Here is a 57,671-nt window from a genome sequence, read left to right as displayed (position 1 = left end):
GGTGAGGCACCATGTGTATTCGTTCTCGCCGATCCGTCGATTCGAGCTGAAGCTCTACGCCGGCACCCCCGCCGAGCCGGTAGTCTTCGACAAACCGGGCATTGCCCAGCTCGGATGCAATATTCACGACAAGATGACCGCCCGCATCATCGTGGTGGACACCCCCCTTTTCGCCACCACGGACGCTCAAGGACAAGCCAAGTTGGATTTGCCACCCGGTCAGCACCAGGTGGTCTTCTGGCATTCCCGCCTGGGCAACGATGCACCGCGCCGGCAGCCGCTGGTCATCCCCGCCGGAGCGCCGGGCAGCCAGACTCTGGAGCTGCGTGACTGATGCGCTGGCCGGACTTCCTGAACCTGCGGCGGTTGGAAGGGCGCATCGTGGCGCTCTTCCTGGCATTGCTGCTGGCTGTCCAGTTCATCAGCCTGCTGCTGCTCAACCAGGGCATTGACCGCAATGCGCGTGCGTCAGTCCGTGAGGAACTGTCCAGCGGCGAGCGCGTCTTCGACCAGTTGCTGCGCCAGGACGCCGAGCAACGCGGCCTGGTGGCCGACCTGCTGCAGGCGGATTTCGGCCTGCGCCGGGCCGTGGCGGAACGGGTCAGCGGTGACGAGCTGACGGCCACGCTCAAGGACGTCTTCACCAACCTGAGCGAACGCGGCGAGGCCAGCTTCATCGGTTATGCCGATGAACGCTTCCGCTTTGTCACCGCCACCGATCCGCTGGCGCGCCAGGTGGCGCCCCTGCTGCCGGTCATGACGCATGAGGGCAAGGGCCGCACACAGAGCCAGCTTGTGCTGCTGGACAACAAGGCCTACCAGGTGGTGGTGGCGCAGATGCGCGCGGCCGGCCTGGGCGGCTGGGTCTTCATGGGCTTCGAACTGCGCCAGGAACAGTTGAAGGAGCTCCATCGGCTCGCCAACATCCAGGGCGTGCTGCTGAGCCGTGCAGGGGACCACTGGCATGTGCTGTCCAGTGTGCTCACCGAGCCGGCCAACCAGACCTTGCTGGCCGCACTGCCGGGCGGCATCGGCGACGAACCCATCACCTTCCACATCACCCTGGGCGACGAACAGTTCCAGGCCCGGTTGCAGCGCCTGTCCCATGGCGGTGACCGCAGCCAGACCATGGCCACCGTGTTGCTGCGTTCGGTGGACGAGGCGCGTGCGCCCTATCACGAGCTGCAATGGTCGCTGCTGGGCCTGAGCCTGGCCGGCGTGGCAGCCTTTGCACTGGGTGCGGTGCTGACGGCGCGGCGCATCAGCGGGCCGGTGAAGTCCCTGGCCAACGAAGCCCAGCGCCTGGGCCGGGGTGACTATGAACGGCCTGTGACCCGCCCGTCCCGCGATGAAATCGGCGACCTGGCCGAAGCCTTCGAGGCCATGCGCCTGGGCATCCGCCAGCGAGAGGAGCAGGTCAACCGCCTGGCCTTCTGGGACCCTCTCACCGACCTGCCCAACCGGGAGCAGTTCAACCAGACCATCACCCGGCGCATCGCCGACAGCCCGTCACGCTTTGCGCTGCTGATGCTCAATCTGGACCGATTCAAGCACGTCAACGACGTGCTGGGCCGCGCTTTCGGCGACCGCCTGCTGCGTGCCCTGGCGGACCGTCTCCAGCGCCTGCTCAAGGACGACGCACGGCTGATCGCGCGGCTGGGTGGGGATGAATTCGTGATGCTGATTGAAGGGGCGGGTGCCACCCGTGCCGAGACCGTCTGCCACCGCATCCAGCGCGACTTCGAACGCGCCCTCACCATCGACGACCAGACGGTGGACCTCTCTGCCGGCCTGGGCATCGCGCTGTATCCGCAACACGGCCATGACGTGAGCCAATTGTTGGCCCGGGCGGAACTGGCCATGCATGCGGCCAAGCGCAGCCAGTCGGGCTTCCAGATCTACGCCCCCAGCATGGACGCCGCCAGCCAGGAATCGCTGTCGCTGATCAGCGAGCTGCGCCATGCCATCGATGCCAACGAGCTGCGGCTGTACCTGCAACCCAAGGTCGACCTTCACACGCAACGCATCGGCGGCGCGGAAGCGCTGGTGCGCTGGCAACACCCCACACGGGGCCTGGTGCCGCCGATGGAGTTCATTCCCTTCGCCGAGCAGACCGGCTTCATCCGCCAGCTCACCGGCTGGATGCTGCGCGCCTCGGCACAGGCCTGGCTGGACCTGGAGCGCCAGGGGCTGGCGGTGCCCATCAGCGTCAACCTCTCGACGCGGGACCTGATGGACCAGGACCTGCCCATCAAGATTGCCGACCTGGCCGCCGGTGTGCCGCCGCAGGCGCTCTGCCTGGAGATCACGGAGAGCGCCATCATGGACGACCCGCAGCGTGCCTTGCAGACGCTGGAGCAATTGCATGCGCTCGGTTTCAAGCTCTCCATCGACGACTTCGGCACCGGCTATTCCTCGCTCGCCTACCTGAAGCAGCTGTCGGTGGACGAGCTCAAGATCGACCGCAGTTTCGTGATGGGCATGGAACGGGATCTGGACGATGCCAAGATCGTCCGCTCCACCATTGAACTGGCCCACAACCTGGGCCTGCGCGTGGTGGCCGAAGGGCTGGAGACGGCCAAGGCCTGGACGCTGCTCCAGACGCTGGGCTGCGACCAGGGCCAGGGCTACCTGCTGGCGCGCCCGATGCCAGGCGAGCAGTTCGCGCACTGGCTGCGCGGCTGGGAGCCGCCGGACCTGGGGGACGCCCGGGCCAATACCGTTCTGGCGGGGCTTTAAAGCCACCTCAGCGACACCTCAGCGCCACCAGCGCCCCATCAACATCCCGTCAGTCTCGATCCTCGAGGGCATCGCACAGTGCTTCCAGCCCCGACCGCACCGTCTGCGTGCGCACGGAATGCCGGTCGCCGCTGAACAATTCTTTCCAGACGCGGACCTTGGTGCGGCCATGCATCAAGGCCAGCCAGACCGTTCCCACGGGCTTGGATTCGCTGCCGCCGCCCGGACCGGCCACGCCGGTGACCGCCAGCGCCCAGTCCACCGGTGAATGCGAGACCAGGCCGCGGGCCATCTGCTCGGCCACCTCGCCGCTGACGGCGCCATACAGGCCGATCATCGCGGCCGGTACGCCCAGCAGTTCGGTCTTGGCCTCGTTGCTGTAGCTCACCACCCCACGCTCGAACCATTGGCTGGAGCCCGCCAGGCTGGTGCAGGCCGCGGCAATCAGGCCGCCGGTGCAGGACTCGGCCGTGCCCATGCGCTCCCGGCGCTGGATCAGCGCCAGCGCAATGCGTTCGATGAGTTCAGACTCTTCAGGCAACACCATGTCGATCTCCCGGGTCAGGTCAGCAACTGGCGCGCGATGGCCAGCACCAACAGCGTACATCCGGCGGCGACCAGATCGTCAAACATGATGCCGAAGCCCTGGCGCGCACCAATCGGCGCGCCCGGCGCCGATTTGAACAGGCCGTCGGCCCAGCGCACCGGGCCCGGCTTGGCCGCGTCGAAATAGCGGAACAAGCCAAAGGCCGCCAATTGCCAGAGGAAGCTCGCGGGCATCAGCAGCCACAGGATGATCCAGATGGCGATGATCTCGTCCCACACCACCGACCCCGGGTCACTCACGCCCATGTGGCGCGCCGTCAGCGTGCAGGCCCACCAGCCGACCAGCAGGCCGGCCACGATGACCACCGCCCATTGCCAGGGCGCCAGCCAATGGTTGAGCACCAGAAAACCAGCCCAGCCCCAGAGGCTGCCGACGGTGCCCGGTGCCTTGGGCGACAGGCCGCTGCCAAAGCCCAGGGCCATCCAGCGGGCCGGATGGCGCAGCATGAAGCCCAGCGTCGGGCGTCTGGGTGCCACGGCCGGCGCCGCGGCCGGCGGGGAAGCCGGTGCATCCGCATCGTCGTGGGGTGTGAAGTCGCTGGCGATATCGGCTTCCGTGCCGAACGCGTCGGCCGCAGCCGGGTCCGCCGACGCAATGGCGGCGGGATCGTCGCTGGCGCTGAAGGGCGCACCGGCAGTTGCCGAGGCGGCAGTGGCTGCGCTTTCGGCGGGCAAGCCGTGCGCCGGGGCGCCTTCGTCGGGCCGAGGTTCCATGGCACTGCTCATGACTGGAAGTGATCAAAACTTTGAAGCGCGAGGTCGAGCTCGCGGCCATCGCCGTCCAGCACCCGCAGGCCGGCCTGCGCCTCGATGCGGCCCACGCGGGACACCGGGGTCGCCGCCCGGCGACCGGCTGCCAGCACCTGGTCGGCGGCCTCGGGCGGGGCGGTGAACACCAGCTCGTAATCGTCCCCGCCGGTCAGCAGGCACATCCGCTGCAGGTCCTCGGTCATGCCGCCCAGCACGGCCGAACGCGGCAGATCGGCCAGGCGCAGATGGGCCCCCACGCCCGAACGGCGCAGGATGTGGTTCAAGTCGCCCGCCAGGCCGTCGGAGACATCGATGGCGCTGCTGGCCACGCCGCGCAACGCCACGCCCAGGGCCACGCGGGGCTGGGGCAGCTCCATGGCCAGGCGCACGGCATCGAACTGCTCGCCCGTCAGCGCGACAGTGCCACGAAACACCTCCAGCGCCAGCCGTGCGTCACCGAGGCTGCCGCTGACCCAGATGTCGTCACCAGGCCGCGCGCCGGAGCGCAGCAGCGCCTGGCCGTGCGGCACCTCGCCCATGATGGTGATGTTGAGATTCAAGGGGCCGGCGGTGGTGTCTCCGCCCGCCAGCACCACACCGTGCGCGTCGGCCAGCGCAAACAGGCCTTCGGAGAAACCGGCCAGGAAACCCTCGTCCACCCGCGGCAAGGCCAGCGAGAGAAAACAGGCCTTGGGCGTGCCACCACTGGCAGCCAGGTCGCTCAGGTTCACCGCCAGCGCCTTGTGGCCCAGGCGCTGCGGCAGCACGGTGGAGAGAAAGTGCCGGCCTTCCACCAGCATGTCGGTCGAGACCAGCCACTGGTGGCCCGGTGTCGGCGTCAGGATGGCGCAGTCGTCGCCCACGCCCAGCGCCACCGTGCCGCCGTCGTTGGAGACGGGGCGCGCAAAGTAGCGCGTGATCAGATCAAATTCACCCATGGGCGGCATTGTCGCCGCGCAGGAGGTTGGAGAGTTCCACCGCAGATTTGACATTCATCTTCTCGAACACCCGGGCGCGGTGGACCTCCACGGTGCGCACGCTGATGTTGAGCTGGTCCGCAATCAGCTTGTTGGGCAGGCCCTGCACCACCAGCTGCATCACTTCGCGCTCGCGCTCGGTGAGCTCCCCCACCCGATGGCCCAGGGCGGCCTCGTCATGGCGCGCTTCGATGGCTTCGGCGCTGCGCGCCAGGGCCTGTTCCACACGGTCCACCAGGGCGTTGTCGGAGAAGGGTTTTTCCACAAAGTCGTAGGCGCCCTGCTTCACCGCCGCGACCGCCGTGGGCACGTCGCCATGGCCGGTCAGGAAGATGACCGGCAGCGTGTGCAGCAGGCCGCGCTCCACCAGCCGCTCGAACAGCGCCAGGCCGCTCATGCCCGGCATGCGCACGTCCAGCAACACACAGCTGGGGGAATTGGGCCAATCGGCGCCCTGGCGCGGCAAGGCGTCCAGCATGGATTCAAATGCCTCGGCGCTACCGAAGCCCTCCGACAGCAGGCGCCGCGAGCGCAGCAACCAGGCCAGCGCGTCGCGCACCACTTCCTCGTCGTCGACGAGATAGACCATCGGCAGGGACTGCGGCTTCATGCGGACGTTTCTCCAGTGACCGTGGACCGGTGTCCACCAGCCGTATCCTCGCACGGGAGGCTGAAGCGGAACTCGGTGCCGGTGGGTTGTTCGGGCGCGACGCGGCTCTCGAAGTCCATCGCGCCGCCGTGCTGCTCCACCACCGTGCGGCACAGGCTCAGGCCCAGGCCCATCCCTTCGGTGCGGGTGGTGAAGAACGGGGTGAAGAGCTGCCGCGCTACTTCGGACGGAATGCCCGGGCCGCGGTCGACCACCGCGATGCTCAGCCAGCGCGGCTGCAACGGGCGCACCCGGATGACCAGCAGGCGTTCCGCCAGCGGCGTGGGCCCATCCATCGCCTGAATGGCGTTGCGGGTGAGGTTGAGCAGCACCTGCTCGACCATGGTGCGGTCGCAGCGGACACGGGGCAGGCCCTCCGGCAGGTCCACCTCGATGCGGGTACCGCTCTTGCGCGCTTGCAGGCGCACCAGCGGCAGCACCGCGTCCATCAACTGCTGCACGTGCACCCACTCGCGGGACTGTTCCCGGCGACGAACAAAGTCGTGCACGCTCTTGATGACCCGGCCGGCACGTTCGGCCTGCTCCGCGATACGCGTGACGGCCTGGCGCACCATGGCCGGTGTCTGCGGGTCGTCGGCCTCGCGCACCATGAGGTTGATGGAAGCGGTGGCGTAGCTGGCAATGGCGGCCAGCGGCTGGTTGAGTTCATGGCTCAGCAGCGACGCCATCTCGCCCACGGTCGCCAGCCTGGCGGTAGCCTGCAGGCGCTCCTGCTGCTGGCGGGAGAGTTCCTCCACCTTGCGCTGCGCGCTAAGGTCCAGCACGGCGCTCATCCACCCGGTCTGCTGACCTTCGGCATTGAGCAGCGGCGCCTCATAGATCATCACCGGGAAGCGTTCCCCGGTGCTGCGCGCAAAGACGGTCTCGAAGCCCTCGCGGGGCGGCAAGCCGGCTTCCCAGCGCGCTTCACGGTCCTGGTGGCGGCGCCAGTATTCCTCGGTGAATTCGGGCGGCCAGTAAGGCGGCGCCTCCGGCTGCCGGCCGGTGCCCACCAGCTCTTCGGCGGCGTAGCCCACCATCGCGCAGAAGGCCGGGTTCACATAGCTGATGTTGCCGTCCAGGTCCCGCGCGCGCAGGCCAGTGATGAGCGAGTTCTCCATCGCCTGCCGGAACGCCAGGGCCTCGGCGAGCGCGTGCTCGGCCTGCAGGCGGCGGCGGCCGTCCCGCGCCAGCACCAGCACCAGGGCCAGCAGCGCCAGGGACAGGCCCAGCACCAGGGCGGTGGCGAGGTTGGGAATCAGCTTGGGCTTGCCCGCGCCGCTGTCCACACGCAGCTGCAGGCTGACGCCCTGCAGGTCCAGCAGACGCTCCGCCAGATAGAAGCCGCTGCCCCGGATCAGGCCCGTCCGGGCCAGGCGGGTGCCATCCCCCTCCACGAAGGACATCTCGAACTGCCGGGTCTGCTCCTGCGAGATCGACTCTTCCAGCAGCGCCCGCAGCCCCACGGTGGCCACCACAAAGGACGGCGGCTCTCCGGCGCGCACCCGCGGCAGGCACAGGTCGCTCACCTCCAGGCCGTCGCCGCCGGGCAGGGGAACGAAGTAGGAGCGGGAGAACAGCGGCGTGCCCTGCCGCATGGCCGTGGCGCAGGCCAGCTCAGTCTCCAGTTGCAGCTGATCGCGGCCCATGCGGGCGAACAAGGGCGGGAGGTAGGGCGTTTCCACCACGCGTTCGATGCGGCGCTGTTGGTCGCGCGACTCGATGCGCAGCACCAGCCGGGTCTGGCGCAGCAGGCCGGCGGCATTGCCGCGCCAGTCCTCTTCATGGGCCCACATCAGGCCCTGCAGGCTTTGCAGGTCCCGGTTGATCAGTTGCTTGGCGCGGGCCGCCACCTCGGCGGCGGCCTGATCGGCCGCCTCCTGCGCCCGCGACGCTTCGTGGCTCAGGGTCAACGCCAGCAGCAAGGATTGTGCGATCAGCAGCAGCGCGACCAGGGCCCCCCACAGCAAGGCGCGGCGCTTGCGACGCGGCCGGGGAACGGGCGGCGACAGGGTGGAGGCGGACAGGGTGGACGGCATGAACAGCAAGAAACAGCCAGGATCCGGGCGGAAGCGGGCAGAAGACCACCGGGATGGAAAAGGAGAGGCAGTATGCGCTTGCGAAACGCGTCCGGGATGCGCGGTTTCGCGTATCCCGGGCCGGCACGCTCGCATGCACGATACGCATAGTACGTAGTGAACCGGTGCGGGCGGACTCCTACAATCCCCCACCCAACCCATCGCTGCATCAGCTGCCGCCGGGCCCTTCGCGCTCTATCCGGAGCGCGCTGGAATCCTGGTGTCGAGGCCCAACCAGACCGAGTCTTTCATGTCCACGTCCGAAGAAAAACGCGCAGAACTGCGCCAGGCCGCTCTTGAATATCACGAGTTTCCGACGCCTGGAAAGATCGCCATCGCGGCGACCAAGCAGCTGATCAACCAGCGTGACCTGGCACTGGCGTACTCGCCGGGTGTGGCCGCCGCCTGTGAAGAGATCGTGGCCGATCCGGCCAACGCCTTCCGCTACACCTCCCGCGGCAACCTGGTGGCGGTGATCTCCAACGGCACCGCCGTGCTCGGCCTGGGAGACATCGGCCCGCTGGCATCCAAGCCGGTGATGGAAGGCAAGGGCGTGCTGTTCAAGAAGTTCGCCGGCATCGACGTCTTCGACCTGGAAATCGACGAGAAGCACGACCTGGACAAGCTGGTCGATGTGATCGCCGCGCTCGAACCCACCTTCGGTGGCATCAACCTCGAGGACATCAAGGCACCCGACTGCTTCTACGTCGAGCGCAAGCTGCGCGAGCGCATGAAGATCCCCGTCTTCCACGATGACCAGCACGGCACCGCCATCGTGGTCGCGGCCGGCTTGCTCAACGGCCTGAAGGTCGCGGGCAAGGACATCAAGCAGGTCAAGCTGGTCACCTCCGGTGCCGGCGCGGCCGCCCTCGCCTGCCTGAACCTGCTGCTGAAGCTGGGCCTGCCCCGCGAAAACATCTGGGTCACCGACCTGGCCGGCGTGGTCTACCAGGGTCGGACCGAACTGATGGATCCGGACAAGGCCGTGTACGCCCAGCCGACCGAACTGCGTTCGCTGCGCGAGGTCATCCAGGGCGCTGACATCTTCCTGGGCCTGTCGGCCGGTGGGGTGCTCAAGCAGGACATGGTTGCCACCATGGCGCCTCGGCCCATCATCTTCGCGCTGGCTAACCCGAATCCGGAAATCCAGCCGGAAGATGTGCACGCCATCCGCAACGACGCGCTGATGGCCACCGGCCGCACCGACTATCCGAACCAGGTCAACAACGTCCTGTGCTTCCCCTACATCTTCCGGGGCGCCCTGGACTGCGGCGCAACCACCATCAATGACGAGATGGAAATCGCCGCGGTGCATGCCATCGCCGACCTGGCCCAGGCCGAGCAGAGCGAAGTGGTGGCGGCCGCCTATGCCGGTGCCAACCTGAGTTTCGGCCCCGAATACCTGATCCCCAAGCCCTTCGACCCGCGCCTGATGATGAAGATCGCGCCGGCCGTGGCGCTGGCGGCCGAGGCCTCGGGCGTGGCGCAGCGTCCCATCCAGGACATGAACGCCTACCTGGAGAAGCTGCAGAGCTTCGTCTATGCCTCCGGCACGACGATGAAGCCCATCTTCCAGATCGCCAAGCGGGCCCAGCACAAGCGGGTGGCTTACGCGGAAGGCGAAGAAGAGCGTGTGCTGCGCGCCGTGCAGGTGGTGGTGGATGAGAACCTGGCCCGCCCGACACTGATCGGCCGCCCGCAGGTGATCGCCCAGCGCTGCGAGCGCTTCGGTCTGCGCCTGCAGGAAGGCCGCGACTACGACGTGGTCAACACCGAGTTCGACCATCGTTATCGCGACTACTGGCAGACCTACCTGCAGATGACCGAACGCAAGGGCGTCACCCAGCAGCTCGCCAAGATCGAGATGCGCCGCCGCCTGACCCTGATCGGCTCCATGCTGCTGCACAAGGGTGAAGTGGACGGCATGCTCTGCGGCACCTGGAGCAACACGGCGATGCACTTGCAGTACATCGACCAGGTGATCGGCAAGCGCCCCGGCGTCAAGAACTTCGCCTGCATGAATGGCCTGATCCTGCCGGGACGCCAGGTGATGCTGGTGGACACCCATGTCAATTACGACCCGACCGCCGAGCAGATCGCCGAGATCACCATCATGGCGGCCGAGGAAATGATGCGCTTCGGCCTCAAGCCCAAGGCGGCCCTGCTCTCGCACAGCAATTTCGGCTCGAGCAACTGCCCGTCGGCCGTCAAGATGCGTGAGGCGCTGAGCCTGATCCAGCAGACGGCACCCTGGCTGGAAGCGGACGGTGAAATGCACGGCGACGCCGCGTTGGACCCCAACTACCGCCATCAGCTGATGCCCAACAGCCCGCTGACCGGCGAAGCCAACCTGCTGGTGATGCCCAACATCGACGCTGCCAACATCAGCTACAACCTGCTGAAGACGGCAGCCGGCGGCGGCATCGCGATCGGCCCGGTCCTGCTGGGCGCCGCCAAGCCAGTGCATGTGCTGACCCCCAGCGCGACCGTGCGCCGCATCGTCAACATGACGGCCATGGTGGTTGCGGACGCCAACGCGGCTCGCTGATCCCCGCCCCTGGCCAGCCCGGCGCCCGCAGCCTGGCGGCCGGCTTGACTTGGCCGTTCATGCGGTATCCCGGAGGCTCGCTTGAGCCTCCGGTCCGCGCCCCGCGTTCTGAACGGCATCCGACCGCGTAAATCACCTTTTAAGGTCATTCAACGCCTTTCGGTGAAACCGGGAATCGCCCTCCAGAAAAAGTTTGTAGCGGCTCACCAGTCGGTAACGGGCCGATGAAACTGTGGCCGCTAGCTTCATCCAACGTATGTGAGCACATGCCAACAATGCCGCTTTTTAGGGCATTGTGGCAGACCCCGGCTTGAGCATTCAAAGCCCTTTCTGTACCATTTCGGCTTCAGGATTCAGGGTAAACCCGTGTTTTCGCACTTTCTGGGTCAGGATCTGGGGCAAGTTCAGGGGCAGCGCCAACCGCGTCAAAAAGGCCAGTCGGCCTGGAAGTCGCTGGTGGTCAACGTGGCGAAGTCCGCCGTATTGACGGGCGCATTCACTGCGGCACTGTTGGGCGCCAACGCCGCCGTTGCTCGAGACAACGCCCCCTCCACCCGGGAACGGTGGGGAGACACGGTGGCCTTGCAGGCGCTTCCGGCCGAAGCCCAGACGACCTACCAGCGTGTGCTGTCAGGTGGCCCCTTCCCCTATGAGAAGGACGGTGTCGTCTTCGGGAATCGGGAGCGGCAACTGCCAAGCAAGGCCCGGGGCTATTACCGCGAATACACCGTGCCGACGCCGGGCGCCCAACACCGTGGTGCCCGTCGCCTGGTGTGTGGCGGGCAGCCGCCCACGAAACCTGATGCTTGTTATTACACCGACGACCACTACGTGAGCTTCTCGAAGATCACGCCGTGACCCGGCGGAACCGCAATCTGTGACCATCTAGGAGGAACGCGACCATGCAATTGCAGACAGTCCGTCCCAACATCGTGCAGGCGATCAGAGCCTACCGGGTAGAGGACTTGATGCAGGCGGCTCAGGATGCCGGCCAGCATTTCCTGTACGCCAACCTGGCGTCAGCGGACACCAAACAGGACGTGCTGGAGTTGATTGCCAGCGCCTTCCTGTTCCCGGCGCACTTCGGCAAAAACATGGATGCGCTGTACGACTGCATGACCGATCTGGTTCACAAGTCGGGCAGCCAACCCGGTTTTGTGGTGGTGCTGGACCAGCTGCCTGACCACGCCAGGTTTGACCGCGAGGCCCGCGAGCAGCTGCTGGACGTCTTCCGTGAAGCCGCTGACTTCTGGGGAGAACGGAAGATCCAGTTCCGGTGTTTCTATTCTTTTCAGTAGCCCGCTCCCAAGAAATCGGGTCATGGGAGCGGGCTGCTGAGGTGGCCCCCGCGGAGAAGCCGGTGCTCAAGAGCACCAAGACCAATCCGAACCCCAACTTCGGCATGAACATGCCCATGATGTGCAGTGCATTCGACACCTCCATGTGGCTCAACGCCGCGTGACGAGGGTCTATGGACTGAACATCGGCTGATCATCCGACCAAGAAGGCCTTCCGGCAGCGGAAGGCCTTTTTTATTGCGCGATGGTGGATTTAGAGAGATTGCGCCAGGGCCACGAACTCAGCCACCGGCACCTCTTCCGCGCGGCGTTGCAGGTCGAACTGGCCTTGGTAACCGCGGGCTTCCAGCCAGCGACCCAGGCTGTGGCGCAGCAGCTTGCGGCGTTGCGAGAAGGCCGAGGCCACCAGTTCGCTCAGCAGCGCTTCGTCCAGCATGGCCGGCTGGCTGTGCGGCGTCATCCGCACGATGGCGGAATCCACACGCGGCGGTGGATCAAAGGCTTCGGGCGGCACATCGAACAAGGCCTCGACGTCATACCGCCACTGCAGCATGACACTCAGGCGGCCATATTCCTTGCCGCCCGGCCCGGCGGCCATGCGGTCCACCACTTCCTTCTGCAGCATGAAGGTCTGGTCCACGATGTGGTCCACAAACGGCAGCAGGTGGAAAAGAATGGGCGAAGAAATGTTGTACGGCAGGTTGCCGACCACACGGATCTTGCGCCCACGCTCCTGTGCCAGGGCCGCGAAATCCACCTTCAGCACGTCCGACTCGATCACGGTCAGGTCGCCCCGCTTGCGCAGCTTGGCGGCCAGGTCCCGGTCCAGTTCGACCACGGTCAGCGGCTGGCTGCTCGCCGGCAGGCGTTGCAGCAGCGGCAGCGTCATGGCGCCCAGGCCAGGGCCGATCTCCACCACCGACTGCGCCTCACCGGGCGTTATGGCGTCGATGATGGCGTCGATGACGAACCTGTCAGTCAGGAAGTGCTGACCGAAGCGCTTGCGCGCAATGTGTCCCATGGAGATTCAGCCGATCAGTCCAGCCACTCGCGGGTTTCGATGAAGGCGCGCGCGCGCAGGTCCTTCATCCACTCGCTGTAGGCTTCTTCATACTTGCGCTCGCGCAGGGCCAGACGGGCCTGGTCGCGCAGCTGCTTGTTGTCCAGCACCACGTCGCGGCGTTCCAGCACCTGGATCAGGTGGATACCGAAGCGGGATGCCACTGGATTGGAGATGCCGTTGAGCGGCAGTTGGTCCATGGCTTCCTCGAACTCGGGCACGAAGCTGCCGGGACCGACCCAGCCCAGATCACCCCCATCCTGGGCGCTGCCATCTTCGGAGTTGGCACGGGCCAGCTGTTCGAAGGTGGCACGGCCGGATTCGATGGCCCGCTTGAATTCAGCCAGGCGACGTGCCGCCTGGTCCGGCGTCAGTTGTTCGGAAGGGCGCAGCAGGATGTGCCGCGCATGCGTCTGCACGATGGTGTTGATCGAGGCCTTGCCCATCTGGCGGTCCACCAGCTTGAGCACATGGAAACCTGCCGGCGACCGCAGCAGGGTCTGGCGCAGTTCACCGCCCTTCAGGTCGCGCACGGCATCTACAAAGACATCCGGCAGCTTGTCCGCCGACCGCAGGCCGATCTCGCCGCCCTTGGCCTTGTTGGCGTCTTCGGACACCTCACGGGCAACCTTGGCAAAGTCTTCACCGCCCTTGATGCGTTGCAGCGCTTCTTCCGCACGAGCGCGGCGCTCGGCCACGACATTGGCCGGCGCGTTCTCCGGGACCGACACCAGCACCTGGGCGATGTTGAGCTGCGCGCGGTCCTGCAGCGCCGCCTGGCGGTCTTCCAGGTATTTGTCGATGTCCCCATCGGTCACGCGGATGCGGCCCTGCACCTCACGTTCACGCACCCGCTCGCTGAGCATCTGGTCGCGCAGGTTCTCGCGGAAGCGCTTGAAGTCGATGCCTTCGGTGACCAGACGCTTGCGCAGCTCTTCCAGGGTCAGCTTGTTCTGCGTGGCGACGTTGGCCACCACACGGTCCAGTTCCGGCTCATCCACACGCGGGCCGTTCTCCCGGGCATAGGTGGTGACGACGCGCTCATCGATCAGGCCGTCGAGCGCCTGCTTGTGGATGAGTTCGTTGGTCGTGTTCTCGTTGCGGCGCTTGGCCTCTTCCTTCATGCGCTCCTGGCGCTGCACGACTTCGGACGCCGCCACGATGTCGGAGTTGACCACCGCAGCGATGTAGTCGCCAGGCTTGAGGGTTCGCTGCTCGACCGGCGGGCGGTTGGGTGCGGGCTGAGACGCTGCAGAGGCGGCAACGGCGGTCGCTGCAGGCGCCGACGCCCCCCCTGCGGCCGCCTTGGCGGCAGCGGATTCACGCACCTGCGCCCAGGACACGGTTCCGGCGGTGGCCGCGAGGAAGAAGAGAGCAGCAGCGGCCAAAGGCTGGATTTTTCGCATCGAACGCAGTTCAGTCATAAGTGCCAAAGGCCGAGCGTTCCGAGCTCAGCGAACGGTAACCGGGGATATTGTCTCTCAACACCTTGAGTGCATTCGAACCCAGCGGCGACAGGCCCACCAGCTCCAATTGCAGCATTAGGCGGGTGTTGGTCTCGGCGCGGCCCGTGGCCTCACGCTCCACCCCCACGCGCAGGATCCAGCAACCGGAGTCGTATTCAGCGCCCACCACGGAATCGGTGAAGCGCTTGTCACGCATGGAATATTGCAGCCGCCCGGCACCATACCAGGCGCCCTGGCAGCCCGGGCCGCCGCTGACCGCCTTGCGGTCCGGACCAAACAGCGGCCATTGCCAGGCCAGCTCCAACTGTTCGCTCTGCCCCCGGGCCAGCCGGTAGGACGCGCTCAACGTGCGGAAGGGCCCCGGCGAATAACGCAGGCGCAGCACGGTGCGTTCCACCGTGCCGTCGGAAGAGTTGAGCTGCAGCGTGCTGTCGGTCCACCACGCTTGGTTCAAGTGGGCAGACCCCAGCAGCACCACGTCCGACAGGCGGTGGGTCTGGGGGGTGCCGTCCGGCGTGATCTTCTGGTCGCGCAGCAGGTACCGCTGCACCATGCCCAGGCGCAGCTGCTCCTCGCCGCGCTCGTCCTCGATCCAGCGCGTGGTGGCACCAAAGGCCACCATGTGCGAATCGCTCACCTTGTCCACGCCGGAGAACTGGTTCTCCGCAAACACCGAGTCGAAGTTGTAGTCCTTCGGTGCCGAATCGAAATTGGGCACGTTGCTCTGGTCGCGGTACGGGGTGTTCACGTACAGCAGCCGCGGCTCCAGGGTCTGGCGTGCGTTCTGGCCAAACAGCGTGGTGTCGCGCTCCAGGATCCAGCCATGGTCGATGCTGAAGGTGGGAATGGTGCGGCTGATCGACCGGTCGCCATTGAGCAGCGGCTGGTCGGTCTTGTAGCTGGCCGCGTTCAGCGAGACCTTGGGAATCAGCCACCAGGCCGCGCCGCTGAAGGGCAGGCTCACATGGCCCAGCATGTGCACCCGCTCACCGGTCTGGGTCTGCGACGACAGCGAGCCGGTGGGCAGGTCGAAGCGGTTGTATTCCACCTCCATGCCACCTTCCAGCCGCGCACGGCGGCCGGTGGGCAGGTAACCCGCCAGCACGGAATCATCCGCACCGGTCTGCACCCGCATACCGATCTGCGGCGAACGCTGGTAGGGCGAGGAGAACTGATCCACCGTCTCGGTCACCTGCAGGGCCTGCCAGTGCTGAACACGGGCATAGGTCGTCAGGTCACCCCAACCGTAGTTGAAGTCGCGCTGGGTCTTGAAGTCCTGTTCCAGCAGACGGGGCGTCTGGGTGGTCATGCGACGCCGGAAGTCCTTCCAGTAGTCGTCATCCGAAACTCGCTCGGCATTGACCTCGTAGCGCCAGTTCTCGGTCAGGTCGCCCTGGTTCAGCAGGCGCAAGTCCCAGCGGGAACGGCCGGCGACCTGGTCATTGGGCAGCCAGGCGAAGCTCAACGCCCCTCGGTGCTGGGCTTCAAGATAGCGGAACTCGCTGTCGATCCCGGCGCCGCGCTTGGTCATGACGTAAGGCGTGAAGGTCGCATCCCGATTGGGGGCGATGCTCCAGTAGTACGGCTGGCCAAACTCGAAACCACTGCGGTTGTCGATGTTGACGTTGGGCGGCAGCAGGCCGGACTTGGGCTGATCCCCCAGCGGGAAGCTCAGCGACGGCGCTGCCAGGATAGGCACCCCCAGGAACTGCACCACAGCGCCGGTGGCCACGCCTTCACCGGATTCGAAGTCCAGCTTGAGGCTCTTGGTGATGAGCACCCAGTCGCGCTTGCGCTCGCCGTCCTCGGAGACCGGGCAGGTGCTGTAGGTGGCCTCATCGGCCTGCATGCGCTGTTCACCCAGGAAACGCAGCACCTTGGCGCTGCCGCTGCCCCCTGTGGTGGAGAAGAAATAGTTGGGGCTGTCCAGCTGACCTTCAAAGCGGTCCACGAACAGGCTGAGCGACGGGCCGCGCAGCACGGCGCCGTTCTGGCTCAGCTCCACGTTGCCTTCGGCGGAGGCCAGATCCTGCGCATGGTCATAACGCAGCGTGCGGCTCTTGAGCAGCAGGCCGCCATAACGCAGCTGCACGTCGCCTTCGGCTGTGGAGAGCTGGTCCACCTCGGAGGTGATGCGGTCGGCCGTCAGCGCCATCGCCGGACGAACGTCCTTGCGCTTGGTCTGGTTCAGTTGCCTCGCAGGCTTGAGCACCAGCGGATCGCCGGAGGATTCCTGCGCGAACGCACTGTGGGATGCGGGCAGGACCACAGCCAACAGGGCAGCCAGGGGCAGGGGGCGGAGTCGAAAAACCGGTGAGCGCATCAAGCAGGGCGGCGTCTTGCGGAGGTCAGGCCGGCCACGCGTGAACGCGAGGCGCTGCCCAGGGTTTGTAGAATCATTATCCACGAGGCCGACGGCGGTGCCGGCATCCATCCGCCTTGCATACTTCTTGCGGCCCGTGAACACTGAACGCGCCGTCTTTATGCCGGCGTTGTAAAGCTGGGCGTGGCGTCGCCAGCAACATGAACGCCATCGATTCGCCCCTCCTTCCTGCGCCATCCGCCTGCTCCATCCGACTGCTCCCTCGGCCCGCTCCACCTGCCTGTCCATCCAAGCGCCCCCATGACTGCTTCCGCCTCACCGGTGACCTGGCCTGACGCCCAGCGCGCCGAACACTTCCAGCAGTGGCTGGCACCGCTGGTGGCCCGCCATGCGCTGTTGCCCCAGACCCTGGCCGCCGCCAGCGCCGATGCGAGCAGCCGCCGCTATCTGCGCATCCAGACGGCTGCGGGCACCAGCCTGATCGTCATGGACGACCCCGCCACGCCGAACCAGGTGACACCCTTCGTGGCCGTGGGCGGCATGATGGCGGCCAGCCAGCTGCATGTGCCGGCCCTGCTCGCCCATGACGCGGCACGGGGCTTCGCGCTGATGGAAGACCTGGGCACCACCAGCTATCTGGAGGCACTGCGCCGGGCCCAGCAGGACAACGATCTTCCAACCGCCCAGGCGCTGATGCGCGACGCCACCACCGCACTGCTGCGCTGGCAAGCCAGTGGCGCCGGCGCGGCCCTGCCGCGTTTTGACGAGGCCTTTGTGCGCCGTGAGCTGCAGATCTTCGTGGACTGGTGTGTCCAGGCCCACCACGGCCGGCAGTGGACCCCGAAGCAGCAGGACTACTGGGACCGCACGGTCAAAGCCCTGGCCGCCAACATCGCGGCACAGCCGGCCGTGCCCATGCACCGGGACTACATGGTCCGCAACCTGATGGTCTGTGACGCGGCCGCCGGCAACCCCGGCGTCCTGGATTTCCAGGACGCGGTGCTGGGCCCCGTCACCTACGACATGGGCTCCTTGCTGCGGGATGCCTTCCTCTCCTGGGACGAACCCGAGGAAATCGACTGGGCCGTGCGCTACTGGGAGGGCGCCCGCCGCGAAGGCATCTTCGGCCTGGACCCCAACGGCGAAGACCCGCACGAAATGGCGCTGGATTTCGGCCTCTTCTGGCGCGCGCTGGAGTGGACGGTGCTGCAACGCCACCTGAAGATCCTCGGCCTGTTCTGCCGGCTCAAGCTACGGGACGGAAAGCCGCATTACGCGGACGACCTGCCGCGCTTTTATGCCTACGTCATCAAGACGGCCACCCGATATGTGGAACTCTCGCCCCTGCTGCGCCTGATGGAAGACCTGCAGCCGCAACTGCTGCAGACGGGATTCAGTTTGCGCTAGGAACCTGTGCATCACTCCCGTGAACCGAGGTGACCCTGATTCGGGATGTGGCGCAAGGCGCAGAACCACAGCCATGGCGGGCGCTCTGGCGCGGATTTGCAACGACGCGGACCGCCCGAAGCGGGGTCACATCGGCCGCGAGGCGTTATGCAGAGGTTCCCTGGGCGGCCACAGCGGCGGTGGCGGCCCCGACCTCCGCCTCCGGTGTCGCCGGGCGAACCGTGGGGCAACCGGCGGCGGCGAGCCATGGGTCTTCGTCCTTGCCGCCGAAGATCTCCACCAGGAAATCCAGGAAGGCCCGCGTCCGTGCGGGCACGAATTTGCGGGTGGGCATCGCCGCCCAGAGGGTAAAGCTGTAGATGCGCCACTGCGGCAGCACCCGCTCCAGCGCGTTCTCCATCAGGGCGTCTCCCACCACAAACGACGGCAACCCCGCGATGCCCAGGCCGTGCAGGGCGCACGCGTATTTGGTGTCGGTGGAGGCGGTGGTCATGACAGGCCGGGACGGCATGGTGAAGTAGCTGTCCTTCGGTTCCCCGTGCGGGCCGCAGCGCTCGAAGGTCACGCCCCGCGACAGCTCATGGATGGGCGGCAGCATCAGCGCATGCTGCTTGAGTTCGGAGGGATGTTGGGGCCGGCCATGGCGGGCCAGGTATTCCGGCGCGGCACACAGGATGACCTCAGTGCGGGCGAGCAGCCGCGCGATGAAGTCCCCCTGCAACTGGGCGCGGGTGCTGATGACGGTGACGTCGAAGCTCTCGTCCAGCGCGTCCACCGGCCCCGGCACCACCAGCTCCAGGCTCACATGCGGGTAGCGGGTATGGAAGCCCACCATGTGGCGCGCCAGCTGGTGCACGGCGATGGCCGGCGGCATCAGCACCCGCAGGTTGCCGCGCGGGTCGGTGACCGAGGCAGAAGCCAGCGCCTCGGCCTCTTCGATGTCCGCGAGGATGCGCCGGCAGCGTTCAAGGTAGGACTCGCCCACATCCGTGAGCGACAACCGCCGCGTGGTGCGGTTGAGCAGCCGGGCGCCCAGATGCTCTTCCAGGTCGGCGATGAGGCGGGTGACCACGGCAGGCGCCAGGTCCAAGGCCCGTGCGGCGCCAGCGAGGCTGCCTTCATCAATGACGCGGGTGAACACCCGCATGGCTCTGACCTGGTCCATGACGCTCCTCTCGACCTGCCTGCTCCCAGCAACAGAATAGAAAAGGGTTCAAGGAGCCCTTCGCATGACTCACCGTGGCCGCCGCAGCCCTGCTTCGGGATGCCCGGCCAGGCGCAAACCGCAGCCATGGCCCTTGCCATGGCGAGGATTTGCAACGACGCGGGGCTCCCGAAGCGGGGCTGCGGCGGCTGCGGGGAGTTATGCGGAGGGTTCCTCAGGGATGCGCGGCAATAACCTGCGCAACCGCGGCGGTCAGGCGCTTGCCGTAGGGCACATGCAGGAATTCATTCGGGCCGTGGGCATTGCTCTTGGGGCCCAGCACGCCGCAGACCATCATCTGCGCCGCCGGGAAACTCTTCTGCAGCATGCCCATCAGCGGAATCGTGCCGCCCTGGCCGATGTAGCCGACTGGCGCATTGAAGTGGGCCTGGCTGGCCGCCTCCAGCACCTGGCTGAGCCACGGCGACAGGTCTGGCGTGTTCCAGCCCGTGGCGCCGTAAGCACCGGCACGGCCGTCCGGCACGAAGCTGACCTTGGCGTTGTAGGGCGCGTTGTCTTCCAGCAGCGCCTTCAGGCGCAGTGCGGCCTCGTTGCCATCCACCAGCGGCGGCAGCCGCAGCGACAGCTTGAAGGCGGTGTAGGGGCGCAGCACATTGCCGGCATTCTTCAGCTCGGGAAAACCTTCGGCGCCCACCACCGACAGCGTCGGGCGCCAGGTGCGGTTGAGCAGCACCTCCACCGGGTCGGTGCTCACCGGCAGCACGGGGCCACCGTCACCACCGCAGGCCCAGGGCATACGCTTGTAGACCTCGTCCTTGAGGATGGCCGCCGCCGCGCGGACCTGCTCCAGGCGTGCGCCCGGAATCTCGCAGTGGAAGCTCTCCGGCAACAGGCGGCCGGTGCCCGAATCCTCCAGGCGGTCCAGCAGGTGGCGCAGGATGCGGAAGGACGAGGGCACGGCGCCGGAGGCATCACCCGAGTGGATGCCTTCGGTCAGCACTTCCACCTTCAGCACGCCGGAGACCATGCCGCGCAGCGAGGTGGTCATCCACAGGCGGTCGTAATCGCCTGCGCCGGAGTCCAGGCAGACCACCAGCGACACATTGCCCAGGCGGTCCTTGAGCGCGTCCACATACGCGGGCAGGTCGAACGAGCCGGATTCCTCGCAGGTCTCGATCAGGCCCACGCAGCGGGGGCGGGGCACGTTCTGGCGGTCCAGCGCCATCAGCGCGGTGAGAGAGGCGTAGATGGCGTAGCCGTCATCGGCGCCGCCACGGCCGTACAGCTTGCCGTCCTCGTACTTGGGCGTCCACGGGCCGAGATCGTTGCGCCAGCCGTTGAACTCCGGCTGCTTGTCCAGATGGCCGTACAGCAGCACGGTGTCGGTGCTGCCCGACTTGGTGGCCGGCAGCTCGAAGAAGATCACCGGCGTGCGGCCTTCGAGCCGGATCACTTCCAGCTTCAGGCCAGGGACCTTCTTGCTTTCCACCCAGGCGGCGGCGTCGCGCACCACACGGTCGATGTAGCCATTGGCCTGCCAATTGGCATCGAACATCGGGCTCTTGGCCGGGATGGCGATGTAGTCGGTCAGCGCGGGGATGATTTCCTCATCCCAGACCTGTTCGGCAAAGGCGCCCAGGGCGCTCACTTCATCGGCTTGCAGCGGCAACGACGGATCACGTGCGTTCATGAAAGGCTCCTGCGCGGCTGGATGTGCCGCCTTGGTCAGATCTTCGGATTCTAGAAGCGAGCGGCCAGCCAGGAGTTCAACCGGGCAAAAACCTGTTCGCGCTCAGGTTCGTTGAAAAGTTCGTGGAACAGACCGTCGAAGACCTCGGCCTCCACCCCGGAGCCGTCACCGGTCTTGCGGGCGGCGGCGGCAAAGGCCGCGCTGCCCGCAGGCGCCACGCAACGGTCGGCCCCCGCCCACATCAGCAGTGTGGGAACCGGCCAGCGGGCAGCCAGCGTCTGCAGCGCGGGGCCGGTGTCCGCAATCATCCGGGCCAGCATGGGGGTGATGCGGTTGTGCACCAGGGGGTCGCCCTTGTAGGCCGCCACCACATCCGCGCTGCGGGAGATCCAGGCCGGGTTGAGCCCGTTGCCCACCGCCACGTGCGGCATCAGCGGCAGCGTGGTGGCCAGCAGGCCACGCTGGACCACGGACATGCCCACGTCCAGGGCCGGCGAACTCAGCACCAGCCCGTCCACCAGGCGAGACCATTCGGTGGGCACCAGCGCACCAGCCACGAAGCTGGCCGCCACGGCGCCGCCCATGCTGTGGCCCAGCAGCACCAGGGGGCCCTGGTTCATGCGGGCATCGCTACGCACGGCGTCGATGGCGCAGGAGAGGTCCCGCTGCAGGCTGTCCGCCACCGGAATATCGCCCCGGGCGCCGCCGGAGGCGCCATGGCCGCGCTGGTCATAACCGACCACATGCCAGCCCCAGGCCGTCAGCCGTTGGGCCACCAGGTCATAACGGCCGATGTGCTCGCCCAGGCCGTGAACGATCAGGATCGTGCCCTGTGGCCGATGGGCGGGGTCCGCGCCCCATTCACGCCAATGCAATGGCAGGCCGTCATGGCCGGTCAGTGTTCTCATGGACGGAAGTGTAGGATCCCTCGCCATGGGTCCGTCACCTCCACCCGCCTCTGTTTCCCCTGTTGCACCTGCCACCACGACTCGGGACGGGGTGGCGGGCACACCTGCGGCCACCACCCGGACGTCCACCCGGACGCTCACCCAGACGTCCTCTCTGGTGCCGCCCGACCTGCGGCCCTGGCGCGACGGCGGGACCGGGGTGGACTATGTCCATCTCCGCGATTCAGGCGTCCCTGGCCCGACCGTCATGCTGCAGGCCCTCACGCACGGCAACGAGCTGTGCGGTGCCGTGGCGCTGGACTGGTTGCTGCGCCACGACGTGCGGCCGCTGTTCGGACGGCTGGTGCTCGCATTTGCCAACATGGACGCCTTCCACCGTTTCGACGCTGCCCAGCCATTTGCCTCCCGTTATGTGGACGAAGACCTGAACCGGGTCTGGGACGATGCGGTGCTGCTGAGCCCGAGGGATTCGGTGGAGCTGCGTCGCGCGCGCGAATTGCGCCCCTTCATCGACAGCGCCGACCGGCTGCTGGACCTGCATTCGATGCAGGAGCCTGGCGCCCCGGCGCTGACCATCTGCGGCATGACCGACAAGAGTGTGGCGCTGGCACGCGCCATCGGGCAGCCGGGCACCCTGCTGGTGGATACGGGCCATGCGGCCGGGCTGCGATTGATCGACCGGGGCGGTTTTGCCGACCCGCGCAGCCCGCGCCAGGCGCTGCTGGTGGAGTGTGGTGCCCATTGGGAGCCGCCCTCGGCCGACATGGCGCTGGACGTCTGCCTGCGCTTCCTGAGCCAGTTGGGCGTGGTGGAAGCGGGCTGGGCCGCCGCCCACCTGCGCTGCCCGTTGCCGGACCGGCAACGGCTGGTGCGCGTGGGCCAGGGCCTCACCGCCCGCAGCGCATCCTTCCGGTTCGTGCTGCCCGTGCATCACCTGATGGAGATTCCCCAGGCCGGCACCTTGCTGGCCGAGGACAACGGGCATCAGTGGCGCACCCCACATGACCATTGCGTGCTGATCATGCCGATGCTGCGCCCCGGACGTGCCGGGCAGACCATGGTGCGCCTGGGGCGCTACGAGGACTGAGCGCCGCCCCGTGCCGTCACTGATCGTGACCGGTCATCACTGCCGATGACCGGGCACCACTGGGGATCACTGGCGATCAAACTTGAACACCGCCATGCTGGCCCGCAGGTTGGGCAGCGTGCGCACCGCACGGCCGGCCTGCACACCGAAGCTGTCCAGCACCCGCAGGCCGCATTTACCCGCCAGCACCTCGAAGTCGGCGTAGGTGCCCACGCGGATGTTGGGCGTGTCGTACCACTGGTAAGGCAGCACCCGGGTCACCGGCATGCGGCCGCGGAGGATCTGCAGCCGGTTGGGCCAGTGCGCGAAGTTTGGGAAGCTGACGATGCCCATGCGGCCCACGCGGGCCGTCTCGCGCAGCATCGCCTCGGTGTTGCGCAGGTTCTGCAACGTCTCCAGCTGCAGCACCACGTCGAAGCTCTGGTCCTCGAAGATGGCCAGGCCCTCTTCCAGGTTGAGCTGGATCACGTTGACGCCGCGCCGGGCACAGGCCAGCACATTGGCGTCATCCAGTTCCACCCCGTACCCGGTACAGCCCTTGGCGGCCTGCAGATGGGCCAGCAGCTCCCCGGTGCCGCAGCCCAAGTCCAGCACGCGGGAGCCGGCGGGCACCAGGTCGGCAATCATCTGCATCACGGCGCGGTCGCTCATGGCTGCCCCTCCACGCTAGCCACGCTCGCCACCGGTTCCTGCGCGATGCGGTCGAAGTAGGCCCGCAGCACACCGTGGTAGCGCGGGTCGTCCAGCAGGAAGGCATCGTGCCCATGCGGCGCGTCAATCTCGGCATAGGAGACGTCGCGGCGGTTGTCCAGCAGCGCCTTCACAATCTCTCGCGAGCGTGCCGGCGAGAAGCGCCAGTCGGTGGTGAAGCTCACCACCAGGTACTTGCACAGCGCGCTGGCAAAGGTGCGGCTCAGGTCGCCGCCATGGGCGCGCGCCGGGTCGAAATAATCCAGGGCGCGGGTGATCAGCAAATACGTGTTGGCGTCGAAGTATTCGCTGAACTTGTCACCCTGATAGCGCAGGTAGCTCTCGATCTGGAACTCGATGTCGTGGGTGGAATAGCCCAGCTCGGCGGCACGCATCTGGCGCCCGAACTTCTCTTCCATCACATCGTCGCTGAGGTAAGTGATGTGCCCGATCATTCGCGCCACGCGCAGGCCGCGTCGCGGGATGGCGCTGTGCTCGTAGAAGAAGCCGTCGTGGAACTCGGGGTCGGTGATGATGGCGCGGCGCGCCACCTCGTTGAACGCGATGTTCTGGGCGGAGAGGTTGGGCGCGGTGGCCACGGCAATGCAGTGGCGCAGACGGTTGGGGTAGCGCAGGGACCAGTCCAGCGCCTGCATGCCCCCCAGCGACCCCCCGAGCACGGCGGCCAATTGCTGGATGCCGAAGCGGTCGAGCACCCGGGCCTGGGCGTCCACCCAGTCATGCACGGTCACCACCGGAAAGTCCGCGCCGTAAACGCGGCCGGTGGCCGGGTTCAGGTGCATGGGGCCGGTGGAGCCGAAGCAGGAGCCCAGGTTGTTGACGCCGATGACAAAGAACTTGTCCGTGTCCAGCGGCTTGCCGGGGCCCACCAGGTTGTCCCACCAGCCTTCGCTCTTGTCGATGCCGGCATGGGTGCCGGCCACATGATGGCTCGCGTTGAGCGCGTGGCACACCAGCACGGCATTGGAGCGGTCCTGGTTGAGCTCCCCGTAGGTTTCGACCATCAGCTCGTACTCGCCGATGCTGGCGCCACTGCGCAGGGGCAGGGGCTGGTCAAAAAGGAGTCGCTGCGGTGTGACGTCACCGACTGAACCCATAAAACACCTCGTCCAACAAAAAACCCGGCGCCGCTGCTTGAAGCGGAACACCGGGCTCTGTGCGATTCGGATGTCCCCCTTTAGCTGAATTTCTTAGGCGCCCGCAAGCCGGACAAATCGGCGCCGAGGCCAGTATACCCGGGCGGGTCGGGCCAAAGGCCCGCCCGCCTTGGGTCAGGTCAAGGCGCGGTGCACAGGCAGTGCACGATGGCTTTGACAGGCGCCCGGGTGGCACCTTGGGCATCGGGCCGGGCCTGCTCGGCGAGCCAGGTCATGTCGGCCTGCGCTTCCTGCAAGGGCGCGGGCAGTTGCGGGATGCCGCCGAGGGCCTTGAGGACTTCGGTGCGCACCGACGGCATGGCCGAGTCGGTCAAGCTGGAGACCAGGCGCTCGATGTGGCCCCGCTCGGCTTCAACGTAACGCACCGACGGGTCATCGCCCAGGTTGGCGCGCTTGGCGGCGCTGGCGACCGCATCGCTCAGGCGGCCCAGCTTGTCGACCAGACCACGCTCCAACGCCTGCGAACCGGTCCACACCCGGCCCTGCCCCACCGCATCGATCTGCGCGGCGCTCTTTTTGCGGGCTGTGGCCGCCCGGCCGGTGAACTCGGCATAGGTGTGCTCGATCATGGACTGCACCACCGCCGCCATGCGCGGGTCCAGTGCCCGGCGAGGGTCATAACCGGCCGCCAGCCAGGTGGTGGTGTAGCCGCCGGTATGGATGGAGAGCTTGTCCATCAGCTTCTCGCCCGTGGGCAGCATGCCGACCACGCCGATGGAACCGGTGATGGTGGAAGGGTCGGCAATCACCTCGTCCGACGACATGGAGATCCAGTAGCCGCCCGAGGCTGCCACACCGCCCATGGACACCACCACCGGCTTGCCGACCGCACGGGTCAGCTCCAGCTCGCGCCGCACCAGCTCCGAGGCGAAGGCACTGCCGCCGGGTGAGTTCACCCGCAGCACCACCGCCTTGATCTTGTCGTCCAGACGCGCCTGGCGGATCAGCGCCGAGGTCGATTCACCACCAATGCGACCCGGCGAGGCCTGGCCATCCACGATCTCGCCTTCCGCCACGACGATGCCGATCTGGCCTTCGGGCTTGGGCAGCTTGGGCTGGAGCTGCGCCACGTAAGCCCCCAGGGAGATGGCGCGCAGTTGCTTTTCGTCCTTGGCACCGCGCTGTTCCAGCAGCAGATCCACCTGGTCACGGGTCTTGAGGCCGTCCACCAGCTTTTCCTGCAGGGCCAGTTTGCCCAGGTCGCCACTGACCGCCGCCAACCGCTGCGGCAGCTCCTCGATGGCCTTGGCAATGGCGCCCTTGTCCAGCTTGCGGGCCTGCTCGACCTCCAGTTGATAACGGGCCCACAGCTCGTCGTAGAGATAACTTTCCGCTTCGATCGAGGCCTGCGATGGCGCATTCGCGAAGTAGGGCTCGGCGAAGTTCTTGTAGGTGCCCACGCGCATCACGTTGGCCGAGATGCCCACACGGTCCAGCGCGTCCTTGTAGTAGTTGCGGTAGCGCCCGTAACCCTCGATGCTCACGCCCCCCATCGGGTGCACATACACCTCGTTGGCCTGCGCGGCGAGGTAGTAGCTGCGCTGGTCGTAGTTGTTGGCAAAGGCCACGACCGGCTTCTTGCTTTCCTTGAAACGCGCAATGCCGGCCTGCAATTCATGCAGGGTCGCGGGCGTGGCGCTGCCCATGTGATCCAGGTCCAGGAAGAGCTGAACGATCTTGTCGTCCTTGGCGGCGGCATCCAGCACCGCCAGCAGGTCACGCAGACGGGTCTGGGCGCGGTTCTCGCCCTTGAGTTGCGCCATCGCCTGGTCCCGGGCGGAGCCGGAGAACTGCTCGACCACCTCACCCTGGATGTCCAGCACCAGCGTGGTCTGCGCCTGCAAGCCCTTGCCGCGCGAGAAGATCGACCACAGCAGCGCAATGATCAGGATCAGGAACAGCAGGTTCAGCACCACCCGCCGCGTACCGTCCAACAGCCACCAAACGCCGCCGAAGAAACGGCCGATTGGCGAAAACACAGCTTTCAATCCCATCAAGTCCTCCCTGAAAGATTCCGCGCCCGCTCCAGCAGGCGCCATCAACCCATTGTGAGGCCAGAATGCGCCAAATCGGCTTGCGCGCCACAGGTCATGGGCAAGCCCAGCCTCAGGCCCGCGCACGGAGAGAGGCCGGACTGCCCCGGAAGGATGAGGCCTGGATGGGGGCCGTGCGAAAAGCGGACAGCGAACCCGACCAGGCGCGGGTGGGAGCCCGGATCAGCCCCAGGCCGGACGCCGGCAGCCACCGGCGCCTGAATCAGGTCGCGGCCGGCGGCAGCGTGTCCTGGAAGCTGGCGCGGGTCATCAGCTTGTCGAAGTGACGGGCCAGGTTCGCGTGGCTGGCACGCCAGTCGATGGTGGGGAAGCGAAAGTCCAGGTACCCGAGCGCACACCCGAGCGAAATGTCCGCCAGGGTGAAGTGATTGCCGGAGCACCAGTTCTTTTCGCCCAGGCCATGGCTCATGGCCTGCAGCGAGGCATGCACCTTGTTCATCTGGCGCTGGATCCAGGCGGCACTGCGTTCGGCGTCTGTACGGCCGCTCCAGGTCTCTTCCATGCGGGCTGCCAGGCAGGCGTCCAGCAGGCCATCTGACAGGGCCTCCCAGGTGCGGACCTCGCAGCGCTCTCGGCCACGCTCCGGAATGAGCTTGCCCACCGGAGAGAGCGTGTCGACGTACTCGACGATCACCCGAGAATCGAACACCGCGCCGGTGATCGAATCCTGGCCTTCCATGACCAGACAGGGCACCTTGCCCAGCGGGTTGATCTTGAGGATGTTGTCGCTCCCCCAGACGTCCTCCAGCTCGAATTGATAGTCGAGCTTCTTTTCCGCCATGACGATGCGGACCTTGCGGACGTAGGGGCTGGTGAGTGAACCGATGAGTTTCATTGCGAAGAGATTCTAGCGATTCGCTTCTACCGACTGCGGCCTCGAAACAACGCCAGGCATTCACCCATTTAGGTGTCTTGTCCCTCCCAAAGGGGTGAAGCACACTTCGACGCCCGGCCAAAAAGAGCGGGGATCAGGCACAGCCGGGCTGTTCAACCGGCGGCAACACGACCTGCGCGACACGAATCGCGCCGGCGACCGAGAAATATTGAGAGGGAAGCAATGATGCGCTCGAATGAGGAGGGTGCGTCCACTGGTGGTCTCACCGGCTGGCCGCTGTCGCAATATCGCAAACGCAAGCTGGAGATCCAGTTCACCGGCTCCGGCAGCGAATATTTCCGGATCTGGATCACCAACCTGTTGCTCACGGTGGTGACACTGGGCCTGTACTGGCCCTTTGCCAAGGCCCGTCGGCTCCACTACTTCTACGGCAACACGCTGGTGGATGGCCAGGCACTGAGCTTTCATGGCGACCCCTGGAAGATGTTCCGCGGCCACATCCTGCTGATGGTGCTCATGGGCTGCTATTCCTTCGCAGGCCAGGTTTCTCTGATGGGAGGTGTGGTGGCCTTCCTGGTGCTGTGTGCGCTGTGGCCGGCCCTGTGGCGCGCCGGCCTGCAGTTCCGGCTCTACAACACCAGCTGGCGCGGCCTGCGCTTCGGTTTCGAGGCCCCGCTCAAGGGGGCCTACCTGGCGTTTGCGCCGGTCTATCTGCCCATGATCGCCGTGGTGATGGTGAGCAACCTGCTGAAGCGTCCGTTGGACGTGTCCTCCCAGGCCACGCTCGCGGTTCTCGGTGTCTCTCTGGGCGTGGCCCTGCTGCTCGCCGTCGCGCTCTCGCCCTGGACGCTGACGCTGATCAAGCGCTATCAGCACGGCGGCTATCGTTATGCGGAGCAGGAGGGTGAACTCGCCCTGTCCGGCGGCTCGGTCTACAAGCTGGCGCTGAAAGCGGCGGGCCTGGGGCTGCTGGCGGTCGCCGTCGTCAGCGTCGTGATCATGGTGGCCGTTGCCCTGTCCGGCGCACGCCGGGGCGATGCGTCCAACCCGGACGCAGCATCCTGGCTGCTGTTGCTGCCCCTGTTCACCTCCCTGCTGATTTGGCTGCTCATGCTGGCCATCATCCATCCCTACTTCACCGCGCGTTTCCAGAACCTGCTGTGGAACCGAACCTCCACTCAGGATCTGGAATTCACCAGCGCACTGACGGCCCGCTCGATGGTGAAGCTGACGCTGAAGAACACCCTGCTGACGCTGTTGACGCTGGGGCTGTACCGCGCCTGGGCGACGGTGGCGACTGCCCGCCTGCGCCTGCAAGGCGTCAGCGTGACCCTGGACGGTGACCTCGACACCTGGCTGGCCCGCCAGCAGACGCCCGAGACCGCCGCCACGGGCGACCTGGCCGGCGATTTCTTCGGCATCGACATGGGTCTGTGATGGCCACGCCCACGCTGCAGGCGGACTACTTCGATGGCCGCAGCGCGCGCAACCAGCCCGTGCGTCTGTGGCTGGAGCAAGAGCAGGCGGTGATCGCAGGCGCCCTGGGCGAGCGGCGTTATCCGGTACGGCAGGTACGCTGGCCCGAGCCCACTCGCCACGGCCAGCGTCGCGCCCTGTTGCCGGACGGCGGCGTCCTCAGCGTGGCAGAGGCTGCGGACTGGGACGAATGGGTGCAGCAGGCCACGGGCGGACGGGGCCTGGGCCGGACATTCGCTCAACGCTGGTTCTCCAGCTGGCGGCGCACGATGCTGGCGCTGGCACTGCTCGCCGGCCTGTTCTTCAGCGCGTGGCGTTGGGGCCTGCCATGGGCCGCCGACATCGTCACCGCCTGGGTGCCGCCACAGGTGGACACGCATCTGGGCGATGAGGCGATCAGCCAGTTGGGCACGGTACTGCTCAAGCCCAGCACGCTGAGCCTTCAGGAGCAACAAGCCTGGCGGGAGCGCCTGGCCACCTTTGCGGCCGCCCAGCCCGGGCCTGCCATACCGATCGAGTTGCACTTCCAGGACACCGGCAAGTCCATCGGGCCCAACGCCTTTGCGCTGCCCGGCGGTCACATCGTGGTCACGGACCAGCTCATCGAGTTGCTGCGCGACCAGCCCGATACGGTGCTGGGCGTGCTCGCCCACGAGATCGGCCATGTGCGGGGCCGCCATGGCATGCGCATGCTGGTGCGCGCCAGCCTGGGCAGCACGCTGGCGGCCATGATGGTGGGGGATGTCTCCGGCCTGATGGCCGGCGCACCGGCGCTGTTGATGAGCGCCGAGTACTCGCGCCAGTTCGAGCGCGAGGCGGATGCCACCGCGCGGGACTGGCTCATCAACGCCGGCCGCTCACCGCGCGCGATGCAGGTGTTCTTCGAGCGTATCCAGGGCAAGTACGGCAAGAGCCGTCTGCTGCCAATCGCCTTCAGCAGCCATCCGGCCAACGAGGAGCGGATGCGGTTCTTTGACCGCTGAGAGGCTCCGCCCTTGCGGGGCCCATGACGGCTGATCACGGGACACCCGTGGCCCTCAGGGCCTCTCGCCATCGCGCGGCTGCGTCCCTACACTGGCGCCATGAGCACCACCACCGCGCCGCCCGCTCCTGCCGATTCCACCCCCTACGTGCTGTACGGCACCAAGGGCTCGGGCTCCGCCATTGCGGAGATCGGCCTGACCTGGTGCGGGCAGCCCTACCGGGTGGTGCATGCCTCCTCGTGGGAAGACGACTCCGACCGGGAGGCCCTGCGCCAGCTCAACCCGCTGATGCAGATCCCGACCCTGCACACCCCGCAGGGCGAAGTGCTGACCGAGAGCGCGGCCATCCTCATGCACCTGGGTCTGCGGTTTCCGGCCGCAGGGCTGCTCGGCCGTAGTGAGGCCCAGCGTGACCAGATTCTGCGCGGCCTCGTGTTCATCGCCGCCAACTGCTACAGCCAGGTCACCATCAGCGACTATCCGGAGCGCTTCACCACCAGCGAGCAGCAGGCCGAACGCGAGGCGGTGCGGCAAGGGGCACGGCACCGGCTGCACCTGCATTGGGAGATGTTCGCCGACCAGTTTCCGGGCCGCCCCTGGCTCAGCGGTGAAGCGCCGGGCGCGCTGGATGTGATGGCCGTGATCGTGTCGAAGTGGTCCGGCACGCGGCCGCATCTGGAGCAACACAGGCCGGAATTTCTGGCGCTGCTGAAGCGGATCGAGGCCTTGCCGCTGGTGGCCGGCGTGCATGCAAGGCATTGGCCTTGAATGGCGCCATGCCGCTATGCCATCGCGTGGGCAACCTCGCCGAGGCGACTGAGCGCTTCTGATGAAATCGCCTCGCGCGACCGGAAAGAATCAGACCCGATGATTCAGGCGCGATACTTCAGGCTCGTTGAATCGGGCCCGTTGAATCAGGCCATCTGCGGCTGAAGCTGGGGCAGCAGGCGCACGTGGGTATAGAGCGCAGGGCGGCTCATCGCCACTGCATCAGCGGTTACTGCGGCAAAGCCGCATCGCGTCCAGAACTCGGCGGACTGCGAGCTTTCACAATTCACATGCAGCCGGCTGAAATGCCCTTGCGCACTCGCCAGCACCGCGCCCACCAGACGACGCGCCAGGCCATGCCCACGCCAACCCGGATGCACATAAAAGCGCCGCATGCGGCCGGTGCCCGGACGGCCCGGCGCCGGCTCCACATTGAGCCCGCCCACCGCGATCACGAAACCTCGCGCATCCAGCCACGCCCACAGCGATTCACCGGGCTGCTCATAACGATTGGCACCGCTGCGCCATTCATCCATCAAGCGGCTGAGCATGTGCCAGCCCTCCGCTTCGCTGGCCGCGAGCAAGGGCGCCCAGGCGAGGGGCTCGATCTGATGCACACGTGTCAGGCGGGGTGCGACGCCGGAAGCCAGGGAGGCCATGGAACGGACGTGGAAGCCAGCAGTTAACGGAAGGAAAGGCGGATTAAGCAGCAAGCGCCCGTCCCCCACATCAGGGACAACCCCAAACGGTGGCAGCCCCGCCACCACCGTGGGTTCAAGCCGTCACGGCGCTGCTCATTTCGGCGGTGCCGGGCGGTGGGCGGCATCGGGTTGAGCCAGCCAGGCCTTCAGCTCGGGCACGCGCGGGTGGCTCGGCGAGAGTTCGATGAACCCGGCATAGGCGGCCTGCGCTTCCTTGTCCTCCCCTGCCCGCAGCAAGGCGTCCCCGAGGTTGAGGTGGGCGAGCGCGCGGCTGCCGTCCATCTCGATGGCCTTGCGGTACCAGCGTGCGGCCTCGGCGGGCTTGTCCCGCTTGAAGTAGATAAAGCCCAGATTGTTGGCCGCGAGCGCGAAGCGGGGTTGCAGCTTCAAGGCCTCGGTGAACGCGGCTTCCGCCTCGTCATACCGGCGCTCCTTGTAGAGCTGCAGACCGCGGTCATTGGCTCGCTGGGCCGCTATGCGGGCGCTCACCGGCGCGGCGGTGGCACTGGTCTCGATGGCCGTGTCCCTGCCGTCCAGCCCCTTCAAGGTCACTTGCACTGCAGCGGCACTGGCGGCCGCCACCGGGCCGGCGGCGCCACCGGTCACCGCGCTGGCAGCGGCCAGCGGCTGAAGCTGGGCATTGCGGGCGTCGTCAGCCCGCTTGGCCAGCGCACTGGCCTGGGCATCCAGCTGGGCGCTGTTGGTGCTGAGCGCCTGCTCGGGCGCCGAGGCCAGCTCGAAGATGAACTCGCCGCCTTCCGAGCCCGGCAGGCTGCCAAAGGCCGGTGTCTGGTGGGCGATCGCTGACACGGCAGGCGCCACATAGGCGGCCAGCTCGGTGGCCGTGATCAGGCCGTCGCCATTGAGATCGGCCTTGCCGGAGAGGGCCTGCAGCAGTGTCCAGGTGAAGACGGAATGGCCACCCGGGCCGTCGTCTGCCACCTGCTGGTCGGCACCGCCAGCCGTCATCATCTGACGTCCCAGCCGGCGCGCGTTGTCACGCACGAAGTTGGCGCTGCTCGGTGCACCGCCGCGTGTCAGGCCCAGGCCGGAGTAGCAGGCATCGATCACAAAGAACGCATGTTTGGCGGGCAGCGCCTCACCCAGTTCCTGCAACTGCGGCATGGCGATGGCATCGGTCTGCAGGTCATCCGTGCCGGCGTCCACCGGAATGATGTAGCCCACCTCACGGCCGCTGGGCAGGCGGCGGGTGCTGCCGTGGCCGGCAAAGAACACGAACACACGGTCATCACGCTTGAGGCGGGGCTGGCCGGACTTGTCGCGCGCCATGCCGTTCAGGGCACGCAGGATGTTGGCGCGGGTGGCGTCGCCATCGGTCAGCGTGGTGACGTTCTCGGCCCGGAAGCCGAACTGCGTCTGCAAGGTGTCACGCATCGCCTGCGCATCACGCACGGCGTGCTGCAGGCGTGGCCAGCGCTGGTATTGGTCGATGCCGATCACCAGCGCGTAGCTGTCGCGGTACAGATTGGCGCCGGCCAAATCGGGGGCCGGCGGCTCCGCGGCGGCGGCCAACGGTTCAATCCGGCCGTCTTTCCAGGTGGCAAAGCGATAGCCCTCGGCCTTGAGCTGGTCCAGCACCAGGGGCAGCGCCTCGACCGTGCGGGCATGGATGTCATGGAACAGGACAATGCCGCGCTGCTGCTTCGACAGCTCGTTCATGACACGGGCAGCAATCGATTTCGGAATCGGGTCGGACCAGTCCAGCGAATCCACGTTCCACATCATCGAACGCAGCTTGAGGCCTTCAATCACCCCCAGCGCCGTGTCATTGCGCGCCCCATACGGAAAACGGAACAAGGGCTGGCCGTTGCGTCCGGCCGCGTCCAGCAGCGCCTCGGTCTGGCTGGCTTCCTGCTTGACCTGGTCCAACTGGAACTTGGACATCACGCCATGCGTGAAGCTGTGGTTGGCGATCGGGTGGCCGGCAGCGAGCACCCGCTTGGCCACCTGCACGCCGGGCCCCGGCTTGATCTGTCCCTTGGCGTCCACGCTGCCCAGGTTGCGGCCCAGCTCGAAGAACACGGCGGGCGCCTGGTAGCGCTTGAGGATCTCCAGGATCTCGTCGGTGTAGCGCGGGTGGGGCCCGTCGTCGAAGGTCAGCAACACGGTCTTGGGCGGCAACTGGCGGCCGAAGAGTTCGCGTTCTTCCTTGCTGGCCCCGCGCAAGGCGCCCGAAGCCGCCGCACCCGGCGCGGAGGCGCTGGCGGACGTGGCGGGGCTTGCCGACGCATTGGCCAGGTTGTTGGCCAGGCTGGTCGCGTTGCCCGGTGTGTCGGAGGGGCGGGCCTGCAGGTCCGGCAGGATGGTGGCGTAGTCCTTGAGGATGCGCTCCCGCGTGTAGATGCCCTTCAGCTTGGCGACGTAGTCGCTCCATTTTTCCCGCTTGAGCGTGATGCCGCGCTGGGCGAAACGGCCGAAGGTGTCCCGCAGCTCCTGTTCATAGGCCTGCTCCACCTCGGCCAGCACGGCCAGATCGTCGTGGGCGCGCTTGGCCAGCTTCAAGCCGGTGATGCTCTGGGAGGTGGAGAAGTTCTGTTCCAGCTGGGTGAGAAACTCCTTGAAGGCCAGACGGTCGGCATCAAACCAGCCGGGCTCCGTCTCGATGCGGTCCAGCAGTTGGCCGATGGCGGCCAGGCCGGCAGGGTCCTGGCTCTGGGCGGTGGTCGTGGCCAGCAGGGCCTGGAGGCTGTCCTGCATGTCATGGAACAGCAGCAGGCCCACACCGTGCACCGCTTCGCGTTCGGTCGGCTTGAGGCTGGCTTCGCCGTCCATGAGCACGATCATCTGGCGGTACCGCGCCAGCAACTGGTCGGACTGGCTGACCAGCGAGGCGCTGGCCGTGGGGCTGGCTGACGCGGCCACGGCTGGCGTCGGGCTGGCGACAGGTGCTTCCTGCTTCTGGCAGGCGCTCAGCAACACGGCGGCTGCGGCCAGGCCCATCAGGGTGTTTCTCGACCTCATCCCATCCCTCGTACAAGATTGTCTGGATTGCGTGGTTATTGTCGCGGCTGCCCGCAGGGTAACTGGGCGAGGCCTGTGGAGGGGGCTCTGTAGAATCTACGGGTTTGCCCCTGCCGTGGCCTAGTGCCCATTTGTCATGAATCTCTCCGCCCTTACCGCCCTGTCGCCCCTGGATGGCCGCTACGCCTCGCGCATGGGGTCGCTGCGCCCGCTGCTGTCCGAGTTCGGGCTGATGCACCGCCGGGTGCAGGTGGAGATCGAATGGTTCATCGCGCTGTCGGATGCCGGCCTGGCCGAGTTCAAGCCCCTGTCCGACGCGTCGCGCGGTTTCCTGCGTGGGCTGGTGAGCCAGTTCAGCGAGGCGGATGCCCAGGCCATCAAGGACATTGAAAAAACCACCAATCACGACGTGAAGGCGGTGGAGTACTGGATCAAGCAGCAGTTCGCCGGCAAGGACGAGCTGCAGGCCGCTGGCGAATTCGTGCACTTTGCGTGCACCAGCGAGGACATCAACAACACCAGCCACGGCCTGATGCTGAAGGCCGCCCGTGAGCAGGTCATCCTGCCGGCGCTGGACCGTGTCATCGCCAAGCTGACCGAGATGGCCCAGGCCATGGCCGCCGCGCCCATGCTCAGCCGCACCCACGGCCAGACCGCCAGCCCCACCACCGTCGGCAAGGAAATCGCCAACGTGGTGGCCCGTCTGCGCCGCGCACGCACGGTAGTGGCTGAGGTGAAACTGCTGGCCAAGATGAATGGCGCCGTGGGCAACTACAACGCCCATCTGTCGGCCTACCCCCAGACCGACTGGGAAGCCTTCAGCCAGGGTGTGATCGAACAGCAACTGGGCCTGACCTTCAACCCATACACCATCCAGATCGAGCCGCATGACTACATGGCCGAGCTGTTTGATGCGGTCACCCGTGCCAACACCATCCTGATCGACTGGTCGCGGGACGTGTGGGGTTATGTGTCGCTGGGTTATTTCAAGCAGCGGACCAAGGCCGGCGAGATCGGTTCGTCCACCATGCCGCACAAGGTCAACCCGATTGACTTCGAAAATGCCGAGGGCAATTTCGGCTTGGCCAATGCGGTGCTGACGCATCTGAGCCAGAAGCTGCCGATCAGCCGTTGGCAGCGTGACCTGACGGATTCGACGGTCTTGCGCAACATGGGCGTGGCCTTGGGTTACGCGCTGCTGGCCTATGACTCGCTGAGCAAGGGTCTGGACAAGCTCGAACTGAACCCCGGCGCGCTGGAATCCGACCTGGATGCGTCCTGGGAAGTGCTGGCCGAACCCATCCAGACCGTGATGCGCCGTTATGCGCTGCCCAACCCGTATGAACGGCTGAAGGAACTCACGCGTGGCAAGGCCATCACCGCTGAAGCGATTCGTCAGTTCATCCAGGGGTTGGAGCTGCCGGAAGCCGAGAAGCAACGCCTGCTGGCCATGACACCGGCCACCTATACCGGCAAGGCGGAGGAACTCGCCCGAAGGATCTGATGGGCGGACAGCCGATTGAACACAGCTTCAGGCAGCCGACCCTGCCTGACGTGTTCGTTCAGGGCGGCGAGCACGCGGTCCACGGTTTGGGTGCTGGCGACGGAAAACGCGGCAGAGCCATCCTCGGATCGCGCTTCCAGCAAGTCCGCCAGTTCGTCGTCATTGATCAGTCCAGCCTGATGCACCCGTAGCAGCAACGACAGCAGTTCTTCTATCACTGGCGTCGGACGCCTCAGCTTCATGGCCATTAGCAGCGCAGGCTCACCCTCGTGGCGCCCGGCCAGCAGTTCCAGCAGTTGTTCATGCGTCAGCACATGCGCTTGCGCCAGGCGGATGACGGCCGGACCCCAGTTGTCGAGTCTTTGACCTGCTGGCAGCAACGGCTGGTCGGACGATTCCAGATCGAGTTGCGCCAACCCCGGCAGCAGCGACATCCATTGGCCTCCTTTGATGGCGGGTCTGGTCAGCAGCTTTGACACCATATTCGACGTGATCGCTTCCACTTGATGCAGTTCCTCCAGCGCGTCGGTCCACACGGTGGCAAGCTCGCTGGCAGTACCCACCATCAAGACAACCATTGCGTTAGCGCCCGGCACGCCTGGCGAGTCCAGGATGTCGAGGCACCGTTGGGAGGATATCCATCCACAAGTCGCTGCTTTCACCACGGCGTCGAGGTGAACTTTGAGAGCTGCGGCGTTCCGCGATACGACTGTGGCGAAAGACCGAGTCTGGCCATGCGACTCCTTTCCAAACAGCAGGGTACATGCCTGCTGCGGCGTCAGTAGCTGTTCGTGAGTCAGGGCAAAGACCTTCTCGTGAAACCAAGCCACGATGTCCATATGTCCCCGCAGCATGGCACAGAGGCGACCGACGGTGCCTCCGTCTTGGTTGAGTAGACGCGGCAGCTTTCCTGACGGCAACCATCCCCGACGGGCTGCTTCCACCTGGTAGTCGACAAGAGTCTGCAGGCTCTGCGCACGTCCTTCGTTCATCGCATCAGACACCGGCCCATGCAGGCTGTCGACCACGAAGTCCTTCGACAAGACATCCTTCGCCGCGAGGTCGAAGACCAGTTGCAGGAACAGCTTCAGCATCTGCGGGTCAGCACGCAGGAGCCATTTCGAGGTGGGAATGACATCGTCGGGACCAACCAGATATGACTCCGGGAATGAAGCCCAAAAACCGGCCAAGTTTGGCGAACTGAGGCCGGCTGCAACCTTCCGGATCAGCGCTGCCCATGCCTGGGCTGTTTCGATGGAACCCGACGCGACGGCCCTGTGAAAGACATGCAGGCCGCCCCTTATCAGCGTCACGACGGGCGCTCGATCAGCCATGAGATCCATCAGGTGCCGGACCATTGAGGCATGGCCACCGGCCGTGGCAGCCCACAGCAGGCACTTGATCCCCTGGGGAGGGATGTCCTCCTGCCGCTGTGCCCACGAGATGGCCGCCGCCGGATCGAGACGCTGAAGAAAGCGCTCGCACTGTTCTTCAGTTTCCAGCCATTTCGCAGGAATCCGGGCCAATGCAGTGGCCGACTCGCTTTGCAGGATGGCATCCACGGCAGCCCGACGCAGCTTCTTGCTCGGGAAATTCTCCATCAGGCCGAGCACGTGCTCAAACCGAAGGTGAGACAACCCGACAGCCGTCCGCAAACCAGCGGTAGAGAGGCGCTCCTGGACATAAAGCACCCGCTTGTCCAGGTGGCACAGCGACCATCGACTGTCGGCCGTCGCGCCGCTGGCGACGACGCCCTCCTTGGGTGAACAGATGAGGCCCTGATGCGCCAGTTCGGTCAAGAGGTCGCGCACCACCAACGCATCATCGCCACGCCAATCGAACTTGCCTGTCTCGGCGTTTTCGTACACCAGACTCTGCAGGTGCATGCCTTCAAAGGTGGATCTCAGGCGGCCATGTGCCCGCATGAGCGCGTCCATGTGATCGGAATCACCGGGATCAATGGCAACTGACGGGCTGCCCGGCTGGTCGGACCTCAGTTCCTCGGCCGCCAGCGTGCTGAGCTGGGACCGATACTGCGACGCCAGTACCTTGGCGACGACGACGGGCCGGCATTCCTCCAACAGCCACAGGGCGCACTGGCTGACGTTCTGACGGGTGACTACGCCGCTGGCCGTGAAAATGTCCTTCCCATCGGCACCTGGCAGGCCCAGTTCCATCCGGAACTGATTGACGATATGGACCTCCATGTTGTCACCATATTCGTCATCCTTGTCACTGAGGATCTCGACCACAAAGCGCCGCACCGAATCGTCAAACAGGTCTTTCAGCGTCTGCCCGTAGAGGCCGCTGAGCGTCTCTCCGGATTGCTGCAAGGCGTTAAACGCCTCCATGAAGACCGCCCCTGCGCCGCGGCAACGGTCCACCCCATGGGCCAACTCGAGCAAGGCCCTCTTGCGTTGATGCAGATCGATGTCGGGGCAGCGCAACAGCAGGCAGAAGTTGTCCAGGTGTTCCTTGCCCCAGCCATAGAGCAGTTGCAATTGCAGATCGTCGAAGTATCTGAACTCACCGGAGGACTTCAGGTTCCTGAGAAAGGCATCGAACTGCTCTTCAATCGTTTCCCTATCCTCCTGGCGGAAATGCTCCACCGAGAACGCTTTGCACTCCGCAATGCGTTCTTCAATCTGCTGCGTGATTTGCCCGAACGTCGGCGTGTCCTTGAAGATGGCGAAGGTGACCACTTTCCCCGCCTGTTCGGGGTGATACCTCACCCATTCTGACGGTGCCTGAGGCACCGCCACCTGGGGAGGAGGCGCCTGGAAGGACGCGGGCATGTAGAGATCGCGGGCAATCTCGGCGAATGGACGGGACGAGGGCTGGAACATGCCTCTCAGTCATCCTTTTGCATCGTTCGTTGGCCATTGCAATAAGTGCATCCACACCCATCTCCACACTAGATGCACGCCCCCCTAGCAAGAGAAAGCCAATCGAAACTGGTCGAGCGGACGACGGAACTCACGCGTGTCAGTCCCGAAGGCCCTGATGGACAGACAGCCGCTTGAACACGGCCTCGGGCAGCCTGCGCTGACTGACGTATTCATTCAGGGCATCCAGCACCAGTTCCACCGTCTCGGCGTCGGCGACGGAAAAGGCTGCAGAACGGCCATCCTCGGATCGCCCTTCCAGCAAGTCCACCAGGTCATCGTCATTGATCAGTCCAGCCTGATGCACCCGGAGCCACAACGACAGCAGTTCTTCTATCACTGGCATCGGACGCCTCTGCTTCATGGCCAATTGCAGCGCAGCTTCACCCTCGTGGCGCCCGGCCAGGAGTTCCAGCAGGTGTTCATGCCTCAGCATATGTGCCTGCGCCAGGCCGATGACAATGCCTCCCCAGTTGTCCAGTCTCTCGCCGAGTGGCAGCAGCGGGAGGTCTTCCCAGGTCAAATCGAAGCTCGCCAACATCGGCAAAAACGCCATATCGCTACCATCCCCCTGTGCCGTGGCGGGCTCGGTCAGCAGATCCACCACCATCGCTGGCGTGATCAGGCCCGCTTCATGCAGCTTCACCAGCGCCCTGGACCACACGGGGGCCAGCGTCTTGCTGGCGTCAAGCATCAACAAAGTGTTTGATTTCTCATGTCGTCCCGGCACACCCAGAATGTCGAAACACTCTCGCGGAGATATCCACCTGCGACTCGCGGCTTCCTTGATGGCGTCCAGGTAGGCAGCGAGGGCATCGGCTTTGTGCGAAATGATGATGGCGTGACCCAGCGGTTGGTGATCCGGCTCCATTCCCAAGAGGAGGGTACAAGCCTGCTCCGGCGTCAGGAGCCGGTCGTCGGCCAGTGCGAAGACCTTCTTGTGAAACCAGCGCACGATGTCCATCTGTTCAGCGAGCATGGCACCGCGGCAACCGATGGTGCCGCCGCCTCCGTCGAGCAGACGCGGCAGCACGCCAGGCTTCAACCATCCATAACGGGCCGCTTCCACCTGGAAGGCAGCAAGAACCTGCAAGCTCTGCGCACGGCCCTCCACCATCGCTTGCTGGACCGGCCCAAGCAGACTGCCGACCACGAAGTCATTCGACAGAACATTCCTCACCGCAAGGTCGAGGACCAAACGCAGGAACAGATCTAGCATCTCTGGATCCGCACGCATGAGCCATTTCGAGGCGGGCTTCACATCGTCGCGGCCCACCAAATACTGCTCCGGGAAAATATTCCGAAACCGATTGAAGTCTTTCGGACTGATGGTGTCCGCGGACGCCCTGATCAATTCCGCCCAGGCCCGGGCTGTTTCGATGGAACCTGACGCGACGGCCTTGTGAAAGACATGCGGGCCGCCCGTAAACAGTGTGACCAGGGGACGGGCATTAGCCATTCGGCGCATCAGGAGCCGGACCAGTTCGGCATGGCCACCGGTCGTGGCAGCCGGCAGCAGGCATTTGATCTCCGAGAGGCGGATGTTCTCCTGCCGCTGTGCCCACGAGATGGCCGCCGCCGGGCCGATACGCAGAAGAAAGCGCTCACACTGTTCTTCAGTTTCCAGCCATTTCGCAGGAATTTGGGCCAACGCAGTAGCCGACTCGCTTTGCAAGATGGCATCCACGGCAGCACGACGCAGCGTGTCGATCGGGCACTTCTGCATCAGGCCGTGCACGTGGTGAAACCGAAGGTGAGACAACCCGACAGCCGCCTCCAAACCAGAAGTAGTGAGGCGCTCCTGGACATAAAGCACCTGCTGGTCCAGGTGGCACAGCGTCCATCGACTGTCGGCCGTCGCGCCGCTGGCGACGACGCCCTCCTTGGGTGAACAGATGAGGCCCTGATGCGCTAGTTCGGTCAAGAGGTCGCGCACCACCAACGCATCATCGCCACGCCAATTGAACTCTCCTGTCTCGGCGTTTTCGTACACCAGACTGTGCAGGTCAATGCCTTCAAAGGTGGGTCTCAGGCGGCCATGTGCCCGCATAAGCGCGTCCATGTGATCGGAATCACCGGGATCAATGGCGACTGACGGGCTGCCCGGCTGGTCGGACCTCAGTTCCTCGGCCGCCAGCGTGCTGAGCTGGGACCGATACTGCAACGCCAGTACCTTGGCGACGACGACGGGCCGGCATTCCGCCAACAGCCTCTGGGCGCATTCGCTGACCCTCTCAGGGGTGACCACGCCGCTGGCCATGAAAATGTCCCTCCTATCCGCACCTGGCAGGCCCAGTTCCATCCGGAACTGATTGACGATGTGGACCTCCATGTCGGCACCATATCGGTCATCCTTGTCACTGAGGATCTTGACCACAAAGCGCCGCATCGAATCGTCAAACAGGTCTTTCAGCGTCTGCCCATAGAGGCTTCTGAGCGTCTCTCCGGATTGCTGCAAGGCGTTGAACGCCTCCATGAAGACCGCCCCTGCGCCGCGGCAACGGTCCACCCCATAGGCCAACTCGAGCAAGGCCTTCTTGCGTTGATGCAGATCGATGTCGGGGCAGCGCAACAGCAGGCAGAAGTTGTCCAGGTGTTCCTTGCCCCAGCCATAGAGCAGTTGCAATTGCAGATCGTCGAAGTATCTGAACTCACCGGAGGACTTCAGGTTCCTGAGATAGGCATCGAACCCCGCTTCAATCGTCTCCCTATCCTCCTGGCGGAAATGCTCCGCCGAGAACGCCTTGCACTCCGCAATGCGATCTTCAATCTGCTGCGTGATTTGCCCGAACGCCGGCGTGTCCTTGAAGATGGCGAAGGTGACCACTTTCCCCGCTTGTTCGGGGCGATAACTCACCCATTCTGACGGTGCCTGAGGCACCACCACCTGGGGAGGGGGCTCCTGGAAGGATTCGGGCAGGTAGAGATCGCGGGCAATCTCGGCGAATGGGCGGGACGAGGGCTGGAACATGCCCCTCAGTCATCCTCGTGCGTCGTCCGTTTCCCACTTCAGTGAGTAAAACCTTTTTCATTTCCACGCTCGATGTGCCCCTCCTCCGCAGCAAAGGGCTGCCGGGTCAGCGTCGCTCTGCGACAGTGAACAACCGAGCTTGTCGAGGAACGTCCATAAAAAAAGGGCGGTGCTTTTGAAGCACCGCCCATCGCCGTCCGGCATTCGGGGGGAGGGAGAGGAACGTCGCGTAGGAGCGTGTGTCCGGACGGCGCTGATACCTGGTCAAGGCATCAGAACTGGTTGATCAGCCGCGGTTGATCAGAACTGGTAGGCCAAGCCCACGCCGAGTCGGTCTGCCTTCTTGTTGAAGCCATTGCTGTCGGGCAGGTTGTTGAAGCGGGTGGCTTCAGCGCGCAGGGACACGTTCTTGGTCAGAGCGTAGTCCACACCGACGCCGAGCTTCAGGCCGGTCTTGTCATCGTCGCCCAGGCCAGCGGAGTAATCCCGCTTGGCGTAGGCCACACCGACTTTGCCGTAGATGCCGAAGTTGTTGCCCAGCGGTGCGCGGGCGATGCCGTCCAGCGAGTAGACCTTGTTCTTCGCGTTCACACCGCCGAAGCTGACGGTGCCGAGATCCGAGTAGGCGGCTTCCACGGCGAAGTTCTCGTTGAGCTTGTAGCCACCGAAGATGCTGTAGCTGTCGGCGGCGCGCTTTTGCGAATTGCCAGCCACGCGTTGCTCGGTCTTGCCGACGTCGCCACCGATGTAATACGGGGTTTCGGCGGCCATGGCCAGACCCGAGCCCAAGGTCAGTGCCACTGCGGCGGCGGCCAGCAGACCGGCCTTCTTGCCATTCGACACGACGTTGTTGTTGTTGTTGCGGTTCATATGGACTCTCCTTAGAGCTGTGCGTCTGACGTTCGAGTCGTCTCAGACGTTGGGGTTTCCTGTCGTCTTGCGGTGCCGGGGAATCCGGCTGCTTTCGCTTTCGACATGGGCTCCATTCTGAGAATCCGGGTCTTCCCTGTCTGTGGCGCCTCTTGAGGCGGTTTGTGACGGTTCATGACAGAACCCGCCTGTGCGCTTTGCGTTCATTCACCCGCACCACGACGCAAGCCCAAGTTCGATTGCGAGTTCGAGCACAGGGCCACGTCCGCACGCAAGCGCCTTCCCTGAGTGCCAGGTCTGAAGGGACTGTTCACTGGAATGCGCGAAGCGCAGCAGGGGCGGTGAGGGGGCCCTGATGCTCGCTCGGTCGCACGCAGTCGGGCAGACGTGGACCCAAGGACCCAAGCCTCACGCGCCCCCCGCCGGCCAATGCAGCAGCAACCGTGCGCCTCCCAGCCGTGGGGCTTCGCCCAACCGCGCCTGCCCCCCATGCGCCTGCGCCACATGCCTCACGATCGACAGCCCCAGCCCGAAGCCTCGCGTCCCGGTCCTGGGGCTTTTCTCCAACCGTTTGAACGGCTCAAAGGCGGCCTCCCGCATCGCGGGTGCGACCCCTTCCCCGTCGTCGTCGATGGCCATCCACAGCTGTCCGGCTTCCACCCATGCGGAGAGATGCACCCGTGTTCTCGCGTGTCGTGCGGCATTGCGAAGCCCATTGCGCAACGCATAGGGCACCAACCGTGGGTCGAACGAAATCTTGCCGGGCAACCGCACCTCGGTTTCCAGCAGTTTCCCGTCCATCAGCGGCTCCAGCGACTTCGCTTCCAGGATCAGCAACTCCCCCAGATCCCCGCTGATCAACTCTGGCTGCATGGCCCCCATATCCATGCGCGCAGCGGTCAGGCTCGCATCGATCAGGGAATCCAGCTCATCGATGTCCCGCTCGCAGGCCAGCACAGCCTGCTCCCGTGCCGTCCCGTTGTCCTCGTCCACCAACGCATCAATGGCGAACCGCAAGCGGGCCAAGGGTGTCCGCAACTCGTGCGACACCGCACCTGTCATCTCCCGCTGTGTGGCCAAGGCGGTAGCCAACCGCTCCAGCATGGCGCGGCTGGCCACCACCACCGGCGCGAACAGGCGGCTCTGCAGCACCGGCATTTCGGTATCCAGCCGGCCGGCGCTCAAACGCTCAGCCGCGCGCTGCAGACCACGCAGGTCGCGCCACAACGGTCGCAACTGCCACCAGGCCAGCATGGCCACGCCCAGCGCCAGCACCACCGCAACGGCCAACTGCGACGCCAGCTCCTTGGGCAGCTCGCCACCGCGCCGCGTGTCCAGCGGGCCCAACAGCAGCAGTTGATCGGGCTCGCCGGGCAGGGCGGCATAGATCCGGCGATTGAAGCCGGTCACGATCACCTCGCCGCGTGCCAGCCGCGCGCGCTGATTGGCAGACAGCCGTTCGCCCTCGGCGGGGATCAGGCGCACGGGGTAGTCGAATTGTGCGTCCAGTTCCTGCACCCGGTCGCGTCGCGCGGGCGGGTCCAACGGGGCCAGGTCGCGCACCAGCAGGTCCACGGTGCCGCGCATGAAGCTGCGCACGTAGTCGTCCGTCACTTCAGACGCCCCCACCAGCACCAGCCCTTCCACCAGCAGCGCCAGGGCCAGCACGGCCAGACCCAGTCCCAGCGCCATCCGCAACAGCGAGGCGCGCAGCGTCAGCGCCGCCATCAGTCGATCGCGAACAGATAACCCTGCCCACGGACCGTCTTGATGCGGGTGGGCGAATGGGCGTCGTCGCCGATCTTCCTGCGCAGCCGCGAGATGCGGGCGTCGATGGCGCGATCCAGTCCGTCGAACTCCAGGCCACGCAGGCTCTGCATGATGTCGTCCCGGCTGACCACCTGCCCGGCGCGTTGTGCCAGGAAATTCAGCAACTCATACTCGGCGGTTGTCAGCGGCACCTGCTCGCCGTTGAATCGCAATTCGCGCGACTGCGGCAGCAGGGTCAGCGGCCCGAAGTGCAGCGCCTCCCCGACGGGCTGTGCCTGAGGCAGCGCATCGCGCCGCAGCAGGGCCTTGATACGTGCCAGCAGCACACGGGGGGCGACCGGCTTGGTGATGTAGTCGTCGGCGCCGCCTTCGAGGCCGAGCACCTGGTCGATGTCGTCATCGCGTGCTGTCAGCATCACGATGCGGCCGGTGAAATCGCGCCGCAGGTCGCGCAACACATCGAAACCATCCTTGCCGGGCAGGTGACCATCCAGCAACACCAGGTCAAACGGGTCTTGCTTGGCGAGTGTTTCGCCGGCCAGTCCGTCCCCGCTGATTGTCACCGCGTAGCCTGACTTTCTCAGGGCATCGGCCACCAGGTGGGCCAGTCGTTCGTCGTCCTCGATCAGCAAAATGCGGGCTACAGCTTCCATGCCCGCAAGCATAGGCGAGATGGGGATTTCCTGCCCTTGCCAAGGGCTGTGCGGCGCACATCCTCGAGGCGCGATGGCGGTCTCACTCCAACGGGAGATCCAGCCGCCAGCCCAGGGGTGTGGGCACGGCGGGCAGGTGCGTGTCGTCGGCCAGGGGGGCGTGGCGGCGCACCAGCGCGCGATAGGCCTGCTCGGAGAAATCCTCCCGTCCGGTGACCCATCGTGCGACCACGTCGGGTGTCACGCACGCGCTGAAGGTGGGCAGGGCGTCTTCCCTGGTGAGGGCGGCATGCCAGCGCAGGCGCAGGGCGGCGATCTCTGCGGCATCGCCAGCTGGGCGATCTTCGCGCCACTCGTACACCCGGGAGAGGCCTTCGTGGGCGAGTGTTTGCTGGACGCCCTGGTCTTCCAGGCCGATGGCCAGCAGCACCCGGCCGGAGGCGTGGTTTTCTGGCCCGGTGGTTCCCAGGATGTGTTGCATGCCCAGCACCTCGCGGCAATACGCGAAGGTGGCGGTGGCGGCTTCGCGGGCGTAGCCGTGGCCCCAATGGCGGGACAGGAAGCCGTAGCCGATATCGGGGTGGTCCAGTCCCTCGCGCTTGATGACGCCGCACAGGCCCAGGAACTCGCCGTTGTCCAGGCCTTCCACGGCCCAGAAGCCGTAGCCCAGGCTCCAGTAGCGGGCCAGCAGTCGGCTGCGGATCCACTCGGCGGCCTGCTCGTCGCTCCGAACTTCCGCGTCATAGATGTTCTGGATCCATGCTGGTTCATTCAGCAGCGCGCGCATTGACGGCGCATCCGCCTCGGTAAACCAGCGCAAGCGCAAGCGCTCAGTCTGCAAAACCTCCATGGTCCCCCCAACGAAAACGAGCGAGCATCATCCCCGAACCCACGACATTGCGCAGCAGTGCCCACCCCCTCGCAAACCCATCTCCCCCGCCCGTCAGCCACTTCGCACCTTCCCCGCACCGAAGCGCCGAACGCGCGCAGCGCCGTTCAAGCGGGGCTCTGGTGTGCGAAGAGGGCCACCACAAGATAGTCCTCGCCCCCTCGGGGGACGGTTTGGGCAAAGCCTCCCGCCAGGGCTTCTCCATGCATCGAGTCGCGCGAACGCGCGCAGCGCCGTTCAAGCGGGGCTCTGGTGTGCGAAGAGGGCCACCACAAGATGGTCCTCGCCCCCTCGGGGGGCGATTTGGGCAAAGCCTTCCGCCAGGGCTCCTCCATGCATCGAGTCGCGCCGAACGCGCGCAGCGCCGTTCAAGCGGGGGCTCTGGTTGGCGAAGAGGGCCACCGCCGGGCCGCCCCAAGGTGGCCCGCAGCCCCCTCGGGGGGCGGTTTGGGCGCGCCCGAGCGCGCCCAAACCGGGGGCACAATACCCCCCATGAAGTTCTTGCAACAACTGCAGGCGGCCGAACGCCTGAACGACTCCCTGCTCTGCGTCGGCCTTGACCCTGATCCCGCCAAGTTCCCTACCCATTGGAAGGGCGACGCTGGCCGCATCTACGACTTCTGCGCCGCCATCGTGGACGCCACCAAAGATCTGGTCAGCGCCTTCAAGCCGCAGATCGCCTACTTCGCCGCCCACCGCGCCGAAGATCAGCTTGAACAGCTGATGACCCACATCAAGCGCACCGCGCCGCAGGTGCCGATCATCCTGGACGCCAAGCGCGGCGACATCGGCGCCACCGCCGAGCAATACGCCCGCGAAGCCTTCGAGCGCTATCAGGCCGATGCCGTCACGCTCTCGCCCTTCATGGGCCGCGACAGCATCGAACCCTACCTGCGCTACCCCGACAAGGGCGCCTTCCTGCTGTGCCGCACCTCCAACCCCGGCGGAGACGACTGGCAGATGCAGCGCCTGGCCGACCAGCCGGGCCAGCCGCGCCTGTTCGAACACCTCGCGCGCCTGGCGCAGGGCGACTGGAACCTCAACGGCCAGCTCGGCCTGGTGGTCGGTGCCACCTACCCGCAGGAAATCGAACGGGTGCGTGAGCTCGCACCCACCCTGCCCCTGCTGGTGCCCGGTGTCGGCGCCCAAGGCGGTGACGCCCGCGCCACCGTGGCGGCCGGCTGGCGTGGCGGCCAGGCCGGTGGCACCGTGATCGTGAATTCGTCACGCGCCGTGCTGTACGCCTCCTCCGGCGAAGACTTCGCCGCCGCCGCCCGCCGTGCGGCCCAGGCCACCCGCGAGGCCTTGCGCCCCACCCCGGGCCGCTGAGCGCGCGGGGCGCCTTGTTCGCGCCCCGGCCAGAAATCGACCGCCAACTAATTGGCAGAATCCCCAGCCACGCGCGTTTGAGCGTGGTTTTCGGGGTTCTGCCCCTCTTCAGTTTGGCCGCCACTCGCCGAGACTTCGTTACCGGACGTCACAAGTCCAGACATATAACGAGTTGGGTACGGCGTGAGCAAGGATTCGCAGGACGATTTGAGCAGTCTGGTCGAGCAGGAACTGTCGCAAGGCGACCGCCTGCCCGCCGGCCTGCAATGGCGCGCGGCGCGTCTCTTCATCGCCGCGTGTGTGCTGCTCTGCGCCTTTGGCGGCCTGCTGCTGGTGTTCAGCATCCAGCCGATCGAACCCTGGTCCGGTTTGATGCCGCCCCTCGTGGCCTTCACCACCACCGTGGTGGGCGTGCTGCTGCTGTGGCGCCTGCCGGCCCAGCACGTCCAGGGCGCCATGCTGGTGATGCTCTCCCTGGCACTGGCCATGGCTCTCTCGGTGGCCGTATCCCGGCACCAGGGCCTTGGCGCCCAGTCGCTGGGCATCATGGGCCTGATGGTGGCACTGGCCACCGCCACGGTCAGCCTGGGCGCCGGCATCACCATCTTCGGGCTGGGCGTGGCCATTCTGGGTGGCCTGGCGACGGCGGAACTCAATGGCTGGCCCCTGGCCTCCCCGCCCATGGCCGGCATCCAGGCCCGGCTGCTCACCCAGGGCATGCTGCTGCTGGCCGGGCTGGTGGTGGGCCTGGGCACCTCCAAGCTGATCCGGCGCACGCTGCTGGAAGTGAATGAGCGCCACGCGCGTTTTCGCCACCTGCTCAACATGGCGGCCGACTGGTACTGGGAGATGGACCGCCTGTTCCGGTTCACCCACCTGGCGGAACACCATGCCGGCAGCTCCGGCCTCTCCCTGGCCGCCCGGCTGGGCCGCACGCCGTGGGAGATCGACAACCTGGGCCTCTCCGACGAGGACATGGACGCCCACCGCGCCGACATGGAATCCCACCGGCCGTTCCGCGGCCTGGTGATGCGGCGCACGGCCGAGGACGGCACGCTGCGCTATGTGTCCGTCAGCGGTGAGCCGCGCTTTGATGCGAAGGGCAATTTCCGCGGTTACTGGGGCGTGGGCCGGGACGTCACGGACGAGGTGCAGACCGAGCAGGCCATGCTCGCCACCGAGACCCGCTACCGCGAGCTGTTCCGCCGCTCGCCCTCCCCGCTGGTGCTGCACCGCTGGGGCCGGGTGGTGGACGCGAACCCCGCTGCGATGGCGATGTTCGGCTACACGCAGCGCTCCAGCATGATCGGCCAGGATCTGTTCTCGCACTACGAACCCGGCGATGAGGAGCGCGGCCGCCAGCGTGCCGCCAAGATCGAGACCCTGGCGGTGGGCGCGATGCTGCCGATGATGGAATTCCGGCTGCGCACGCTGTCGCGCCGCCGTCGGCTGGTGCAGGCCACCAGCGTGCGGGTGGACGCGGCCTCCGGCCCGGCCACGCTGTCGTTTTTCATCGACCAGACCGAGGCCTCGCGTGCGCAGGAGGCGCTGCGCCGTTCCGAAGCCCTTCTCTCCCACCTGTTTGCGACCAGCCCCGATGTGGTGACCCTCACGGAAGCCGCCACCGGCCGCTACGTCATGGTCAACAAGACCTTCGAGCAACTGACCGGCTACACCAGCGACGAGGTGCTGGGCCGCAGCTCCGAGGAGGTCGGCATCTGGCAGGACCCGCAGGATCGCCAGCATCTGCTGGAAACGCTGCGCGTGCATGGCCGCGTCAGCGACATGCCGGCGTCCTTCGTCACACGCAGCGGCCAGGTCGTCCCCATGCTGTTGTCGGCCGCGCCGTTTGTGATGGATGCCATCTCCTACCTGGTGGTGAGCTCGCGCGACGTGACCGAATCCGAACGGACCCGGCTGGTGCACGCGGCCATCCTGGAGAACGCCTCCATCGGCATCGCACTCACCCGGGAGCAGCGCTTCGTGCAGGCCAACCGCCTGGTGGAAGACATGTTTGGCTGGCCCGTGTCCACCCTGGTCGGCCAACCCGACAGCGTGGTGTGGCCCAGCGCCGAAGATGGCGAAGCCTTTGTTCGCGAGCTGGGCCCGCGCCTGGCCTCCGGCGAACAGGTGGAGGCGGAACGCCTGATGCGCCGCCGCGATGGCAGCCGCTTCCTGTGCCGGATCCTGGCGCGCGCGGTGGACCCCAACCACCCCAGCCGGGGCGGCACCATCTGGATCATGGAAGACGTGACGGAGCGGCGCCGCGTCGAGGCCGCCCTGGCACAGGCCAAGGACGAGGCGCAGGCCGCCAGCCGTGCCAAGAGTGCTTTCCTGGCCAACATCAGCCACGAGATCCGGACCCCGCTCAACGGCCTCGTGGGCCTGGCCCGGCTGCTGCAGCAGTCCGACCTGGAGCAGGGCACCCGCAGCCACTACCTGGACCAGATGCTCGACAGTGCCGAGAGTCTCTCCGGTCTGATGTCGGACATCCTGGACATCTCCAAGATCGAAGCTGGCCGCTTGACCCTGGAAACCGTGCCCTTTGCGCTGCGCGACATGCTGGCCACGATGCGCATGGGCTACCTCACCCTGGCGCAGGCGCGCGGCCTCGCCTTCAGCATCGCCGTGGATGACGCGGTGCCCGGCTGGGTGATCGGCGACCCGGTACGCACCCGCCAGATCCTCGGCAACTATCTGAGCAACGCGCTGAAGTTCACCGAACACGGCAATGTGAGCGTCCACGTGAGGAGCCTGGACGAACGGCGCTTGCGCATCGAGGTCAGCGACACCGGCCCGGGCATTGAAGACACCATGCTGCAGCGCCTCTTCCAGCCCTTCACCCAGGCCGACGAATCCACGACAAGGCGATACGGCGGCACGGGGTTGGGCCTGTCCATCTGCCGCGAACTCGCGATGCTGATGGGCGGCAGCGTGGGCGTGGACAGCCGCGCCGGCGAAGGGGCCACGTTCTGGGCCGAGCTGCCGCTGCCGGCCGCCCCGACACCCACGAACACTCAGCGGCGCGATGCCGCCCAGGAACGCGACCTGCAAGGCCGGCGCATCCTGATGGTGGAGGACAACCCGGTCAACATGATGATTGCGGTGGCCATGCTGGAGCAGTGGGGCGCCGAGATCTCCCAGGCCAGCGACGGCAGCCAGGCGGTGGAGGCCGTCCATGCGGCGGCCAGCATGGGCCGGCCGTTTGATGCGGTGCTGATGGATGTGCAGATGCCGGTCATGAGCGGCCACGAGGCCACGCGGCAGTTGCGCCAGCGCTTCACCGGCGAGCAATTGCCCATCGTGGCGCTCACCGCTGCGGCGCTGACCCAGGAGCGCGACGAGGCGCTGGCGGCCGGCATGAATGAATTCCTGACCAAGCCCATTGATGCACAGCGGCTCAAGCAGGTGCTGGTGAAGTTGACGGAGGGTTAAGGAAGGTCGCCACAACTCCGGGTCAATCCCGTAGCCGTGCTTACGAAGCCCCTAGGCCCGTGCTAGCGGTCAGATTTTCAGCTCAATTGCCAAGCGCAAGACTCGGAAGCTCCGATCGGCACTGGACGTTCTCTCGTCCAGGGCCGAGTCCACATAGTGAAGCACCTGCCGGTTGTCCCGGGCGAGAATGTTGGCAATCGTCAGGCGCCAAGAGACGTTTATGGCGCTGCGGTGCCAGGAGCCGCAGCAAGGGAGCAGGCCGACTCGTGGCGGCGAGACAGGAGCCAGGACAGGGCAGTCGCGCCCAGTGGCATGGCCACCGCTACGAGGAATGCGGGTAGCAGCCCGCAATGCTCGACCAGCGCCCCGGCAACCAGGGAGCCGGTGCCGGAGCCCAGGTTGTAGGCGGCCCCGATGGACGCGTTGGCCTCGTTGAAATGGGCCTGCGGGAAGCTCGCCGGAACCCGGACATATGCCGCGATGAACATCGGTGTCATGACCAACCCGGAACACAAGGCCACCGCCATAGCCACCCAGAGGGCGGACGAGAACATGAGAGGCGCCATGCTCAGGCCCACGAAGGCCGGCATCCACAGGTAAAGCTTGGCCGCCTTGGCATCCGATACTGCCGCCTTCCCGTACAGGAAGCCTCCTACCACGCCTCCCAACGAGCCCAAACCAGCAAGGAGCCCGGCCAGGGATGCCACGTGGAACTGCGCCGACCAGGCGGCGAACGTGATACTGCCCGCACCCACAGCCATGGCGAACCCGAACATCGGAACAGCCAGGGACAAACCGGGCACGGTGAAGACGACCGCGCTCATCGGTCCGTGCCCCCGCTTGCCGCCCTTGGGTGGGGACTGGCGCATCAATTGCGCCCAGACCTGATCACCGGCACGCCGCGCGAACCAGAACAGCAGCCCTGTCCCCAGTACTGTGGCAGAAGAGCCAGCAAGAATTGCCCAGTCCGGGCCCACGGTGAACCATAAAGATCCGACGAGCAATGGCGACAGCACATAAACGCTTTCCTCCAGCACGGAGTCCAGTGCATGCAATGCCTTGCGATGGGATTCATCCGGTGCCACGCTGGACCAGATCGACCTGAGCACGGCCCCGTTGGCGGGTGAAAAGAGCGCGCCGACGCAGACCAGCGCAGCGCCAAGCAGCGAAGAGCCGCCAGCATGAAGGACCGCAAACCCCGCCACAGCCGTGACGGACGCCGCCAACGCCAGACGAGGAAGCATGCGATGAGCGCTGTGCTGATCAATCAGCCGGCCGCGCCAGGGCGCCGAAAAAGATGACGCCAGCATGAAGCAGACAGACACCACACCCGCCGACATGAAGCTGTTGGTCTGGACGAACACGGCCAGAAGGCCAAAGGGAATCAACCCCGATGCCAGGCGTCCCACGCACACCGCCAACAACAACCCGGCGTAACCCGGAAGCCTCATCAGGCCTCGGTAGGAAACCTTTTCAGTTCTCATACGGTGAACTCACACTGACTGCGCGGATGGCCCGCACTGCTCTGCCTCTGCCCAGGACGTCAGCAAGCGTGTGGCGTGGTCAAGGGCATCACGATGCCGGGGGCCATCACATTCCTGCGCCTCGATGTGAAGCTTGCCCTTGACCCGGCGCGGCCCGACCCGGCCAACGATGGCGCCACCCGACAGGACGGGCACAAAGTAGTGCCCAAACACCCGTTCCTGTGCAGGCTTGTAAGCCTCCAGCGCATACGACTTGCCGAACAGCCGAAGCAATCGTGGTCTGAACCAGACCAGCGAATCAAACGGAGACAGTGGCACCACCCGGTCTGGCTGCGCCTCCAAACAGGACGCCGCGCGTCTGGATATCCAGGCCCTTTCACTCCAGCCCTCGACCCTGGCTTCGTCCAGTGCCAGGCCCTGCAGCCCGATCTCCACATCCGGCTTGCGAAGGCGGAAATAGTCTGCAATGTCGTCCAACGTCGCCACACCGAGGGCGTCGATGGCCAGGTTCACGAGGTGTGCCAGACAGTCGGCGTCATCGGGTTGCTGCTCAAGCAATTGCACCGGCAGCACGGCATTGGATCTCACGTATTCACGGCGCGCACCCTGACGGCTGGTGGAGATGGCCTCGCCCGTCCATAGCAGCCATTCGGCGGCGACCCGCAGCGAAGAGGAGCGCGCCCAGCCCTGCCCCGCACGGTCATCGAAGTCCTTGACCGTCACCGAGGGGCGCTCGGACAGCAGGCACCGGATCCGCTCCACGGCCTGGGGATCGACCTCTGGGCCACGCCAGCCATTGGCCTGGATGCGCCGACGTCGGAAGGAGAACCAGGGCCACAAGGCCATTGGCAATATCGCCATGGCATGCCCGGGATAAACGAAGGACTGGAAAGCCGCTGTCGCCGTCAACAGGCTGGAGGACTCAGCTACATCCAGGCCTCGTGCCAGCCCCACCATCTCGTGGGACTCGCGGACGGCCTTGAGTGGATCCAGCTGGACACAGTGGACGGCGGCAAAAACGTCTGACCAAGTGTTGGCCGCCGTGTGCAGGCCCTGGCCCGCGATCGCCAGTTGCCTAGCCTCGCGGGCGGAAATTGAATGAATCATCTGAGTCGATACATCGCCAGCGCAGAGGGCGTCAAGCACCTCTACGCTGGCTTTTCTTCTGGCGTCAGGCGGCAGTCGTCACACCGTTTGCCAGGGACTGATGCGGACGAGCCGAGGCCGGGTCAAACATTGAGATGCTGCACGGGCCGTGACCCACGCGCACCTGACTGTAACGTTCCGCGGCGATGGGGCCGTCCAGATCCGCGTCGAAGCCGACATAGCGGCGATCGAGCGGCTACGATTCGCTCCACAAAACGCTGGCAGACCATTGCAAGGCGGAGGGAGCAGGACGTGAACGAACAGGATGGGACGGTCGAGGCCACCGGGGTGCCGACCTCCGAAGGATCAGGGCCGGCGCAGACCAGCGCAGGCCAGAAACGTGGCCGACGCTGGTTTGCTGCTGCCGGCCAGGTACTGACCTTCCGATTGCCCCAATGGCCGGGTTTGACCGCAGGGCCGGCCACCATTGCCCTGCTGATGCTCTTGCTGTTGCTGGCCCGCGTGGGCCTGCAGCGCGCGGCCATCGATGGCCCGGCCAATTTTTACTGGCAGGGCTTGTTCAGCGGCTGGGCCGGCACGGCCATCACGGCGTGGTTGTGCTGGGCGGTGGCACGCTCCCAACCGGATCAGGCCGCGCCCCGGGTGTCCGGCGGCACGTTGTTGGCCCTCCTCACTGCCGCTGCCCTGGCCCAGAGCGTGCTGGTCTATGCGGCCTTCCTGACACCCACCAGACTCTTCGGTTACGTGCCAGCGTGGTCCACGCCCGCGCAATGGATCGCGATGGTGGTGCCCCTGGTCTGGCTGGGCCTGGCGTCCATGCGCGTGCTTTGGCGTGTGGCGGGCAACGGGGTCGCGCGCGTGCTGATCGTGCTGATCACACCCTTGCCACTGATCATCAGCGTGGTGGTGCAGCCGCCCTCGGTGTGGTGGCCCCAGCCCACCGAACAGGAGCCCGAAGAGGGCGGCATCGCGCTCACGGAAGAGGTGCTCCTGGCGCAGCCGCAGCTGCTGGCTGATGCGCTCGCCGCGGTCCGGCCCTCCGAGCCCGGCCACGTGAATCTGTTTGCGGTGACCTATGCGCCCTATGCCTCGCAGAACGTGTTCATGAACGAAAGCGCCACGGTGGCCCAAACCATGGCCGAGCGTTTCGGCGCCGGGGACCGGACCGTCCAGTTGGTGATGAACCCCGCCACCACCACCGCCCTGCCCTGGGCCATGCCCGCCAACCTGCGCAAGACCATCCAGCACATGGCGGCGGTGATGAACCGGGACCAGGACGTGCTGTTCCTGCACCTCACCTCCCACGGCGCACGCAACGGCGAGCTGGCGGTTGATGCCTGGCCCCTTGAGACCGAGCCCGTCACACCCGCGCTGCTGAAGCAGTGGCTGGACGAAGCCGGTGTGCGCTGGCGGATCATTTCAATCTCCGCCTGTTTTTCGGGCAGCTGGATTGAGCCACTGGCCAGTGACGACACGCTGATCATGACCGCCGCCGATGCCACCCATACCTCCTATGGCTGCGGCGCCAAGTCGCCGCTCACCTTCTTCGGCCAGGCCATGTATGTGGACGCGCTGAAGACCACCTGGTCCTTCGAGAAGGCCCATGCCCAGGCGCGAGCATTGATCGACACGCGGGAAAAGGCGGCGGGAAAAACCGACGGATATTCCAACCCGCAGATCCGGACCGGCATGAACATCCGTGCGCAGTTGGATCGGCTGGAAGCCCAGCAGAGTCAGCAGAGCCAGCAGGGCCAACTAGGTCAGCCAGGTCAACCGGGTCAGCCAGGTCAACCAGGTCAACCAGGTCAGCCACAGTAGCCCCACAGGTCGCCCCCATGTCCACCTCCCGCCGCGTTTCTCCACCGCTAACCAGCCAGTTGGCCGACAGCTACGGCACGGCCCACCTGGCGGACGCCTTCGCCATCACGCTGGCTGACGATGCTCCGGGTGACGCGATGGCCCTGGCCAGCGCGGCGCTGGCGCATCCACCCCGGTGGTTCCGGATGCTGTTGGCGATCCGGGACGCGGCGGTGAGACCCTTCGGCCTGAAGACCACCGCCGCCATGCGCGACCACCTGGCACAAAGCGGCGTGGCGCATGTGGACATCTTCCGCGTGCTGTCGGCCTCGCAGCAGGAAGCGGTGTTCGGCGAACAGGATCAGCACCTGGACTTCAAGCTGTCGATACTGATCCGGCCCATTCAAGGCACCGGCCAGCGAGAGGCGGTGGCCACCACGGTGGTCCACTGCCACAACCGGCTGGGCAAGCTGTATCTGGCCTTGATCCTGCCAGGCCATGTCTTCGTGGTGCGGTCGCATCTGGCAGCGGCGGCGAAGCGCTTCGGAGCCTCGCATCGGCGCTGAGACATCGGCCTTGAGACATCGGCACGAAACCCTCGATCCCCTGCATCAGCCATCAGCCATCAGCCATCAGCCATCGGGTATCAGGTATCAGGTATCAGGTATCAGGTATTGGGCACCGGGCGCCTCAACGCCAGCATCAGCGAAGGCTCAAGGTGGCGCCCTTCCAGTCTGGTGCCTGCCAGCGCTGGAACGCACCCAACAGGGAAGCCTCACCCGCCTGACGACGCGTTTCCAGCGAATCCAGGTCCACCACTTCGTAGCTGCGGCGGTAACGACCCTCCGCGCGCGCCTCCCGCGCCACCAGCATCTCCTTGCCACCCGGCACAAACCCCGCAAACTCCGCATAGCCCAGCCCTGGCTGGGCCGCAGCAGGCGGCAGCACCGCCAGGCGCCAGCCCTGCACCGTCTTGCGCAGCAGCCACAGCTCACGCCAGCCGTCCGTCGGCACGGAGGCCAGGACGATCGCAGTGCCTTCTCGGTTCACCCGCGCCGAGGCCGCTGACACCAGGCCCCAGCCGCAATGGCGCAGGGCTGTGGCCTTGCCGTCCGGCGCGGCCAGCGTGACACAGGTCTCTCCGGGCTGGCCGCGTTGCACCGCCAGGCGCATGCCGGCCAGGGTCTGCTCGCCCGGGGCCGCCGCCATCGCCAGCCATCGGGCGGCGTTGCCACGCATCACGGCTTCGTTGAAGGCCGACTGGTCGTCATCGGCCAGGTCGGCCGGCACGATGCTGGTGAACAAGGACAGGGCCTTGGCGGCCGCTTGTTGTCCACCCGCCGCCTCTCCGGTGGGGCCCTCCATGGCCGCACGCCGCGCCTTCACATCCGCCAGGCTGCTCCATACCGCCACCTGCCGCATCAGCACGCGGTTGCGCCAGTACGTCGGCAGTGCCCGGGTGTCCACCTTGTCCAGCACATCGGCTCGCCACTGTTCCAGCGGCTCGCGCTGCGCGGGGGTGCTCGCCGGTGCGAGGCAGTCCGTCCGGGTCAACGCCAGCGCGGCGCGTGCCCGCTGGTCCGGCGTGGCCGCCGGCATGGCCAGCAAGCGACGGAAGGCCTCACCCTCATAACAGAGCTGCACCACGCCGGACTCGCGCTCCAGAGAACGAAAGCGCAGGCCATAGCGCCCGGCCACATCCAGTTGCGCGGCCACCTGGGTATCGACGGAGGCGGAGGCGGTCGTACCGTCCGCACGCGGCGGACTGCGCGACGCGCGGTCCGCCAGCCGCTCGGACAAGGTGCCCATCGCGTCCAGCACCTCGGCGCCTGCCGGCCCATTCATCTGCTCCACGCTGGCCGCCTGTACATACGCGGCCGCCAGGCCCAGGCCCAAGGATTCAGCACCGGGCTGCTGCCGTACCAACCGCAGCGTGGCCAGCAGCGCGCCGGGCTCACCGGCGCCGCCCTCCAGCGGCAGCACCTGGCTCTTGCGCACAAAACCCCCGCGTTCGCGCCGGTAATCGTAGACCTGGAAATGATCGAAGCGCTCCCCGCGGATCTCCACCGCCTCGCCGCGAGCGAGTTGCGCCTGCAGCGGCGCCGAGTCCTTCGCGGCAGCCCGCAGCGCCACGTTGTCCTGCACCACCAGCGCGGTGGCGGCCTGCGCAGCGGTCACGGTGGTGAGCACCACCGCGCCCATCACGGCCACACCGGCCGTCCACAGCATTGAACGCATGGTTTACTCCTGCGCCTGTGGCGACACCTGGGCGGCCGCACTGGCATCGGCACCCGCACCGGCCGACCCAGTCGGCTGTCCGTCACGGCTGCCGAGCAGGGTCTTGCCGATGAACCCGCCATCGGACGGCGGGGGCGCGATGATGACCTGCACCTTGTCGGACAGCTTGTCCGCCATGGCCTTCTGGATCAGCAGCGGGTGGCGGCTCAGCAGTGCACCTTCGGCGGCCATCTGGTCCACCGCCACCTTGCCGATGCGGCTCTGGCGGTAGGCCTCGGCATCGGCCAGCTTCTCGCGGGCCTTGGCTTCACCGTCCGCCTC

The 57,671-nt window shown here is 66.1% G+C and carries 42 protein-coding genes (2 of these 42 running past the window's edge); 15 read left to right on the top strand and 27 right to left on the bottom strand.

Annotated elements, in window-relative coordinates; genetic code table 11:
• A protein-coding gene (locus BMY53_RS15275; RefSeq protein WP_092947342.1) for a methylamine utilization protein crosses the window boundary here: on the top strand, positions 1-334 show its 3' portion. It extends 284 nt beyond the left edge of the window; 334 of the gene's 618 nt are visible here — the last part of the coding sequence; its start codon lies beyond the left edge, outside the window; it ends in the stop codon at positions 332-334.
• Entirely contained in the window at positions 334-2,739 is a 2,406-nt protein-coding gene (locus BMY53_RS15270; RefSeq protein ID WP_092947341.1) for a putative bifunctional diguanylate cyclase/phosphodiesterase, read from the top strand. Before BMY53_RS15275 ends, BMY53_RS15270 begins: the two co-directional genes overlap by 1 nt.
• 49 nt (positions 2,740-2,788) lie before the next feature.
• On the opposite strand, the gene BMY53_RS15265 is transcribed toward BMY53_RS15270, so the two are convergent.
• The 5 genes from BMY53_RS15265 to BMY53_RS15245 form a co-directional block, all read right to left on the bottom strand.
• Positions 2,789-3,286, bottom strand: coding sequence for a CinA family protein (locus tag BMY53_RS15265; protein WP_177200896.1), 498 nt, complete (start codon positions 3,284-3,286; stop codon positions 2,789-2,791).
• A gap of 14 nt (positions 3,287-3,300) precedes the next feature.
• A complete protein-coding gene (locus tag BMY53_RS15260; protein ID WP_092947423.1) occupies positions 3,301-3,792 on the bottom strand; it encodes a phosphatidylglycerophosphatase A family protein in 492 nt (163 codons plus the stop codon).
• A 275-nt stretch (positions 3,793-4,067) separates the two neighbouring features.
• Complete coding sequence (gene thiL, locus BMY53_RS15255; protein ID WP_092947422.1) at positions 4,068-5,033, bottom strand: thiamine-phosphate kinase; 966 nt, start codon at positions 5,031-5,033, stop codon at positions 4,068-4,070.
• Positions 5,026-5,682, bottom strand: coding sequence for a response regulator transcription factor (locus BMY53_RS15250; RefSeq protein WP_092947340.1), 657 nt, complete (start codon positions 5,680-5,682; stop codon positions 5,026-5,028). The genes thiL and BMY53_RS15250 overlap by 8 nt, the downstream gene beginning before the upstream one ends.
• Positions 5,679-7,760, bottom strand: coding sequence for a sensor histidine kinase (locus BMY53_RS15245; protein ID WP_092947421.1), 2,082 nt, complete (start codon positions 7,758-7,760; stop codon positions 5,679-5,681). The genes BMY53_RS15250 and BMY53_RS15245 overlap by 4 nt, the downstream gene beginning before the upstream one ends.
• A 259-nt stretch (positions 7,761-8,019) precedes the next feature.
• On the opposite strand from BMY53_RS15245, the gene BMY53_RS15240 reads away from it, so the two are divergent.
• From BMY53_RS15240 to BMY53_RS15230, 3 genes are all read left to right on the top strand, one after another.
• Entirely contained in the window at positions 8,020-10,347 is a 2,328-nt protein-coding gene (locus BMY53_RS15240; protein WP_255370216.1) for an NADP-dependent malic enzyme, read from the top strand.
• A gap of 465 nt (positions 10,348-10,812) precedes the next feature.
• Positions 10,813-11,205, top strand: a complete 393-nt coding sequence (locus BMY53_RS15235) for a guanyl-specific ribonuclease (protein ID WP_404947880.1) — start codon at positions 10,813-10,815, stop codon at positions 11,203-11,205.
• Positions 11,206-11,249: 44 nt separating this feature from the next.
• Positions 11,250-11,645 carry a barstar family protein gene (locus tag BMY53_RS15230; protein WP_092947338.1) on the top strand — a complete coding sequence of 132 codons (396 nt, stop codon included), beginning with the start codon at positions 11,250-11,252 and terminating at the stop codon, positions 11,643-11,645.
• A gap of 253 nt (positions 11,646-11,898) precedes the next feature.
• Here BMY53_RS15230 and rsmA read toward each other — a convergent pair whose 3' ends face one another.
• From rsmA to BMY53_RS15215, 3 genes are read right to left on the bottom strand one after another with little or no spacing between them, the layout of a single operon-like run.
• Entirely contained in the window at positions 11,899-12,666 is a 768-nt protein-coding gene (rsmA, locus tag BMY53_RS15225) for a 16S rRNA (adenine(1518)-N(6)/adenine(1519)-N(6))-dimethyltransferase RsmA (RefSeq protein WP_092947337.1), read from the bottom strand.
• Positions 12,667-12,680: 14 nt separating this feature from the next.
• Entirely contained in the window at positions 12,681-14,111 is a 1,431-nt protein-coding gene (locus tag BMY53_RS15220) for a peptidylprolyl isomerase (RefSeq protein ID WP_092947419.1), read from the bottom strand.
• Positions 14,112-14,121: 10 nt separating this feature from the next.
• A complete protein-coding gene (locus BMY53_RS15215) occupies positions 14,122-16,440 on the bottom strand; it encodes an LPS-assembly protein LptD (protein WP_255370225.1) in 2,319 nt (772 codons plus the stop codon).
• 354 nt (positions 16,441-16,794) lie between these two features.
• On the opposite strand from BMY53_RS15215, the gene BMY53_RS15210 reads away from it, so the two are divergent.
• Positions 16,795-17,901: an aminoglycoside phosphotransferase family protein gene (locus BMY53_RS15210; protein ID WP_092947336.1), complete on the top strand. Its 1,107-nt coding sequence runs from the start codon at positions 16,795-16,797 to the stop codon at positions 17,899-17,901.
• A gap of 145 nt (positions 17,902-18,046) precedes the next feature.
• On the opposite strand, the gene BMY53_RS15205 is transcribed toward BMY53_RS15210, so the two are convergent.
• The 3 genes from BMY53_RS15205 to BMY53_RS15195 form a co-directional block, all read right to left on the bottom strand.
• A complete protein-coding gene (locus BMY53_RS15205; RefSeq protein ID WP_092947335.1) occupies positions 18,047-19,066 on the bottom strand; it encodes a LysR family transcriptional regulator in 1,020 nt (339 codons plus the stop codon).
• 214 nt (positions 19,067-19,280) lie between these two features.
• Positions 19,281-20,756 carry a M20 family metallopeptidase gene (locus tag BMY53_RS15200; RefSeq protein WP_092947334.1) on the bottom strand — a complete coding sequence of 492 codons (1,476 nt, stop codon included), beginning with the start codon at positions 20,754-20,756 and terminating at the stop codon, positions 19,281-19,283.
• A 50-nt stretch (positions 20,757-20,806) separates the two neighbouring features.
• Entirely contained in the window at positions 20,807-21,664 is an 858-nt protein-coding gene (locus tag BMY53_RS15195) for an alpha/beta hydrolase (protein ID WP_255370215.1), read from the bottom strand.
• A 25-nt stretch (positions 21,665-21,689) separates the two neighbouring features.
• On the opposite strand from BMY53_RS15195, the gene BMY53_RS15190 reads away from it, so the two are divergent.
• On the top strand, positions 21,690-22,751 hold the full coding sequence (locus BMY53_RS15190) for a M14 family metallopeptidase (protein ID WP_092947332.1): 1,062 nt from the start codon (positions 21,690-21,692) through the stop codon (positions 22,749-22,751).
• Positions 22,752-22,817: 66 nt separating this feature from the next.
• On the opposite strand, the gene metW is transcribed toward BMY53_RS15190, so the two are convergent.
• From metW to BMY53_RS15170, 4 genes are all read right to left on the bottom strand, one after another.
• On the bottom strand, positions 22,818-23,402 hold the full coding sequence (gene metW / locus BMY53_RS15185; protein ID WP_092947331.1) for a methionine biosynthesis protein MetW: 585 nt from the start codon (positions 23,400-23,402) through the stop codon (positions 22,818-22,820).
• Positions 23,399-24,559: a homoserine O-succinyltransferase MetX gene (locus tag BMY53_RS15180; protein WP_092947330.1), complete on the bottom strand. Its 1,161-nt coding sequence runs from the start codon at positions 24,557-24,559 to the stop codon at positions 23,399-23,401. Before BMY53_RS15180 ends, metW begins: the two co-directional genes overlap by 4 nt.
• Positions 24,560-24,738: 179 nt before the next feature.
• Entirely contained in the window at positions 24,739-26,613 is a 1,875-nt protein-coding gene (sppA, locus tag BMY53_RS15175) for a signal peptide peptidase SppA (protein ID WP_092947329.1), read from the bottom strand.
• Between the two features lie 262 nt (positions 26,614-26,875).
• Positions 26,876-27,508 carry a glutathione S-transferase family protein gene (locus BMY53_RS15170; RefSeq protein ID WP_092947328.1) on the bottom strand — a complete coding sequence of 211 codons (633 nt, stop codon included), beginning with the start codon at positions 27,506-27,508 and terminating at the stop codon, positions 26,876-26,878.
• A 222-nt stretch (positions 27,509-27,730) separates the two neighbouring features.
• Between BMY53_RS15170 and BMY53_RS15165 the strand changes: the two genes are divergently transcribed.
• The 3 genes from BMY53_RS15165 to BMY53_RS15155 all read left to right on the top strand — a co-directional run bounded on the left by BMY53_RS15165 (position 27,731) and on the right by BMY53_RS15155 (position 30,735).
• Complete coding sequence (locus tag BMY53_RS15165) at positions 27,731-28,945, top strand: YjgN family protein (protein ID WP_092947327.1); 1,215 nt, start codon at positions 27,731-27,733, stop codon at positions 28,943-28,945.
• Entirely contained in the window at positions 28,945-29,967 is a 1,023-nt protein-coding gene (locus tag BMY53_RS15160; protein ID WP_092947326.1) for a M48 family metallopeptidase, read from the top strand. The genes BMY53_RS15165 and BMY53_RS15160 overlap by 1 nt, the downstream gene beginning before the upstream one ends.
• A 99-nt stretch (positions 29,968-30,066) precedes the next feature.
• Positions 30,067-30,735, top strand: coding sequence for a glutathione S-transferase family protein (locus tag BMY53_RS15155; protein WP_092947325.1), 669 nt, complete (start codon positions 30,067-30,069; stop codon positions 30,733-30,735).
• 146 nt (positions 30,736-30,881) lie between these two features.
• Here the strand turns inward: BMY53_RS15155 and BMY53_RS15150 are convergent, their stop codons facing one another.
• Together BMY53_RS15150 and BMY53_RS15145 are read right to left on the bottom strand one after the other, a co-directional pair.
• Positions 30,882-31,394 (bottom strand): GNAT family N-acetyltransferase, encoded by a 513-nt coding sequence (locus tag BMY53_RS15150; RefSeq protein WP_092947324.1) that lies wholly within the window; start codon positions 31,392-31,394, stop codon positions 30,882-30,884.
• Between the two features lie 135 nt (positions 31,395-31,529).
• The gene (locus tag BMY53_RS15145; protein ID WP_177200895.1) at positions 31,530-34,418 is read right to left on the bottom strand and encodes a polysaccharide deacetylase family protein; all 2,889 of its coding nucleotides are present in this window, start codon (positions 34,416-34,418) and stop codon (positions 31,530-31,532) included.
• A 136-nt stretch (positions 34,419-34,554) separates the two neighbouring features.
• Here BMY53_RS15145 and purB point away from each other — a divergent pair, with 136 nt between their 5' ends.
• A complete protein-coding gene (gene purB / locus BMY53_RS15140; RefSeq protein WP_092947322.1) occupies positions 34,555-35,922 on the top strand; it encodes an adenylosuccinate lyase in 1,368 nt (455 codons plus the stop codon).
• On the opposite strand, the gene BMY53_RS15135 is transcribed toward purB, so the two are convergent.
• From BMY53_RS15135 to BMY53_RS15110, 6 genes are all read right to left on the bottom strand, one after another.
• A complete protein-coding gene (locus BMY53_RS15135; RefSeq protein WP_092947321.1) occupies positions 35,883-38,768 on the bottom strand; it encodes a hypothetical protein in 2,886 nt (961 codons plus the stop codon). The genes purB and BMY53_RS15135 overlap by 40 nt on opposite strands.
• Before the next feature lie 139 nt (positions 38,769-38,907).
• Positions 38,908-41,778: a hypothetical protein gene (locus BMY53_RS15130; protein ID WP_092947320.1), complete on the bottom strand. Its 2,871-nt coding sequence runs from the start codon at positions 41,776-41,778 to the stop codon at positions 38,908-38,910.
• Between the two features lie 300 nt (positions 41,779-42,078).
• On the bottom strand, positions 42,079-42,648 hold the full coding sequence (locus BMY53_RS15125) for an outer membrane beta-barrel protein (RefSeq protein WP_092947319.1): 570 nt from the start codon (positions 42,646-42,648) through the stop codon (positions 42,079-42,081).
• 408 nt (positions 42,649-43,056) lie between these two features.
• The gene (locus BMY53_RS15120) at positions 43,057-44,376 is read right to left on the bottom strand and encodes an ATP-binding protein (RefSeq protein ID WP_092947318.1); all 1,320 of its coding nucleotides are present in this window, start codon (positions 44,374-44,376) and stop codon (positions 43,057-43,059) included.
• On the bottom strand, positions 44,376-45,071 hold the full coding sequence (locus BMY53_RS15115) for a winged helix-turn-helix domain-containing protein (RefSeq protein ID WP_255370214.1): 696 nt from the start codon (positions 45,069-45,071) through the stop codon (positions 44,376-44,378). Before BMY53_RS15115 ends, BMY53_RS15120 begins: the two co-directional genes overlap by 1 nt.
• Positions 45,072-45,153: 82 nt before the next feature.
• On the bottom strand, positions 45,154-45,891 hold the full coding sequence (locus tag BMY53_RS15110; RefSeq protein WP_177200894.1) for a GNAT family N-acetyltransferase: 738 nt from the start codon (positions 45,889-45,891) through the stop codon (positions 45,154-45,156).
• A 561-nt stretch (positions 45,892-46,452) separates the two neighbouring features.
• On the opposite strand from BMY53_RS15110, the gene pyrF reads away from it, so the two are divergent.
• Positions 46,453-47,289 carry an orotidine-5'-phosphate decarboxylase gene (gene pyrF, locus BMY53_RS15105; RefSeq protein WP_092947315.1) on the top strand — a complete coding sequence of 279 codons (837 nt, stop codon included), beginning with the start codon at positions 46,453-46,455 and terminating at the stop codon, positions 47,287-47,289.
• A gap of 183 nt (positions 47,290-47,472) precedes the next feature.
• Complete coding sequence (locus BMY53_RS15100) at positions 47,473-50,724, top strand: PAS domain-containing hybrid sensor histidine kinase/response regulator (protein ID WP_092947314.1); 3,252 nt, start codon at positions 47,473-47,475, stop codon at positions 50,722-50,724.
• A 218-nt stretch (positions 50,725-50,942) separates the two neighbouring features.
• On the opposite strand, the gene BMY53_RS15095 is transcribed toward BMY53_RS15100, so the two are convergent.
• Complete coding sequence (locus BMY53_RS15095) at positions 50,943-52,175, bottom strand: MFS transporter (protein WP_255370213.1); 1,233 nt, start codon at positions 52,173-52,175, stop codon at positions 50,943-50,945.
• Between the two features lie 42 nt (positions 52,176-52,217).
• A complete protein-coding gene (locus tag BMY53_RS15090; protein ID WP_092947312.1) occupies positions 52,218-53,315 on the bottom strand; it encodes a DNA glycosylase AlkZ-like family protein in 1,098 nt (365 codons plus the stop codon).
• Between the two features lie 291 nt (positions 53,316-53,606).
• Between BMY53_RS15090 and BMY53_RS15085 the strand changes: the two genes are divergently transcribed.
• Both BMY53_RS15085 and BMY53_RS15080 read left to right on the top strand, forming a co-directional pair.
• Positions 53,607-55,133, top strand: a complete 1,527-nt coding sequence (locus tag BMY53_RS15085; RefSeq protein WP_177200893.1) for a C13 family peptidase — start codon at positions 53,607-53,609, stop codon at positions 55,131-55,133.
• Positions 55,134-55,150: 17 nt separating this feature from the next.
• On the top strand, positions 55,151-55,678 hold the full coding sequence (locus tag BMY53_RS15080) for a DUF2867 domain-containing protein (RefSeq protein WP_092947310.1): 528 nt from the start codon (positions 55,151-55,153) through the stop codon (positions 55,676-55,678).
• A gap of 136 nt (positions 55,679-55,814) precedes the next feature.
• Here BMY53_RS15080 and BMY53_RS15075 read toward each other — a convergent pair whose 3' ends face one another.
• Together BMY53_RS15075 and BMY53_RS15070 are read right to left on the bottom strand one after the other, a co-directional pair.
• Positions 55,815-57,350, bottom strand: a complete 1,536-nt coding sequence (locus BMY53_RS15075; protein ID WP_255370212.1) for a hypothetical protein — start codon at positions 57,348-57,350, stop codon at positions 55,815-55,817.
• A gap of 3 nt (positions 57,351-57,353) precedes the next feature.
• Positions 57,354-57,671 carry the end of an SPFH domain-containing protein gene (locus BMY53_RS15070; RefSeq protein WP_255370211.1) on the bottom strand. It continues 1,068 nt past the right edge of the window, so 318 of the gene's 1,386 nt are visible here — the last part of the coding sequence; its start codon lies beyond the right edge, outside the window — the gene reads right to left on this strand; its stop codon occupies positions 57,354-57,356.

This window comes from Roseateles sp. YR242 (assembly GCF_900109745.1).
Classification (GTDB): domain Bacteria; phylum Pseudomonadota; class Gammaproteobacteria; order Burkholderiales; family Burkholderiaceae_C; genus Roseateles.
This window is presented reverse-complemented; position numbering and strand designations above follow the sequence as displayed.

Bases quoted from the DNA above. Each gene is read 5' to 3' on its own strand.
- BMY53_RS15230 (WP_092947338.1), top strand. From the start codon at position 11,250: ATGCAATTGCAGACAGTCCGTCCCAACATCGTGCAGGCGATCAGAGCC.
- BMY53_RS15170 (WP_092947328.1), bottom strand. From the start codon at position 27,508: ATGAAACTCATCGGTTCACTCACCAGCCCCTACGTCCGCAAGGTCCGC.
- thiL (WP_092947422.1), bottom strand. From the start codon at position 5,033: ATGGGTGAATTTGATCTGATCACGCGCTACTTTGCGCGCCCCGTCTCC.
- BMY53_RS15115 (WP_255370214.1), bottom strand. From the start codon at position 45,071: ATGGAAGCTGTAGCCCGCATTTTGCTGATCGAGGACGACGAACGACTG.
- BMY53_RS15250 (WP_092947340.1), bottom strand. From the start codon at position 5,682: ATGAAGCCGCAGTCCCTGCCGATGGTCTATCTCGTCGACGACGAGGAA.
- BMY53_RS15210 (WP_092947336.1), top strand. From the start codon at position 16,795: ATGACTGCTTCCGCCTCACCGGTGACCTGGCCTGACGCCCAGCGCGCC.
- BMY53_RS15135 (WP_092947321.1), bottom strand. From the start codon at position 38,768: ATGTTCCAGCCCTCGTCCCGTCCATTCGCCGAGATTGCCCGCGATCTC.
- BMY53_RS15080 (WP_092947310.1), top strand. From the start codon at position 55,151: ATGTCCACCTCCCGCCGCGTTTCTCCACCGCTAACCAGCCAGTTGGCC.
- metW (WP_092947331.1), bottom strand. From the start codon at position 23,402: ATGAGCGACCGCGCCGTGATGCAGATGATTGCCGACCTGGTGCCCGCC.
- BMY53_RS15130 (WP_092947320.1), bottom strand. From the start codon at position 41,778: ATGTTCCAGCCCTCGTCCCGCCCATTCGCCGAGATTGCCCGCGATCTC.
- BMY53_RS15265 (WP_177200896.1), bottom strand. From the start codon at position 3,286: ATGGTGTTGCCTGAAGAGTCTGAACTCATCGAACGCATTGCGCTGGCG.
- BMY53_RS15190 (WP_092947332.1), top strand. From the start codon at position 21,690: ATGGGTCCGTCACCTCCACCCGCCTCTGTTTCCCCTGTTGCACCTGCC.
- BMY53_RS15075 (WP_255370212.1), bottom strand. From the start codon at position 57,350: ATGCGTTCAATGCTGTGGACGGCCGGTGTGGCCGTGATGGGCGCGGTG.
- BMY53_RS15180 (WP_092947330.1), bottom strand. From the start codon at position 24,559: ATGGGTTCAGTCGGTGACGTCACACCGCAGCGACTCCTTTTTGACCAG.
- BMY53_RS15200 (WP_092947334.1), bottom strand. From the start codon at position 20,756: ATGAACGCACGTGATCCGTCGTTGCCGCTGCAAGCCGATGAAGTGAGC.
- pyrF (WP_092947315.1), top strand. From the start codon at position 46,453: ATGAAGTTCTTGCAACAACTGCAGGCGGCCGAACGCCTGAACGACTCC.
- BMY53_RS15205 (WP_092947335.1), bottom strand. From the start codon at position 19,066: ATGGACCAGGTCAGAGCCATGCGGGTGTTCACCCGCGTCATTGATGAA.
- BMY53_RS15260 (WP_092947423.1), bottom strand. From the start codon at position 3,792: ATGCTGCGCCATCCGGCCCGCTGGATGGCCCTGGGCTTTGGCAGCGGC.
- BMY53_RS15160 (WP_092947326.1), top strand. From the start codon at position 28,945: ATGGCCACGCCCACGCTGCAGGCGGACTACTTCGATGGCCGCAGCGCG.
- BMY53_RS15095 (WP_255370213.1), bottom strand. From the start codon at position 52,175: ATGAGGCTTCCGGGTTACGCCGGGTTGTTGTTGGCGGTGTGCGTGGGA.
- BMY53_RS15155 (WP_092947325.1), top strand. From the start codon at position 30,067: ATGAGCACCACCACCGCGCCGCCCGCTCCTGCCGATTCCACCCCCTAC.
- rsmA (WP_092947337.1), bottom strand. From the start codon at position 12,666: ATGGGACACATTGCGCGCAAGCGCTTCGGTCAGCACTTCCTGACTGAC.
- BMY53_RS15125 (WP_092947319.1), bottom strand. From the start codon at position 42,648: ATGAACCGCAACAACAACAACAACGTCGTGTCGAATGGCAAGAAGGCC.
- BMY53_RS15120 (WP_092947318.1), bottom strand. From the start codon at position 44,376: ATGGCGGCGCTGACGCTGCGCGCCTCGCTGTTGCGGATGGCGCTGGGA.
- BMY53_RS15245 (WP_092947421.1), bottom strand. From the start codon at position 7,760: ATGCCGTCCACCCTGTCCGCCTCCACCCTGTCGCCGCCCGTTCCCCGG.
- purB (WP_092947322.1), top strand. From the start codon at position 34,555: ATGAATCTCTCCGCCCTTACCGCCCTGTCGCCCCTGGATGGCCGCTAC.
- BMY53_RS15090 (WP_092947312.1), bottom strand. From the start codon at position 53,315: ATGATTCATTCAATTTCCGCCCGCGAGGCTAGGCAACTGGCGATCGCG.
- BMY53_RS15145 (WP_177200895.1), bottom strand. From the start codon at position 34,418: ATGAGGTCGAGAAACACCCTGATGGGCCTGGCCGCAGCCGCCGTGTTG.
- BMY53_RS15270 (WP_092947341.1), top strand. From the start codon at position 334: ATGCGCTGGCCGGACTTCCTGAACCTGCGGCGGTTGGAAGGGCGCATC.
- BMY53_RS15165 (WP_092947327.1), top strand. From the start codon at position 27,731: ATGATGCGCTCGAATGAGGAGGGTGCGTCCACTGGTGGTCTCACCGGC.
- BMY53_RS15195 (WP_255370215.1), bottom strand. From the start codon at position 21,664: ATGAGAACACTGACCGGCCATGACGGCCTGCCATTGCATTGGCGTGAA.
- sppA (WP_092947329.1), bottom strand. From the start codon at position 26,613: ATGGGATTGAAAGCTGTGTTTTCGCCAATCGGCCGTTTCTTCGGCGGC.
- BMY53_RS15220 (WP_092947419.1), bottom strand. From the start codon at position 14,111: ATGCGAAAAATCCAGCCTTTGGCCGCTGCTGCTCTCTTCTTCCTCGCG.
- BMY53_RS15150 (WP_092947324.1), bottom strand. From the start codon at position 31,394: ATGGCCTCCCTGGCTTCCGGCGTCGCACCCCGCCTGACACGTGTGCAT.